At 71.0% G+C, this 56,983-nt stretch carries 53 protein-coding genes and 1 riboswitch (2 of these 54 running past the window's edge); of the genes, 13 read left to right on the top strand and 40 right to left on the bottom strand.

What is annotated here, in order from left to right; translation table 11 throughout:
• The 3 genes in view from OHB00_RS36005 to OHB00_RS35995 are tightly spaced (at most 7 nt apart) and all read right to left on the bottom strand, a layout consistent with a single transcriptional unit that may run on beyond the window.
• On the bottom strand, window positions 1-968 hold the 5' portion of the coding sequence (locus OHB00_RS36005) for a bifunctional 3-(3-hydroxy-phenyl)propionate/3-hydroxycinnamic acid hydroxylase (protein WP_406441104.1). Its footprint begins 658 nt before the window's first position; 968 of the gene's 1,626 nt are visible here — the first part of the coding sequence; its start codon is at window positions 966-968; the stop codon falls past the left edge of the window.
• Window positions 969-975: 7 nt separating this feature from the next.
• Window positions 976-1,926 carry a fumarylacetoacetate hydrolase family protein gene (locus OHB00_RS36000; protein ID WP_406441102.1) on the bottom strand — a complete coding sequence of 317 codons (951 nt, stop codon included), beginning with the start codon at window positions 1,924-1,926 and terminating at the stop codon, window positions 976-978.
• Window positions 1,923-3,074, bottom strand: coding sequence for a VOC family protein (locus tag OHB00_RS35995; RefSeq protein ID WP_406441100.1), 1,152 nt, complete (start codon window positions 3,072-3,074; stop codon window positions 1,923-1,925). Before OHB00_RS35995 ends, OHB00_RS36000 begins: the two co-directional genes overlap by 4 nt.
• Window positions 3,075-3,208: 134 nt before the next feature.
• Here OHB00_RS35995 and OHB00_RS35990 point away from each other — a divergent pair, with 134 nt between their 5' ends.
• Window positions 3,209-3,844, top strand: a complete 636-nt coding sequence (locus OHB00_RS35990; RefSeq protein WP_406441098.1) for a TetR/AcrR family transcriptional regulator — start codon at window positions 3,209-3,211, stop codon at window positions 3,842-3,844.
• An 86-nt stretch (window positions 3,845-3,930) separates the two neighbouring features.
• On the opposite strand, the gene OHB00_RS35985 is transcribed toward OHB00_RS35990, so the two are convergent.
• Window positions 3,931-5,124 (bottom strand): extracellular solute-binding protein, encoded by a 1,194-nt coding sequence (locus OHB00_RS35985; RefSeq protein WP_406441096.1) that lies wholly within the window; start codon window positions 5,122-5,124, stop codon window positions 3,931-3,933.
• A 209-nt stretch (window positions 5,125-5,333) separates the two neighbouring features.
• Window positions 5,334-6,773: a gamma-aminobutyraldehyde dehydrogenase gene (locus OHB00_RS35980; protein WP_406441094.1), complete on the bottom strand. Its 1,440-nt coding sequence runs from the start codon at window positions 6,771-6,773 to the stop codon at window positions 5,334-5,336.
• 164 nt (window positions 6,774-6,937) lie between these two features.
• Between OHB00_RS35980 and OHB00_RS35975 the strand changes: the two genes are divergently transcribed.
• The 7 genes from OHB00_RS35975 to OHB00_RS35945 all read left to right on the top strand — a co-directional run bounded on the left by OHB00_RS35975 (window position 6,938) and on the right by OHB00_RS35945 (window position 13,827).
• Window positions 6,938-7,456, top strand: coding sequence for an Lrp/AsnC family transcriptional regulator (locus OHB00_RS35975; RefSeq protein WP_406446142.1), 519 nt, complete (start codon window positions 6,938-6,940; stop codon window positions 7,454-7,456).
• Between the two features lie 2 nt (window positions 7,457-7,458).
• Entirely contained in the window at window positions 7,459-8,823 is a 1,365-nt protein-coding gene (locus OHB00_RS35970; protein WP_406441092.1) for an aspartate aminotransferase family protein, read from the top strand.
• Window positions 8,824-9,011: 188 nt separating this feature from the next.
• Window positions 9,012-9,752: an ABC transporter ATP-binding protein gene (locus OHB00_RS35965; RefSeq protein ID WP_406441090.1), complete on the top strand. Its 741-nt coding sequence runs from the start codon at window positions 9,012-9,014 to the stop codon at window positions 9,750-9,752.
• Window positions 9,734-11,287: a hypothetical protein gene (locus OHB00_RS35960; RefSeq protein ID WP_406441088.1), complete on the top strand. Its 1,554-nt coding sequence runs from the start codon at window positions 9,734-9,736 to the stop codon at window positions 11,285-11,287. The genes OHB00_RS35965 and OHB00_RS35960 overlap by 19 nt, the downstream gene beginning before the upstream one ends.
• A 97-nt stretch (window positions 11,288-11,384) precedes the next feature.
• Window positions 11,385-11,792, top strand: coding sequence for a VOC family protein (locus OHB00_RS35955; protein ID WP_406441086.1), 408 nt, complete (start codon window positions 11,385-11,387; stop codon window positions 11,790-11,792).
• Window positions 11,793-11,808: 16 nt separating this feature from the next.
• A complete protein-coding gene (locus tag OHB00_RS35950; protein ID WP_406441084.1) occupies window positions 11,809-12,963 on the top strand; it encodes an LOG family protein in 1,155 nt (384 codons plus the stop codon).
• Between the two features lie 159 nt (window positions 12,964-13,122).
• Window positions 13,123-13,827, top strand: a complete 705-nt coding sequence (locus tag OHB00_RS35945) for an LAETG motif-containing sortase-dependent surface protein (protein WP_406441083.1) — start codon at window positions 13,123-13,125, stop codon at window positions 13,825-13,827.
• A 75-nt stretch (window positions 13,828-13,902) separates the two neighbouring features.
• On the opposite strand, the gene OHB00_RS35940 is transcribed toward OHB00_RS35945, so the two are convergent.
• From OHB00_RS35940 to rpsB, 11 genes are all read right to left on the bottom strand, one after another.
• A complete protein-coding gene (locus tag OHB00_RS35940) occupies window positions 13,903-14,922 on the bottom strand; it encodes an ABC transporter ATP-binding protein (protein WP_406441081.1) in 1,020 nt (339 codons plus the stop codon).
• Window positions 14,922-16,520: an ABC transporter permease gene (locus OHB00_RS35935; protein ID WP_406441079.1), complete on the bottom strand. Its 1,599-nt coding sequence runs from the start codon at window positions 16,518-16,520 to the stop codon at window positions 14,922-14,924. Before OHB00_RS35935 ends, OHB00_RS35940 begins: the two co-directional genes overlap by 1 nt.
• A gap of 44 nt (window positions 16,521-16,564) precedes the next feature.
• A complete protein-coding gene (locus tag OHB00_RS35930) occupies window positions 16,565-17,635 on the bottom strand; it encodes a thiamine ABC transporter substrate binding subunit (RefSeq protein ID WP_406441077.1) in 1,071 nt (356 codons plus the stop codon).
• 72 nt (window positions 17,636-17,707) lie between these two features.
• Window positions 17,708-17,815, bottom strand: a riboswitch (TPP riboswitch).
• A gap of 43 nt (window positions 17,816-17,858) precedes the next feature.
• The gene (gene rlmN / locus OHB00_RS35925; RefSeq protein ID WP_406441075.1) at window positions 17,859-18,965 is read right to left on the bottom strand and encodes a 23S rRNA (adenine(2503)-C(2))-methyltransferase RlmN; all 1,107 of its coding nucleotides are present in this window, start codon (window positions 18,963-18,965) and stop codon (window positions 17,859-17,861) included.
• A 77-nt stretch (window positions 18,966-19,042) separates the two neighbouring features.
• A complete protein-coding gene (locus OHB00_RS35920; protein WP_406441073.1) occupies window positions 19,043-19,828 on the bottom strand; it encodes a VOC family protein in 786 nt (261 codons plus the stop codon).
• Window positions 19,829-19,855: 27 nt separating this feature from the next.
• Window positions 19,856-21,100: a cytochrome P450 gene (locus tag OHB00_RS35915; protein WP_406441071.1), complete on the bottom strand. Its 1,245-nt coding sequence runs from the start codon at window positions 21,098-21,100 to the stop codon at window positions 19,856-19,858.
• 629 nt (window positions 21,101-21,729) lie between these two features.
• The gene (locus OHB00_RS35910; RefSeq protein ID WP_406446141.1) at window positions 21,730-22,749 is read right to left on the bottom strand and encodes a phosphatidate cytidylyltransferase; all 1,020 of its coding nucleotides are present in this window, start codon (window positions 22,747-22,749) and stop codon (window positions 21,730-21,732) included.
• Window positions 22,750-23,090: 341 nt separating this feature from the next.
• A complete protein-coding gene (gene frr, locus OHB00_RS35905) occupies window positions 23,091-23,648 on the bottom strand; it encodes a ribosome recycling factor (protein ID WP_406441069.1) in 558 nt (185 codons plus the stop codon).
• A 146-nt stretch (window positions 23,649-23,794) separates the two neighbouring features.
• Complete coding sequence (pyrH, locus tag OHB00_RS35900) at window positions 23,795-24,553, bottom strand: UMP kinase (protein ID WP_406441068.1); 759 nt, start codon at window positions 24,551-24,553, stop codon at window positions 23,795-23,797.
• Between the two features lie 214 nt (window positions 24,554-24,767).
• Complete coding sequence (gene tsf, locus OHB00_RS35895; RefSeq protein WP_406441066.1) at window positions 24,768-25,604, bottom strand: translation elongation factor Ts; 837 nt, start codon at window positions 25,602-25,604, stop codon at window positions 24,768-24,770.
• Between the two features lie 133 nt (window positions 25,605-25,737).
• Window positions 25,738-26,670: a 30S ribosomal protein S2 gene (gene rpsB / locus OHB00_RS35890; RefSeq protein ID WP_406441064.1), complete on the bottom strand. Its 933-nt coding sequence runs from the start codon at window positions 26,668-26,670 to the stop codon at window positions 25,738-25,740.
• Between the two features lie 280 nt (window positions 26,671-26,950).
• Here rpsB and OHB00_RS35885 point away from each other — a divergent pair, with 280 nt between their 5' ends.
• Window positions 26,951-27,526: a peptidoglycan DD-metalloendopeptidase family protein gene (locus tag OHB00_RS35885; protein WP_406441062.1), complete on the top strand. Its 576-nt coding sequence runs from the start codon at window positions 26,951-26,953 to the stop codon at window positions 27,524-27,526.
• A 240-nt stretch (window positions 27,527-27,766) separates the two neighbouring features.
• Here the strand turns inward: OHB00_RS35885 and OHB00_RS35880 are convergent, their stop codons facing one another.
• The 17 genes from OHB00_RS35880 to OHB00_RS35800 form a co-directional block, all read right to left on the bottom strand.
• The gene (locus OHB00_RS35880) at window positions 27,767-28,324 is read right to left on the bottom strand and encodes a TetR/AcrR family transcriptional regulator (RefSeq protein ID WP_406446139.1); all 558 of its coding nucleotides are present in this window, start codon (window positions 28,322-28,324) and stop codon (window positions 27,767-27,769) included.
• Window positions 28,325-28,451: 127 nt separating this feature from the next.
• The gene (whiG, locus tag OHB00_RS35875) at window positions 28,452-29,294 is read right to left on the bottom strand and encodes an RNA polymerase sigma factor WhiG (RefSeq protein WP_217547435.1); all 843 of its coding nucleotides are present in this window, start codon (window positions 29,292-29,294) and stop codon (window positions 28,452-28,454) included.
• A gap of 322 nt (window positions 29,295-29,616) precedes the next feature.
• Window positions 29,617-30,762, bottom strand: coding sequence for a DNA-processing protein DprA (gene dprA / locus OHB00_RS35870; RefSeq protein WP_406441060.1), 1,146 nt, complete (start codon window positions 30,760-30,762; stop codon window positions 29,617-29,619).
• On the bottom strand, window positions 30,759-32,369 hold the full coding sequence (locus tag OHB00_RS35865) for a YifB family Mg chelatase-like AAA ATPase (RefSeq protein ID WP_406441058.1): 1,611 nt from the start codon (window positions 32,367-32,369) through the stop codon (window positions 30,759-30,761). Before OHB00_RS35865 ends, dprA begins: the two co-directional genes overlap by 4 nt.
• Window position 32,370: 1 nt before the next feature.
• Window positions 32,371-32,742, bottom strand: a complete 372-nt coding sequence (locus tag OHB00_RS35860) for a YraN family protein (protein ID WP_406441057.1) — start codon at window positions 32,740-32,742, stop codon at window positions 32,371-32,373.
• A 139-nt stretch (window positions 32,743-32,881) separates the two neighbouring features.
• Entirely contained in the window at window positions 32,882-33,190 is a 309-nt protein-coding gene (locus tag OHB00_RS35855) for a DUF2469 domain-containing protein (RefSeq protein ID WP_043444228.1), read from the bottom strand.
• A gap of 56 nt (window positions 33,191-33,246) precedes the next feature.
• Window positions 33,247-33,753 (bottom strand): NUDIX hydrolase, encoded by a 507-nt coding sequence (locus OHB00_RS35850; protein WP_406441055.1) that lies wholly within the window; start codon window positions 33,751-33,753, stop codon window positions 33,247-33,249.
• On the bottom strand, window positions 33,743-34,528 hold the full coding sequence (gene lepB, locus OHB00_RS35845) for a signal peptidase I (protein ID WP_406441053.1): 786 nt from the start codon (window positions 34,526-34,528) through the stop codon (window positions 33,743-33,745). The genes OHB00_RS35850 and lepB (OHB00_RS35845) overlap by 11 nt, the downstream gene beginning before the upstream one ends.
• A 115-nt stretch (window positions 34,529-34,643) precedes the next feature.
• Window positions 34,644-35,606: a signal peptidase I gene (gene lepB / locus OHB00_RS35840; RefSeq protein WP_406441051.1), complete on the bottom strand. Its 963-nt coding sequence runs from the start codon at window positions 35,604-35,606 to the stop codon at window positions 34,644-34,646.
• Complete coding sequence (gene lepB, locus OHB00_RS35835; protein WP_406441049.1) at window positions 35,506-36,648, bottom strand: signal peptidase I; 1,143 nt, start codon at window positions 36,646-36,648, stop codon at window positions 35,506-35,508. Before lepB (OHB00_RS35835) ends, lepB (OHB00_RS35840) begins: the two co-directional genes overlap by 101 nt.
• Entirely contained in the window at window positions 36,641-37,348 is a 708-nt protein-coding gene (lepB, locus tag OHB00_RS35830) for a signal peptidase I (protein WP_406441047.1), read from the bottom strand. Before lepB (OHB00_RS35830) ends, lepB (OHB00_RS35835) begins: the two co-directional genes overlap by 8 nt.
• Window positions 37,349-37,431: 83 nt before the next feature.
• Window positions 37,432-37,782, bottom strand: a complete 351-nt coding sequence (gene rplS, locus OHB00_RS35825; RefSeq protein ID WP_351485043.1) for a 50S ribosomal protein L19 — start codon at window positions 37,780-37,782, stop codon at window positions 37,432-37,434.
• Window positions 37,783-37,918: 136 nt separating this feature from the next.
• Window positions 37,919-38,752 carry a tRNA (guanosine(37)-N1)-methyltransferase TrmD gene (trmD, locus tag OHB00_RS35820; protein WP_406441045.1) on the bottom strand — a complete coding sequence of 278 codons (834 nt, stop codon included), beginning with the start codon at window positions 38,750-38,752 and terminating at the stop codon, window positions 37,919-37,921.
• A 3-nt stretch (window positions 38,753-38,755) separates the two neighbouring features.
• Window positions 38,756-39,334: a ribosome maturation factor RimM gene (gene rimM / locus OHB00_RS35815; protein ID WP_406441043.1), complete on the bottom strand. Its 579-nt coding sequence runs from the start codon at window positions 39,332-39,334 to the stop codon at window positions 38,756-38,758.
• A gap of 93 nt (window positions 39,335-39,427) precedes the next feature.
• Window positions 39,428-39,667, bottom strand: a complete 240-nt coding sequence (locus OHB00_RS35810) for an RNA-binding protein (RefSeq protein WP_003973401.1) — start codon at window positions 39,665-39,667, stop codon at window positions 39,428-39,430.
• Between the two features lie 5 nt (window positions 39,668-39,672).
• Window positions 39,673-40,092: a 30S ribosomal protein S16 gene (gene rpsP, locus OHB00_RS35805; protein WP_089098502.1), complete on the bottom strand. Its 420-nt coding sequence runs from the start codon at window positions 40,090-40,092 to the stop codon at window positions 39,673-39,675.
• A 327-nt stretch (window positions 40,093-40,419) separates the two neighbouring features.
• Window positions 40,420-41,016, bottom strand: coding sequence for a hypothetical protein (locus OHB00_RS35800; RefSeq protein WP_365712095.1), 597 nt, complete (start codon window positions 41,014-41,016; stop codon window positions 40,420-40,422).
• 585 nt (window positions 41,017-41,601) lie between these two features.
• Between OHB00_RS35800 and OHB00_RS35795 the strand changes: the two genes are divergently transcribed.
• The gene (locus OHB00_RS35795; RefSeq protein WP_406441041.1) at window positions 41,602-42,462 is read left to right on the top strand and encodes a class I SAM-dependent methyltransferase; all 861 of its coding nucleotides are present in this window, start codon (window positions 41,602-41,604) and stop codon (window positions 42,460-42,462) included.
• Window positions 42,463-42,624: 162 nt separating this feature from the next.
• Here the strand turns inward: OHB00_RS35795 and ftsH are convergent, their stop codons facing one another.
• The 6 genes from ftsH to OHB00_RS35765 all read right to left on the bottom strand — a co-directional run bounded on the left by ftsH (window position 42,625) and on the right by OHB00_RS35765 (window position 52,237).
• Window positions 42,625-44,568 carry an ATP-dependent zinc metalloprotease FtsH gene (gene ftsH / locus OHB00_RS35790; protein ID WP_406441039.1) on the bottom strand — a complete coding sequence of 648 codons (1,944 nt, stop codon included), beginning with the start codon at window positions 44,566-44,568 and terminating at the stop codon, window positions 42,625-42,627.
• A 49-nt stretch (window positions 44,569-44,617) separates the two neighbouring features.
• Complete coding sequence (ffh, locus tag OHB00_RS35785; RefSeq protein ID WP_406441037.1) at window positions 44,618-46,168, bottom strand: signal recognition particle protein; 1,551 nt, start codon at window positions 46,166-46,168, stop codon at window positions 44,618-44,620.
• Window positions 46,169-46,261: 93 nt separating this feature from the next.
• Entirely contained in the window at window positions 46,262-48,718 is a 2,457-nt protein-coding gene (locus tag OHB00_RS35780) for a [protein-PII] uridylyltransferase (RefSeq protein ID WP_406441035.1), read from the bottom strand.
• Window positions 48,719-48,753: 35 nt separating this feature from the next.
• The gene (locus OHB00_RS35775; RefSeq protein WP_089098508.1) at window positions 48,754-49,092 is read right to left on the bottom strand and encodes a P-II family nitrogen regulator; all 339 of its coding nucleotides are present in this window, start codon (window positions 49,090-49,092) and stop codon (window positions 48,754-48,756) included.
• On the bottom strand, window positions 49,089-50,429 hold the full coding sequence (locus OHB00_RS35770) for an ammonium transporter (protein ID WP_406441033.1): 1,341 nt from the start codon (window positions 50,427-50,429) through the stop codon (window positions 49,089-49,091). Before OHB00_RS35770 ends, OHB00_RS35775 begins: the two co-directional genes overlap by 4 nt.
• A gap of 323 nt (window positions 50,430-50,752) precedes the next feature.
• Window positions 50,753-52,237, bottom strand: coding sequence for a hypothetical protein (locus OHB00_RS35765; RefSeq protein WP_406441031.1), 1,485 nt, complete (start codon window positions 52,235-52,237; stop codon window positions 50,753-50,755).
• 457 nt (window positions 52,238-52,694) lie between these two features.
• Here OHB00_RS35765 and OHB00_RS35760 point away from each other — a divergent pair, with 457 nt between their 5' ends.
• Window positions 52,695-53,351: a bifunctional DNA primase/polymerase gene (locus OHB00_RS35760; protein WP_406441029.1), complete on the top strand. Its 657-nt coding sequence runs from the start codon at window positions 52,695-52,697 to the stop codon at window positions 53,349-53,351.
• A gap of 123 nt (window positions 53,352-53,474) precedes the next feature.
• On the opposite strand, the gene ftsY is transcribed toward OHB00_RS35760, so the two are convergent.
• Complete coding sequence (gene ftsY / locus OHB00_RS35755; protein WP_406441028.1) at window positions 53,475-54,668, bottom strand: signal recognition particle-docking protein FtsY; 1,194 nt, start codon at window positions 54,666-54,668, stop codon at window positions 53,475-53,477.
• Between the two features lie 138 nt (window positions 54,669-54,806).
• Here ftsY and OHB00_RS35750 point away from each other — a divergent pair, with 138 nt between their 5' ends.
• Window positions 54,807-56,282, top strand: a complete 1,476-nt coding sequence (locus OHB00_RS35750; protein WP_406441026.1) for a cytosine permease — start codon at window positions 54,807-54,809, stop codon at window positions 56,280-56,282.
• Between the two features lie 53 nt (window positions 56,283-56,335).
• Window positions 56,336-56,983, top strand: the 5' portion of a protein-coding gene (locus OHB00_RS35745; protein WP_406441024.1) for an LLM class flavin-dependent oxidoreductase. It continues 324 nt past the right edge of the window; the window shows 648 of its 972 coding nt (coding positions 1-648); it begins with the start codon at window positions 56,336-56,338; its stop codon lies beyond the right edge, outside the window.

Below are 56,983 nucleotides of genomic sequence, written 5' to 3'. Positions count from 1 at the left end.
CAGGTGAGGTTGTAGGCGTCGCGCAGGCCGGCGCAGAGCCCCTGCCCGATGAAGGGCGGGGTGGTGTGGGCTGCGTCGCCGAGGAGGAAGACCCGTCCGCTGCGCCACCGGTCGGCGACCCGCGCCCGGAAGGTGTACTCGGTCTCGCGGACGACCTCGAAGTCCCCGTCGTACGACGGGGAGAGCCACGGGGCGATCAGCTCGCGCAGGGGCGGCCGCTCCCCCTCGCACAGCCGGAACTCCCAGCGGTAGCGGTCCTCGGCGACGCGCATGAAGGTGGCCGGCCGGTCCGGGTCGCAGACCTGGTCGACGCCCTCCCAGCAGCGGACGTCGGCCGGCGTCCGTACGTCGACGACGGTCCAGCGCTCCTCGAAGCGCAGGTCCTCCCAGACGCCTCCGAGAGCCTCGCGGGTGAGGCTGCCCGCGCCGTCGCAGCCGAGCACCGCCTCGGCCCACAGCTCGTGCTCGCCGTCGGCGTCGCGGTAGGTCACCCGCACGGGGCCCGCGGTGTCCGGGTCGACGCAGGTCACTTCCGCACCGCCACGCAGCTCGCACTCCGGATGCCGGGCCAGGGCGCCGCGCAGCAGCCGTTCCAGCTGCGGCTGCTCGAACATGCTGGTCTGCGGGTAGCCATGGGGGCCGTGCTCGGAGCGGCGGAACTCGGCCATCACCCGGTGCCGGGCGTCGAGCAGCCGCAGTCCGTTGCCCGGACGGGCGATCGCCGCGAACTCCTCGCCGATGCCCACGGCCTGGAGGATCCTGCGTACCTCGTCGTCGACGACGAGGGCGCGCGGCAGCGGGTAGACGTCCTGGTGGCGTTCCAGGACGACGCTGCGCACCCCACGCCGGGCGAGGAGGAGGGCGGCGGTCACGCCCACCGGTCCGGCGCCGATGATCACGACGGGTGCGGGGTTGTGCGGTGCCGATCCGGGCGCGGTGTCCCGAGATCCGGCCTCGTCGGCGGTCATGTGCGGCTCACCTCGGGTTCTGGGTCGCGTCCGTGACGGGGGTGCGCTGCTCGCCGAGGTCGATCCGGCCGTCGTGGGTCGCGATCGTCGCCGTGATCACGTCCCCCGCGTCCAGGTAGAGCGGGTTCTTCGCCTGGCTCTTGAAGAACGCCTTCCACTTCAGGGCGGGCGGCAGCAGCGCGCCGATCTTCTCGACCGGCTTCGGCGGGGCCTTCAGCGCGGTGCCGCCCGGGGTGCCGGTGAGCAGCAGGTCGCCGGGGTCGAGGGTCTGGAAGCGGGCCAGCAGGGTCAGGGCCCGTGCCGGACGGACGATCATGTCGGCGAGGGTGCGGTCCTGCCGCGGTTCGCCGTTGACGCTCAGCTTCAGCCGCAGGTCGAGGAGGCGGGTGAAGTCCTCCGGCTCCAGCAGGGCCAGGTAGGGACCGGTCGGCGTGAAGGTCGGGTAGGACTTGCTCTCGTAGAACTGCGTCCTGGTCAGCTGGACCTCGCGCGCGCTGACGTCGTTGGTGATGACCAGCCCGGCGACGTACGACGGCAGGTCCCGCTCCTCGACGACGGTGCCGACGGGCAGGGGCGCGCCCATGACCAGGCCGAGTTCGATCTCGTAGTCGAGGAACCGCACGTGGGAGGGGCGCACCACGGCGTCGGCCGGTCCGCTGACGGATCCGGACGCCTTGCGGAAGAAGGCGGGCGGGACGTCCCCGGTGAAGCCCGAGTCGCGGGCGTGGCTGCGGTAGTTGACCATCTGGGCGACCACCCGGCAGGGGGTGGTGACCGGCGAGAGGGCGGCCAGGTCGGCGACGGGCGTGCCCGGGTCGTCGGAGAGAGCCGCCTCTCGTACCGCGGCGCGGTCGGCGACCAGCTCGGCGGTGGTGACGGCCTTGGTGCCGACGGGGACGGCCCGGTCGCCACGGACGACCCACCACCCGTCGGCGGTGCGCAGGACGTTGGTGCTCATGAGTTCACGGCTTTCAGGAGGCCCAGCAGGCGGGCGGGGTCGAGTTCGTTGTCACCGCGCAGGGCGTCCAGCACCTCGCGCAGCTTGGCGGGCGACGGCGTGGCGCCGAGGAAGTCCCGGGTGGCCGGCGGTCCCCACTGGGCGAGGCCGCTCGTGGACATGGGCGCCCAGCCGGGTTCGAGGTCGCTGGAGAACAGGTCGCCGTCGGCGAAGTGCTCCAGCATGAAGTGGTCGGGGTCGCGCCAGTAGTCGAAGAGCTGGCTGCCCTGGATGTGCCGGCCGATGCCCCAACTGCGCTTGTAGCCCCGTTCCTTCAGGTACTCGCCGCCGGCCGCGATCGAGTCGAGGTCGGTCACCTGGTACGCGGAGTGGACATAGCCCGTGCCGGGCCCCAGATGCATCGCCAGCGTGTGGTGGTCGGCGGGCACGCTGCCCAGGTCGCAGCGGATGAACGCCATGGTCGGACCCCGGTCGCGCTGCCCGTCCAGGAACAGGAAGTCGGACACGATCATGCCGAGGGTGTCCAGGTACCAGTCCAGGGCCCGGGCGAACACCCTCGTCTCCAGCACCACATGCCCCAGTCGCTGGATCCGGGACGGCTCGCGCGGCGGGCGCTGGGTGGCGTTCGTACGACGGTGACCGGTGCCGAAGTTGAGGAGCAGCGGCTGCTGTCCGGGCAGTTCGGGCAGCCCTTCGCCGCAGTGCACCACGCGCACCGGCAGACCGGACGGGTCGAGCAGGCCGACCGCCTTGCCGCCGGGCACGGCGGCTCCGTCGACGTCCCGCACGTCGGTGCCGGTGGCGCGGGCCAGGCGGTCCAGGTCGGCCCGCTCGGCGGCCCGGAACACCGGCCCGATGAAACGGGACGCACGGCCGCGCCGGATCACCATGCAGGGCGAGCCGGCGAAGGTGCCGCGCAGCCACAGCTCCCGCTCCGTACGAGCGGCGATCTGGAAACCGAAGTCACAGGCGAAGACCTCGGCCCGGTCCAGGTCCGGCTTCTCGAACTCCAGCCAGGCCAGGTCCGCCACCTTGATCACGGGGTTGCGGGACCTGCCCGGGTGTTCGCCGCGCAGGGCGCCCTGTGCACTGTGGAGGTCCTGGTGGGCCGTCTTGGGATCAGCCCCCTGGGAACGGGTTTCAGACATGGCGCCCTCCGAGCAACATTGCCGTAATGAGGAAATCATCAAGTGTGACAGTTCCGTCGTCAAGATGTTCGCGACAGGAAATGATGAATTCATCAGGACTGCTGTTGCCATCGCTCGGCGGATAGACTCGCCGCATGCCTACGTCAGCCCTGCCCAGCAACCGGTTCGAGCGGCGCCGTGCCGAGACCCGTCAGGCGCTCGTCCGCGCGGCCCGGCAGATCCTCGCCGAGACCGGCGACACCAGCGCCAGCATCCAGGCGATCGCCGAGCGCGCCGACGTCGGCTTCGGGTCCTTCTACAACCACTTCGAGTCGAAGACGGAGCTGTTCGAGGCGGCCGTGGTGGACGCCCTGGAGGAGTTCGGCGCGGCCTTCGACGAGCGGCTGGCCGGGATCGACGACCCGGCGGAGCTGGTCGCGGCGGGGTTCCGGCTCAGCGCCCGGATGGCGGACTCGCACCCGGAGGTCATGCAGGTCCTGCGCCGCCGCGGCCTCGCACACATCCACTCCGAGAACGGCCTGGCCGGCCGCGCGCTGCGCGACCTCCAGATCGGTATCGCCTCGGGCCGCTTCACCCGCCTCGACCCGGCGGTCGCCCTGTCCGCACTGGGCGGCACCCTGCTGTCGCTGGTGGAGCTGAGATTCGCCCGCCCCGAGGTGGACGGCGACGAGGCCGCGGCGAACCTCGCCGAGATGGTCCTGCGCATGCTGGGCGTCCCGGCCGACGAGGCCCACGAGGTCGCCCGCCGCCCCCTGCCCGACCTCGCCTGACCGGCCGGCGGCATCCTCCGCCACGCGGTGGACGACGAGCCGGGGCTGGCGGTGGGCAGCCTCGCCCGCCCACCGCCACCGGGGGACTACAACCCCACGATCCTGTTCCACCGCTTGGCGAACTCGACCCGTTCCTTCGACGTGATGTCGCGGGCGATGGCCAGGCGCTTGCGCATGGCTGTGTTCGGGAAGATCAGGGGGTTGTCGGCGAGGGCCGAGGTGTCCTTGTCCCTGGAGTCGGCGAGGACCTGCTGGGCAGCGGGGACGGGACAGACGTAGTTGACCCAGCTGGCCAGTTCGGCGGCGACCTCCGGCTCGTAGTAGTAGTCGACGAGGCGTTCCGCGTTGGCCTTGTGCGCGGCGCGGTCCGGGATCATCAGGGAGTCCGACCAGAGCTCCGCGCCCTCCTCGGGGACGACGAAGCGGATGTCGGGGTTGTCGGCCTGGAGCTGGATGACGTCGCCGGAGTAGGCCTGGCAGGCCAGGACGTCCCCGCTGACCAGGTCCTTGGTGTAGTCGTTGCCGGTGAAGCGGCGGATCTGGCCCCGGTCGACCTGCTGCTGCACCTCCTCGCAGACGGCGTAGAAGTCGTCGGCCGTCCACTTGGTGATGTCCACGCCGTTGCCCTGCATGAGCAGCGCGAACGCCTCGTCGAGGCCGGAGAGCAGGGTCACCCGGCCTTTGAGGTCGTCCGCCCACAGGTCCTTGACGTGCCGGATCTCGCGACCCAGCTTCCTGCGGTTGTACGCGATGCCGGTGATGCCCGACTGCCACGGCACGGTGTAGAGCCGGCCCGGGTCGAAGGCCGGGGAGCGCAGGAGGGGGTCCAGGTACTTCGCGACGTTCGGCTGGTGGGCGCGGTCCATCTTCTGGACCCAGCCCAGGCGGACGAACCGCGCGCACATCCAGTCGCTGATGACGATCAGGTCCCGGCCGGTGGACTGGTGGTTCATCAGCGCCGGGCTGATCTTGCCGAAGAACTCGTCGTTGTCGTTGATCTCCTCGATGTAGTCGACGGAGATCCCGGTGCGCTTCTCGAACGCGTCGAGGGTGGGCCGCTTGTTCGGGTTGTCGTCGTCCACGTCGATGTAGAGCGGCCAGTTCGCGAAGACCAGTCTGTGGTCCCTGGTGGACAGGTCGGTCACGGCGCGGTCGCCGGCCTTCACGTAGGCGGCGGGCACCCCGCAGCCGGCCAGCGCGCCGAGCGCGGCGGTGCCGCCGAGCGCGCGCAGCAGGGAGCGACGGGAGAGCTCAGGCGTCTGGGACGAGGTCTGGGGCACACCCGAAGGATGTCGCGCCCGCCCCTCACGGGGCAATCGACGCTGCGTCGAGCCACCTGACACGGACCCGACACCTTGTCGATGACCTAGGTCAACACGGCGTTACTTGGACCCCGTTCAGCGCAGCGCCCTGAAAGGGGCACGGGGCTGTATCGCGATCTGCGGCTACGGCCGCCTGGGCGCGAACAGCCCCCCACGCACCCGCGAACTCAGCCCTCCAGCGACGTCATCACATGCTTGATCCGCGTGTAGTCCTCGAACCCGTACCCCGACAGGTCCTTGCCGTACCCGGACTTCTTGAAGCCGCCGTGCGGCATCTCCGCGACCAGCGGGATGTGCGTGTTGATCCACACGCAGCCGAAGTCCAGCTTCTTGGACATCCGCATCGCCCGCCCGTGGTCCTTCGTCCACACGGACGAAGCCAGCGCGTACTCCACGCCGTTGGCCCACTCCACGGCCTGGTCCTCGTCCGAGAAGGACTGGACGGTGATGACCGGCCCGAAGACCTCCTTCTGGATGATCTCGTCGTCCTGCTTGAGGCCGGAGACGACGGTCGGCGCGTAGAAGTACCCCTTGTCACCGACCCGCTGCCCGCCGGTCTCGACCTTGGCGTGGGCGGGAAGCCGCTCGATGAAGCCGGAGACCTGCCTGAGCTGGTTCGGGTTGTTCAACGGGCCGAACAGCACGTCCTCGTCGTCCGGCTGGCCGGTCTTCGTCTCGGCCGCGGCCTTCGCCAGCGCGGCCACGAACTCGTCGTGGATCGACTCCTGGACGAGCACGCGCGTGGCGGCCGTACAGTCCTGGCCGGCGTTGAAGAAGCCCGCCACGGAGATGTCCTCGACGGCCTTGGCGATGTCCGTGTCCTCGAAGACGACGACCGGCGCCTTGCCGCCCAGCTCCAGGTGGACCCGCTTGAGGTCCTTGGACGCGGACTCGGCGACCGACATGCCGGCCCGTACCGAGCCGGTGATGGAGGCCATCGCCGGGACCGGGTGCTCGACCATCAGGCGGCCGGTGTCACGGTCGCCGGTGACGACGTTGAAGACGCCCTTGGGGAGGATCTCCCCGACGATCTCGGCGATCAGGACGGTCGACGCCGGGGTGGTGTCCGACGGCTTCAGCACCACGGTGTTGCCCGCGGCGATCGCCGGGGCGAACTTCCACACAGCCATCATCATCGGGTAGTTCCACGGCGCGACCTGCGCGCAGACGCCCACCGGCTCGCGGCGGATGATGGAGGTCATCCCCTCCATGTACTCGCCGGCCGAACGGCCCTCCAGCATCCGGGCCGCACCGGCGAAGAACCGGATCTGGTCGACCATCGGCGGGATCTCCTCGGAACGGGTGAGCCCGGTCGGCTTGCCGGTGTTCTCCACCTCCGCCGCGATGAGGTCCTCGGCCCGCGCCTCGAACGCGTCCGCGATCTTCAGCAGGGCCTTCTGCCGCTCGGCCGGGGTGGTGTCCCGCCACGCCGGGAAGGCCGCGGCCGCGGCCGCCATCGCGGCGTCGACGTCCGCCGCCCCGGACAGCGGGGCCGTCGCGTACGCCTCGCCGGTCGCGGGGTTGACCACCTCGGTGGTCCGTCCGTCGGCGGCGTCCCGGAACTCACCGTCGATGTAGTTACGCAGACGACGCAGCTCGGTGCTCACTGCCGGCCCTCCAAGTTCGGTGTCCAATCACTGAGACACCCACAGTAATCCGAGATCCCACGTTTTCAACACCCCCATGGCCGCCGTGTCTGCGAAATCCGCAATCCACGCCACCCCAAACAACGAATTTCATCGATACGGCCTTGCGGAACCGTCGAGACGTCGTGCACAGTGAGGTCGTGGCCAGTCGAAGCGCAGACCAGAGGGACTCGTCCCGCGAGTCCAGGAACGGCACCCTCCAGCTGGACGCCGTTTCCCTCGCCATCATCCAGCAGCTCCAGGAGGACGGCCGCCGTCCGTACGCCGCGATCGGCAAGGCCGTCGGCCTGTCGGAGGCGGCCGTGCGCCAGCGCGTCCAGAAGCTGCTGGACCAGGGCGTCATGCAGATCGTCGCCGTCACGGACCCGCTCACCGTGGGCTTCCGCCGGCAGGCGATGGTCGGCATCAACGTCGAGGGCGATGTCGAGTCGATCGCGGACGCGCTGACCGGCATGTCGGAAGTCGAGTACGTGGTGATGACCGCGGGCTCGTTCGACATCCTCGCGGAGATCGTCTGCGAGGACGACGACCACCTGCTGGACGTCATCAACAAACGCATCCGGGCGCTGCCCGGCGTGCGCTCCACCGAAAGCTTCGTCTACCTGAAGCTGAAGAAGCAGACCTACATGTGGGGAACCCGATAACCGTGAGCCAGAAGGACCTCAGCCGCACCGCGTACGACCACCTGTGGATGCACTTCACCCGCATGTCCTCGTACGAGAACTCGCCCGTCCCGACCATCGTCCGGGGCGAGGGCACCTACATCTACGACGACAAGGGCAAGCGCTACCTCGACGGTCTCGCCGGTCTGTTCGTGGTCCAGGCCGGTCACGGCCGCACCGAGCTGGCCGAGACCGCCTTCAAGCAGGCCCAGGAGCTGGCGTTCTTCCCGGTGTGGTCGTACGCCCACCCGAAGGCCGTCGAGCTGGCGGAGCGGCTGGCCGACCACGCCCCGGGCGACCTGAACAAGGTCTTCTTCACCACCGGCGGCGGTGAGGCCGTCGAGACCGCCTGGAAGCTCGCCAAGCAGTACTTCAAGCTGCAGGGCAAGCCGACCAAGTACAAGGTCATCTCCCGCGCGGTCGCCTACCACGGCACCCCGCAGGGCGCCCTGTCCATCACCGGCCTGCCGGCGCTGAAGGCTCCCTTCGAGCCCCTCGTCCCCGGTGCCCACAAGGTCCCGAACACCAACATCTACCGCGCCCCGATCCACGGCGACGACCCGGAGGCCTTCGGCCGCTGGGCCGCCGACCAGATCGAGCAGGAGATCCTCTTCGAGGGCCCCGACACCGTCGCCGCGGTCTTCCTGGAGCCGGTCCAGAACGCGGGCGGCTGCTTCCCGCCCCCGCCCGGCTACTTCCAGCGCGTGCGCGAGATCTGCGACCAGTACGACGTACTCCTGGTCTCCGACGAGGTCATCTGCGCCTTCGGCCGCCTGGGCACGATGTTCGCCTGCGACAAGTTCGGCTACGTCCCGGACATGATCACCTGCGCCAAGGGCATGACCTCGGGCTACTCCCCGATCGGCGCGTGCATCGTCTCCGACCGCGTCGCCGAGCCGTTCTACAAGGGCGACAACACCTTCCTGCACGGCTACACCTTCGGCGGCCACCCGGTCTCCGCGGCCGTCGGCCTCGCCAACCTCGACCTGTTCGAGCGTGAGAACCTCAACCAGCATGTCCTCGACAATGAGGGCGCCTTCCTCTCCACCCTGCAGAAGCTGCACGACCTGCCGATCGTCGGCGACGTCCGCGGCAACGGCTTCTTCTACGGCATCGAGCTGGTCAAGGACAAGGCCACCAAGGAGTCCTTCAACGACGAGGAGACCGAGCGCGTGCTGTACGGCTTCCTCTCCAAGGCCCTGTTCGAGAACGGCCTGTACTGCCGTGCCGACGACCGCGGCGACCCGGTCGTCCAGCTCGCCCCGCCGCTGATCTCCAACCAGGAGACCTTCGACGAGATCGAGCAGATCCTGCGCGCCACCCTCTCGGAGGCGTGGACAAAGCTCTGATCATCAGATCAGCGGTCTGACCCGGCCCCGGTGCCGTCCGTTCGAGTGGGAACGGCGGCCCGGGGCCGTGTGCTGTCCGGGCTCCGGCCCCGGCCCTGCCTAGCGTGCACGTGACCGATCGGCCCAGCCATCGTTCCCCCGCACGTGGGAAGGCACGGCAAAACGGATCAGAACCGAGGTGTACGCCCATGGAGGCCCCGCCGGACAACGACGTGCTGTGGGCACGCTCCCTGCACTTCCGCCACCAGGACGGCTCGCCCGGTGTCGCCGGCATCTCGCTCGGCGTGCGGGAGGGCGAGATCCTCGCCGTCAGCGGCCCGCGCGGCAGTGGCAAGACGACGCTGCTGAGGTGCCTGGCCGGTCTGGTCCCGGCGCAGGGCGGCGAGGTCTGGTTCAACAGCAAGGCCGTGCACCGGATGGGCCCGTTCGCCCGGGAGCGGCTGCGCCGCGACCGCTTCGGCTGGATCGACCCGTTCCCGACGCTCGTCCCGGAGCTGAACGTCTGGGAGAACACGGCCCTGCCCCTGATGCTGCGCGGCACCGGCCGGCGACGGGCCAAGGTGGCGGCGCTGGAGTGGCTGGAACGCCTCGACGTCGGCGACAAGGCCCGCAAGCACCCGGCCGAGCTCCAGCAGGCCGAACGCCAGCGCGTCTCCATCGCCCGTGCCCTGGCCCCCGCCCCCACGGTCCTCTTCGCGGACGAGCCGACGGCCCCGCTGCACCGCGCCGACCGCGCCCACGTCCTGCGCACCCTCACCACGGCGGCCCGCTCCCACGGCATCACCGTCGTCCTCGCCACGTACGACGCGGAGACGGCGGCCCTCGCCGACCGCACGGTCGCGCTCCTGGACGGCCGCCGGGTGAACACGGTCCACCTGCCGCCGGTCCCCGAAGCGGAAGGCCGGGCCGAGTGCTCGCTCTCCGCCTGACCCGCGCCGCCCGGCCCTCCGTGCACCTGCGCCGCCTCCTGGTGGCCGCGGCCGCCGCCGGCACGGGCTTCCTGCTGCTGTCCGCCCTCGGCTACGGGCTGGCCCACCCGGCCCACTCCACGGCGGCGCTGCTGCGCCTGTCCTGGTGCGCGGTCCCGCTCGCCACCACGGTGCACCTGGCGGTCGCGGTGGCCCGCACCGACCCCGGCGCCAGGCCGCGCTCCGGTCTGTCGGCCTTCGGCCTGGGCCCGGCCCGCCTGATGGCGATCGCCGCCCTCAACACGGCCCTCGCCTGCACCCTGGGCTCCGTGCTGGCCCTCCTGGTCTTCCTCCACCTGCGCGGCGACCTCACGGGCATGCCCTTCGACGGCGCGGCAAAGGACTTCCTGGCCGCCGACAGGTCCCTGCCCGTCCCGGCGGCCCTGACCCTCCTGACCGTCCCCCCGGCACTGGCGTCCACGACGGTGGCCCTCACCCTCCGACCCCGCGACCTGCCCCACCCCGCCACCCACGCCCGCGTGTACGGCCGCTTCGTCGCCTACGACAGAACAGCGAAGCGGGAAACCTTCGGCGCCTACGGCCGCTTCGGCGCCCGCTTCTTCCGCGCCCCGACGACCACCACCCGCCCACCACTCGGATCCGCTCAACCCGCGGCCGGCCCCCAGCCACCGCTCCACGCCACAGCCGCCCCCCAGCCACCGCTCCAGCCCGCGGACGGCCCCCAGCCACTGCTTCAGCCCGCTGCCGGCCCCCAGCCACTTCTTCAGCCCGCGGGCAGTCGTGCCGCTGGGGCGATGGGGGTCCCCCCGCGCGAGCGAAGCCGAGCGTGGGGGAGGGTGGGCGCGGACGGCACCCTGCCAGCGCCGGCAAGCGACACCCCGCCCACCCCGGCCCCCACCGACCTCCCCACCGCCTCACCCCCCGGCCTCCCCTGGGCCGTCGCCGTCCTCGCCGCCGGCCTCGCCGTGGAGTCCTACGCCGGCCTCACCGACACCGCCCCGCACGCCGCCCCGCACACCACCCTCCCCGGCGGCCTGGCGGGCGGCCCCGCCGGCGTCCTCGCGGGCTGGGCCCTCACCGCCCTCGGCCTGATCCTCGCCGCCCCCGGCCTCACCCACCTCTGCGGCCGCCTCCTGCAGTGCGTCCGCCCCGGCGCCCGCCGCCTCCTCGCCGGCCGCGTCCTGATGGCGGAGGCCACCCGCATCGGCCGCCCCCTCGGCGTCGTCTGCGCCGTGGCGTCGGCGGGCTTCGCGGCCACCACGCTCTACGGCTACGGCGGCAGCACCCCCGCCTTCGGCCCCCTCACCGCCCTCGGCGGCCTGGTGGTGGCCGGCTGCACGGTCGCCACCCTGTTCATCGCCGCCGTGGAGGCCCGCCAGTCCCGCGCCGACACCACCGCGGCCCTGCTCCGCCTCGGCGCCCCGGCAACCGTGCTGCGCAGCGCGGCGGCCCTGCGCGCCGGCGCCCTGCTGACCCTCTTCGGCCCCCTCACCCTGCTGATCGCCGAGCTCGCCGCACTCCCGCTCGCCCGCTGAAAAGCCGTACGAAAAAAATCCGGACCCGGCGATGACTTTCGCCGCACCCCCCGGTCTATCCCCGCGAACGACACGACACCACGAGGGAGAGACCCCCATGTACCAGCAGATGATCTTCGTGAACCTGGCCACCGGCGACGTCGCCGCGTCGCGGAAGTTCTTCACGGAGCTCGGCTACTCGATCAACCCGCAGTTCAGCAACGACGACTGCTCCTGTGTCGTGATCAGCGACACGATCATCGCGATGCTGCTGAGCAAGCAGCGCTACGCCGACTTCACGAAGAAGGAGATCGCCGACTCGACGAAGACCAGCGAGGTGCTGATCTGCCTGAGCGCGGAGAGCCGCGAGAAGGTCGACGAGCTGGTGCAGAAGGCGGTCGCGGCCGGCGGCACGGCGAACGACGACGTCCAGGACCAGGGCTTCATGTACGGCCGTTCCTTCGACGACCTCGACGGCCACAGCTGGGAGGTCGTGTGGATGGACCCGGCCGCGGTGCAGGGCTGACACCTACAGTGGGCGGGTGCATCCGACACCCGCCCAGCCGCAACCCGCCCAGCCGCAGTCCACGCCGCCGCACCGGGCCGCCCGCGACCGTGAGATCGAGTCCCTCGCCGAGTTCGACGAGGTCGTCGCCGCGCACGGCACGCTCGACCGGTACCGGCTCCAGGCCGTCGATCTGACGGACCGTACGGACGTCCTGCTGACCACGGACACCACCGGCGCCGTCTTCCTCGGCTGCCAGATGTCGCCCGAGGCCGCCGCCCGGGTCGGCGCGTCCGGCGCCCTGGTGTTCCCACCGGTCCCGGACCTGCCCTTCGACCCCTACCGGGCCTTCGTCTACACGCCCGACGAACTGTTCGACTCGCTCGCCGCCGGCTACGAGGCGACCCCGGACGCCCGTTCGTACGCCTGGTTCGAACAGACCAAGGCGGACGGCGACATATTCGGCTCGATGCTGCGCTCGATCCACGACGACGCGGTCTCCGACGCGCTGGACGAACTCCTCGTCGGCGCCCGGGTGGTCGGCGTGATGGGCGGGCACGCGATGGCGCGCGGCACGGCGGAGTACACCGGTGCCGCCCGGCTCGGCCGGGAGCTCGCGCGGGCCGGCTTCACCGTGGCGACCGGCGGTGGCCCGGGCGCGATGGAGGCGGCGAACCTCGGCGCGTACGCGGCGCCCTTCGACGACGGGATGCTCGACGAGGCGCTGGAACTCGTCGCCAAGGCACCGTCGTTCCGGCCGTCGGTCACCGACTGGGCGCGCGCCGCCTTCGAGGTCCGCGAGCGCTGGCCGGACGGCGGTCCGTCGGTCGGCATCCCCACCTGGTTCTACGGCCACGAGCCGCCGAACGCCTTCGCCGCGCACATCGCCAAGTACTTCGCCAACGCCACCCGCGAGGACGGCCTCCTGGCCCGCTCCGACGCCGGTGTGGTGTTCCTGCCGGGCGCCGCCGGGACCGTACAGGAGATCTTCGACAACGCGACGCCCAACTACTACGAGTCGCGGGGCGAACCGACCCCGATGGTGCTCGTGAACGAGGCTCACTGGAGCGAGAAGCTGCCGGCCTGGCAGCTTCTGACCTCGCTCGCGGGGCAGCGTGCGATGGCGTCCCGTATCGCCCTGGTTGACCGGATCGAGCAAGCTTCACAAGCGCTGAAACGTCTCAGCAGTTAAACAGCGAGCAAAGTCAACGCCTGTGGACCGCATATGCATTGACACTGCTTACGGAGCGCTTATACACCTGTGAGCCTCTTGGGGTTTCTGATGCCTCGTCGCACCGTCGCGTCAACTCCCCCTCAGCCCCCCGCAGTCATGCACTCAGTAAGGACAAACGTGTCCATATCCCGCCGCAGTGCACGTCGTTCCGTGCGCATCCTGGGTGTTGCCTCCGCGTCGGCCGCGCTGGTCCTGGGCGTCTCCAGCAGCGCCCTCGCGTGCAACATCAAAGAGTTCTCCGCCGAAGCCACCTGCGACGGCTCCAACGGTGTCATCACGGTCACCGACAAGGACGCTTCCGGTACTCCGGCCACCATCACCGTCTTCCTTGAGAACAACGGCGCCGACGCCAGGCAGGTCGGCGACGCGAAGCCCATCAAGGGCACCGCGGCAGGCGCTACGGTCAGCTTCTCCGAGGACTGGGCACCGAACGCCGTGTACCGTATCCGCGTCACGACCGACAACGGCAAGGTCGACGCGGACATCACACCGAACCTGACCACCCCGTCGACCGCGTGCAAGTCCGACGAGAGCTCCAGCCCGTCCCCGTCGGAGTCGGCCACCCCGTCCCCGTCGGCGTCCGAGTCCACCCCGGCCGAGTCGGACTCCCCGACCCCGTCGGCCTCGGACAGCACCAGCACCGCTCCGGCGTCCGCGTCGAGCAACGCCCCGTCCCCGGCCGTCGGTGAGTCGAACCTCGCCGAGACCGGTGCCAACTCCAACACCGGCCTGATCGCCGGTATCGCCGCCGCGCTCGTGGCGGTCGGCGGTGGCGCGGTGTGGTTCGGCATGCGCCGCCGTGGGGCGCACAGCGGTAGCTGACCCACCGCTCACTCGTACACGCCGAGGCCCCTCCCCGTATCCCCGGGGGCGGGCCTCGGTCGTACCCGCGCGGCCTCAGTCCAGTACGACGGTCTCCGCCGCGTCGAACTCGACGCCCACCGCGTCCCCGGCCTCCGGCGCCGCCCGCAGTGCGCAGGCAGCCTCCAGGCGGGGGCCGTCCTGGGGCTGGAGATGGACGGTGACATGGGTGCCCTGGAAGGTGCGGGCGGCCACCGTGCAGGGCAGCCCCGCGTCGGCGGCGACCAGCCGTACTCCGGCCGGCCGGACGAGCAGGGTCCGCGCCCCCTGCCCGGCGCCCTCGGGCACCGGCACCTTCCCCCACGGCGTCACCGCGACCGTTCCCTCGACGGTCGCCGGGACCACGTTGCCGAAGCCCAGGAAGCGGGCCACGAACTCGTCCGCGGGCCGCTGCCAGACGTCCAGGGGCGTGCCGGACTGGGCGATCCGCCCGTCCCGCATCACGACCACCCGGTCGGCCAGTGCGAAGGCCTCGCCCTGGTCGTGCGTCACCGCGAGCACGGTCGTACCCAACCGCCCGAACAGCTCACGCAGTTCGACCACCAGCCGCTCCCGCAGCGAGCGGTCGAGCTGCCCCAGCGGTTCGTCGAGCATCAGCAGCCGGGGCCGGGGCGCGAGCGCCCGGGCCAGCGCCACCCGCTGCTGTTCCCCGCCGGAGAGCCCGGCGACGGCCCGCCGGGCCGCGCCCGGCAGTCCCACCAGGTCCAGCAACTCTGCGACACGCGCGGCCTGTTCCGTCTTACCGGCACCACGCATCCGCAGCCCGAAGGCCACGTTCCCGCCCACGTCCCGCTGCGGGAAGAGCTGATGGTCCTGGAACATCAGCCCCACCCCGCGCCGATGCGCCGGCACCCGTGCCTGGTCGTGCCCGTCGAGCAACACCCGCCCGGAGTGCAGCGGTTGCAGCCCCGCCACCGCCCGCAGCAGCGTCGACTTGCCGCTTCCGCTGGGTCCGAGCACGCACACCACCTCGTGCTCGGCCACCTTCAGGCCGACGGCGTCGAGGACGGCCCGTCCGCCGAACCGCACGGTGGCCGCGTCGAGAGCCAGCAGCATCAGAACTCCCCCGTCCGGTCGGTCCGCAGCCGCTCAAGAACCAGCAGCGCCACCGCGCACACCACCATGAGAATCGTGGAAAGGGCCATCGCCTGGCCGTAGTTGAGATCACCGGGGCGGGACAGCAGCCGGGCCACCGCCACCGGCAGGGTCGGGTTGTCGGGCCGTGCGATGAACACGGTCGCCCCGAACTCCCCCAGCGACACCGCGAAGGCGAAGCCCGCCGCGATCAGCAACGCCCGCCGCACCAGGGGAAGATCGACCTCCCGCCAGACCCGCCAGGGCGACGCCCCGAGCACGGCCGCCGCCTCCCGCAGCCGCTCGTCCACGGCCCGCAGCACGGGCAGCATGGTCCGCACGACGAAGGGCGCGCCGACCAGCGCCTGCGCCAGCGGGACCAGAACCCAGGACTGGCGCAGATCCAGCGGCGGCTTGTCGAGCGCGATCAGAAAACCGAAGCCGACGGTCACCGCGGACACCCCGAGCGGCAGCATCAGCAGCGCGTCGAACCCCCGTACCAGCCGCCCCGCGTCCCGGCGGGCCAGCGCGGCGGCGGCGAGCCCGCCGATCACCACCGCGATGGCGGTGGCCGCGACCGCGTACTCCAGGGAGTTGACCACCGACTCGATCGGCGCGACCAGGAAGGTCCCGCCGTCGGCGTCGCCCAGCGCCCGGTAGTAACCGAACCCGCCGTCCAGCGACCGCCGTACCAGCACGGCCAGCGGCAGGACGAGGAGTACGGCGATGGTGGCGAGGACCCCGCCGAGCAGTGCCCACTGCCCGGCCCCGCGCGGCCGGCGCGCCGTCACCGCCGGGTCTACCAGCCTGAGCGCGCTCTCCCGCCGCCGTACCGTCCACGCGTGCACGGCGAGGATCGCGCCGACCGCGGTGAACTGTACGAGGGTGAGGACGGCGGCCGTGGAGAGGTCGAAGATCTCGGAGGTCTGCCGGTAGATCTCCACTTCGAGGGTGGAGAACGTCGGCCCGCCGAGGATCTGCACCACACCGAAGGAGGTGAAGGTGAACAGGAACACCATCAGCGCGGCGGCGGCCACGGCGGGCGCGAGCGCGGGCAGGGTGACCTTCCGCCAGGCGGCCGGCGGGGAGACGCCGAGCATCCGGGCGGCCTCCTCCTGCCGCGGGTCCAGCTGGGCCCACAGCCCGCCCACGGTCCGTACGACGACCGCGTAGTTGAAGAAGACGTGCGCCAGCAGGATGGCCCAGACGGTGGTGTCGAGTCGTACCCCCCACAGCTCGTCCAGCAGTCCGCCCCGCCCGACGAGCGCGAGGAAGGCGGTCCCCACGACGACCGTCGGCAGCACGAAGGGGACCGTCACCACGGCCCGGAGCACCTGCTTGCCCGGGAAGTCGAGGCGGGCGAAGACGTAGGCGGCGGGCAGTGCGGCCAGCAGGGTGAGCGCGGTGGAGGCGAGCGCCTGCCAGGTGGTGAACCAGAGCACGTGCCGGATGTCGGACCGACCGACGACATCGGCGATCCTCCCGAACTGCCACACCCCGTCGGCCTTCAGCCCGCGCGTGACGATCGCCGCGACCGGCCAGGCGAAGAAGACGCCGAAGAACGCGACGGGCACGGCCATCAGACCGAGCCGCGCCGCGCTCCCCGAACGGCCCCTTCGCGGGGCTACTTCAGTACGAGTGACGTCCACGTCTTGACCCACTGGTCACGGTTGGCGGCGATCTTGTCGGGCGCCATGGTCTCGGGATCCTGGGCGGCGGGCCCGTACTCGGTGAACTCGGCAGGCACCTTGGCCCCCTTGACCACCGGGTACACGAACATGTTCAGCGGCATGTCCTCCTGGAACTCCTTGGAGACCAGGAAGTCGATGAGCGCCTTGCCGCCCTTGGTGTTCTTGGCGTTGCTCAGCAGCCCGGCGAACTCGATCTGCCGGAAGCAGGTGCCGGTCGCGACCCCGGTGGGCGCGGTGCTCGGCTTCGGGTCGGCGTAGATGACCTCGGCGGGCGGGGAGGAGGCGTACGACACGACGAGCGGCCGGTCACCGCCCGCCTTCTTGCCGCCGGCCGAGCCGGAGAACTCCTCGTCGTAGGCCTGCTCCCAGCCGTCGACCACCTTGACGCCGTTGGCCGTGAGCTTCTTCCAGTAGCCCTGCCACCCGCCGTCCCCGTACTGGGCGGCCGACCCGAGCAGGAAGCCGAGCCCCGGCGAGGAGGTGGCCGCGTTCTCGGTGACGAGGAGGTTCTTGTACTGCGGCTTGACGAGATCGGCGTACGAGGTCGGCGGGTTCAGCTTGTGCTTGGTGAAGTACGCCTTGTCGTAGTTGACGCAGATGTCGCCGTAGTCGATGGGTGTGACCCGGTGCTTGGCCGCGTCGAGCTGGTACGCCGTGCCGACCGTGCCGAGCCCCTTCGCCTCGTACGACTGGAAGAGACCGTTGTCGAGGGCCCTGGACAGCAGGGTGTTGTCGACCCCGAAGAAGACGTCGCCCTGCGGGTTGTCCTTGGTCAGGATAGCCTTGTTGACGGCCTGCCCGGCGTCGCCGTCCTTGAGGACCCTGACCTGGTAGCCGGACCGCTTCTCGAAGTCCTTGAGCACGTTCTTGGAGACGGCCCACGAGTCGTGGCTGACGAGGGTGACGGTCTTGGAGTCGGCTCCGCTGTCCGCCGAGGACGAGCATGCGGACAGCGTCACGAGCCCGAGCCCGACGGCCGCGGCCACGAAGGTCCTGGTGTGCACTGGTGTTTTCCTCCTGGGGTTGTCCAGGAAGAGACGCGGCCCCGCCCGCGGTGTGCGGGCAGGGCGCAACAGCTTGAGTAATGACCGAACTTCCTACCCAGAATGACCTGGGCGAGGTTCAGAGGGTCTGCGGCCCGGTTGCCGCACTCTCAGCGCTGTGGCGCTCCCCTGTCGGAATATGAAGATGTGTTGGCCAGATCCTACCGCTCGGTCCCTACGGCGCTCACCTCTCGGTGGCCGCGAGCTGACCACAGGCGCCGTCGATCTCCTGCCCACGGGTGTCCCGGACCGTCACCGGCACACCATGCGCCTCGATCGCCTCGACGAACGCCTTTTCGTCCTCCGGCCGCGACGCGGTCCACTTCGAACCCGGCGTCGGGTTCAGCGGGATGAGGTTGACGTGCACGGGCTTGCCCTTGAGCAGCCGGCCCAGCCGGTCACCGCGCCACGCCTGGTCGTTGATGTCGCGGATGAGCGCGTACTCGATGGACAGGCGCCGCCCGCTCTTCTCGACGTACTCGAACCCGGCGTCGAGGACCTCGCGCACCTTCCACCGCGTGTTCACGGGGACGAGGGTGTCGCGCAGTTCGTCGTCGGGGGCGTGCAGGGAGATCGCGAGCCGGCACTTGAAGCCCTCGTCGGCGAACCGGTGGATGGCCGGGACCAGTCCGACGGTCGAGACGGTGATCCCTCGCTGCGAGAGGCCGAGCCCGTCCGGGGCGGGGTCGGTCAGCGCCCGGACGGCTCCGACGACCCGCTTGTAGTTGGCGAGCGGCTCGCCCATCCCCATGAAGACGATGTTCGACAGCCGCGCGGGACCGCCGGGCACCTCCCCGTCCCTGAGCGCCCGCATCCCGTCGACGATCTGGTGGACGATCTCGGCGGTGGACAGGTTCCGGTCCAGCCCGGCCTGCCCGGTCGCGCAGAACGGGCAGTTCATCCCGCAGCCCGCCTGCGAGCTGATGCACATGGTCACCCGGTCCGGGTAGCGCATCAGCACCGACTCGACGAGCGTGCCGTCGAACAGCCGCCACAGCGTCTTGCGCGTCGTCCCCTCGTCGGTCGACAGATGCCGTACGACGGTCATCAGCTCGGGGAACAGCGCCTCCCGCAGCTTGTCCCGCGAGCCGGCCGGGATGTCCGTCCACTGCTCGGGGTCGTGCGCGTACCGCGCGAAGTAGTGCTGCGAGAGCTGCTTGGCACGAAACGGCTTCTCCCCGACCTCGGCCACCGCGTCCTTGCGCTCGGCGGGCGAGAGATCAGCGAGATGCCGCGGCGGCTTCTTGGCTCCGCGCGGCGCGACGAAAGTAAGTTCTCCGGGCTTGGGCATGGTTCTACCAGTGTCGCAGATCGATTCGGGTGGCCTGCGACGGTGGGTCCGGGGCCGGCACGGCCCCGGGAGCGAGTTCAGCTTCTGGCGGTGGTGATGATGGCGAAAGGGGCACCGGAGGGGTCGAGGAACATGGCGAAGCGGCCGATGCCCGGGGCCTCGGTGGCCGGGATGAGGACGGTGGCTCCGGCCTCGGTGGCCGAGGCGAGTGTGGTGTCGCAGTCCCGCACCTCGAAGTAGGGATGCCATTCCGAGGTGGAGCCGGCGTCGAGGTTGGCCTGGGGCAGTTGCATCAGACCGCCGTGGGAGGACGCGTCACCGGGGGCGGGGAAGAGAACCGTGTAGGTCAGTGCCGGGCCGATCGGCACATCGGTCGTCCGCCAGGAGAAGACCGAACCGTAGAACGCCTTCGCCGCGTCCGCGTCGGTGGTGTACAGCTCCGTCCTGGCCAGGCTGCCGGGGACCGCGACGAGGTCCAGGCCCTGGGTTTCGCCGGGCTGCCAGACGGCGAAGTCGGCGCCGGTGGGGTCGACGAAGGCGGCCGCCCGCCCGAAGGCGAAGACGTCCGCCGGGGCGATCCGGACGCTGCCGCCGGCCTGCTCCACGGCCTTGGCGGTGGCGTCGGCGTCCGGGGTGTGGAAGTACACCCTCCAGGACGGGCTCGCGCCCTCCCCGGTGAGCGGGCCGATCCCGGCGACCTTCCTGCCGTCCTGCTCGAAGAAGCCGTAGCCGCCCGCCTCCGGTCCCGCCGACCGGTGTCCCCAGCCGAAGACGGCCGCGTAGAAGGCGGCGCTCGCGCCGGTGTCCGGGGTGCCCAGGTCGAGCCAGTTGGGAGCGCCGGGGACGTAGGTGGTCGTCAGCATGGTGGAGTCCTCCTCGGCCCTCGCCGGTCACCAGGTCACGGGCAGCGTACGCGGTCCGCGGATCAGGCCCTGGCGCTGGAACTCGACCTCCTCGGGTGGCACGGCGAGCCGGATGCCGGGGAAGCGGGCGAGCACCGAGCCGATCATGATCTCGGCCTCCATGCGGGCCATGATCGCGGCCATGCAGTGGTGGGGGCCGTGCCCGAAGGCCAGGTGGGGACCGTTGGCCCGCTCGAAGTCCAGGTCGTCGGGGTCGGTGAAGACGGCGGGGTCGCGGTTGGCGGCGACGTAGGCGTTGTAGACGACGTCACCGGCGCGGATCAGCTGGCCGCCGACCTCGACGTCCTCGGCGGCGACGCGCGGGATACCGACGCCGTTGCGGTGCGGGACGTAGCGGAACAGCTCGTCCACCGCCTTGGGGAGCAGCTCCGGCTCGCGGCGCAGCCGGTCCAGGTGCCTGGGGTGGGTGAGCAGCGCGTACATCATCGAGCCGCTGTTGTTGCGGACCGCGTGGCCGCCGCTGACCTGGATGGCGGTGGCCAGGGAGATCGCCTCGTCGTCGGTGATCTCGCCGTCGGCGGTGGCCTGGGCCAGCACCCCGGCGAGGTCCTCGCGAGGTTCCTCGCGGCGGCTGTGCAGCAGCTCGGCGATCCGGGCGCGGGTGGCGCGAGCGGCCTCCCGGGCACGCTCCTCGGCGTCGGGACCGGCGGAGAGCAGCGCCTCGCCGGTGGCCGCCCAGCGGTGCCAGTCCTTCTCGTCGACGCCGAGGAAGTCGCGGATCACGGCGATCGGGAACGGGCCGTGCAGATGCTCCATGAGGTCGGCCGGCGGGCCCGCGGCCTCCATCGCGTCGAGGAGTTCACCGGCCCGGCGCTCTGCCATCGGCCGCAGCCGCTGCATGGCCCGCCCGGTGAAGGCACGGGCGACGACCCGGCGCAGCCGGTTGTGCCCGGGCGGGTCGATGTACTGCAGGCCGGCCGTCTGGGAGGCCACGGGCGCCGGGCGCATGCTGGTGACGTCTCGGCCGACGACCAGTTCCCGGGAGAAACGCGGGTCGGACGTGACGAAGCGGACGTCCTCGTACCGGGTGACCAGCCAGGCGTCCCCCTCGCCGTGCGCGAGTCTGATCCGGGTGACCGGCTCGTCACGCAGCATCTCGTCCAGGAACGGGTCCGGGTCGAGGGCGGGCAGATCGTCGACGGGCCAGAACCGCACCGGCGGCGGGGCCGGGGTCGGGGACGGGGTGGAGGCCGGAGCCGGGTCGAGGGGCATGGGCAACTCCCTGCACGTCGGAGAACACAGCGTCCTCACAGGGAGTCTGCCTCTGACCGGCATGCCCATGCGATTTCTGCTGCGTCATCCGGGGCCCCACCAACGAGCCCCCGCCCTGCGAAGGAGGGGCCCCGCTACGCCCCTGCGAAGGAGGGGCCCCGCTACGCCGGCTGCATACCGACCGCCGCGATGTCCGCGTAGATCAGCCGCCGAGGCCACATCTCCGTAGGCCGACCGCAAGCCGGCGCCCGAGTGGTTCAGCCGCTACCGACGAACAACACCATCAGCAACCACACCACCGGAACCGTCGGCAGCAACGAGTCCAGACGGTCCATGCTGTGTCGACCTGCCGCTACCGCGGCGTGGCCCCGTGGCCCGCTGTCAGCCGCCGCCCACGAACAACACCATCAGCAACCACACCACCGGAACCGTCGGCAGCAACGAGTCCAGACGGTCCATGCTGTGTCGACCTGCCGCTACCGCGGCGTGGCCCCGTGGCCCGCTGTCAGCCGCCGCCCACGAACAACACCATCAGCAACCACACCACCGGAACCGTCGGCAGCAACGAGTCCAGACGGTCCATGCTGTGTCGACCTGCCGCTACCGCGGCGTGGCCCCGTGGCCCGCTGTCAGCCGCTGCCCACGAACAACACCATCAGCAACCACACCACCGGAGCCGTCGGCAGCAACGAGTCCAGACGGTCCATGATGCCGCCGTGGCCCGGCAGCAGGGTGCCCATGTCCTTGATGCCCAGGTCACGCTTGATCATGGACTCGCCGAGGTCGCCGAGGGTGGCGCTGGCCGCGACCGCGAGGCCCAGCAGGAGGCCCTGCCACCAGGTGCCGTCGTCGATCAGGAACTGCATGCACAGCGCGCCCGCGACCATCGCGAACAGCACCGCGCCGACCAGGCCCTCGCGGGTCTTGCCGGGGCTGATACGGGGGGCGAGCTTGTGGGTGCCGAAGCGCCAGCCGACCGCGTAGGCGCCGGTGTCGCTGACCACCGTGAGGAGCAGGAAGGTCAGCACCCGGAAGGGGCCGTCCTCGGCGGTGAGCATCATCGCGACGAACGTCGCCAGGAACGGGACGTAGAACGCCGCGAACAGGCCCGCCGTGACGTCCTTGAGGTAGCCCTCCGGCGGTTCCGTCATCCGCCAGACCAGGACCGCGAGCCCGGTGAGCGCCAGGGCGACCCAGGCGCCCTCGGCGCCCCGGGCGTAGCCGGCCACCACCATCGCCGCGCCGCCGAGCGCCAGCGGGACCAGCGGCGCCTTGATGCCCTTGCGCTCCTGGAGCCGGCTGGTCAGCTCCCACAGGCCCACCACGACCGCGACCGCCACGACACCGACGAAGACGGCCTTGACGACGAACAGGGACGCCACGATCACGACGCCGAGCCCGACGCCGACCCCTATGGCCGCACCCAGGTCGCGTCCCGCGCTCTTCTTCTGCGGCGCGGGCGCCGGCTGGGGGACGTCGGGCATGGGCTCCGGATTCTGCGGCGCCGCCGCGTGAGGCAGGGGCTGCGCCGACGGGGTGTCGCTGCGGAACGTCTCGTCTCGGAACAGGGGGCCGCTCAGCCGGGCGGCCCCCCGGTCGTCGTCCTGGTCAGAGCCGTACGCGGGTACGTCGTCGGGCACGATGGGCATGGGGCGAGTCTGCTGCGCGTTCTGCGCATCGTACGCGGGACCCGCCGGGACGGCTCCCTGGACATGCCCCTGGTCATAGCCGTGAGCGCGACCGAGGTCGTACCCCTGACCGGGACCCTGGGCCTGGCCGGGGACGTACCCCTGGGCCGGGCCGGGGCCATACCCCTGAGCGGGGTCCGGCCCGTGGCCGTAACCATGGCCCTGGCCGTACCCCTGGCCCTGACCGTGGTCGTAGCCCTGGCCGGTGGCCTGATCGGTCGGTCCCCAGTACCCGGCCGGTGATCCGGCCTGCCCGGCGTGCTGCCCGGCGTGCTGCGGGGCTCCCCAGGATGAGTCGTTCATCAGACTTCGAGAAGCTCCGCTTCCTTGTGCTTGAGGAGCTCGTCCACCTGTGCGACGTACTTCGCGGTGGTGTCGTCGAGCTCCTTCTCGGCGCGGCGGCCCTCGTCCTCGCCGACCTCGCCGTCCTTGATCAGCTTGTCGATGGCGTCCTTGGCCTTGCGGCGCACGGAACGGATGGACACCCGGGAGTCCTCCGCCTTGCCCTTGGCGACCTTGATGTATTCCCGGCGGCGCTCCTCGGTGAGCTCGGGGAACACCACCCGGATGATGTTGCCGTCGTTGCTCGGGTTGACGCCCAGGTCCGAGTCGCGAATGGCCTGCTCGATGTTGCGCAGGGCCGTCTTGTCGAACGGTGTCACGACCGCCATGCGCGGTTCCGGCACGGAGAAAGAGGCCAGCTGGTTGATCGGCGTCGGCGCGCCGTAGTAGTCGGCCACGATCTTGTTGAACATCGCCGGGTGCGCACGGCCGGTGCGGATCGCGGCGAAGTCCTCCTTGGCGACCACGACGGCCTTCTCCATCTTCTCCTCGGCTTCGAGGAGGGTCTCTTCGATCACCACTTGCTCCTGCGTGTCTTGAGTAAGGCCCGGCTGCGGTTCCGTTGCGGGGCGGCGGCCGGCTGCGTCGCGTCTTCTTTCCCTGACGGTTCCCGACCGGCAGGACATTGTCCATCCCCCGGTCAGGGTGCGTCAGGCGGTGCCGGTCAGTCCCGGCTGCCCTGTTCACCCACCAGCGTGCCGATCTTCTCACCCTTGACGGCGCGCGCGATATTGCCCTCCGCCAGCAGCTCGAAGACCAGGATCGGCAGCTTGTTGTCGCGGCAGAGCGTGATCGCGGTGGCGTCGGCGACCTTGAGCTCCCGGGTGATGACCTCGCCGTAGCCGAGGGAGTCGAACTTGACGGCGTCGGGGTTGGTCTTGGGGTCGGAGTCGTAGACCCCGTCCACGCCGTTCTTGCCCATGAGCAGCGCCTCGGCGTCGATCTCCAGGGCGCGCTGGGCGGCGGTGGTGTCGGTGGAGAAGTACGGCATGCCCATACCGGCGCCGAAGATGACCACGCGGCCCTTCTCCAGGTGGCGGATGGCGCGCAGCGGGATGTACGGCTCGGCGACCTGCCCCATGGTGATCGCGGTCTGCACCCGGCTGTCGATGCCCTCCTTCTCCAGGAAGTCCTGGAGGGCGAGGCAGTTCATGACGGTGCCGAGCATGCCCATGTAGTCGGAGCGGGCCCGGTCCATACCGCGCTGCTGGAGCTCGGCGCCGCGGAAGAAGTTGCCGCCGCCGATGACCACGGCGACCTGCGCGCCGTCGCGGACCACGGCCGCGATCTCACGGGCGATCTTGTGCACCACGTCGGGGTCCACGCCCAGGCCGCCGCCACCGGAGAAGGCCTCTCCGGACAGCTTCAGCAGGAACCGGCCGCGTAGTTTGCCGTCGTCGCTCTTCTGGGCCTTGGTGGTCATGGAGATCCCGCCTCTTTCACATGTTGCACATACGCATACGAAGAAGGCCATTGCCGGTGGGGTCGCTTTTCGCTGCCCATGCGCGGCAATGGCCTCCTCGTCAGATCTGCCGCCGTCCGTCACGTCCCTGGGTGTGGCGGTGTGTACGGACGACTGCTGTCGACCGACCCTATCGGGATTTCCCCGTGGGTCGCGCGTCGATCGCGGTACGGACTCAGATACCGACCTTGATGCGCGAGAAGCGCTTCAGGGTGACACCGGCCTCGTCCAGGACCTTCTGGACCGACTTCTTGTTGTCGAGCGCGTACGGCTGGCCGAGCAGCGTGGCGTCCTTGAAGAAGCCGTTCAGACGACCCTCGACGATCTTGGCGATCGCGGCCTCGGGCTTGCCCTCGGCGCGGGTGGTCTCCTCGGCGATCCGGCGCTCGGACTCGACGACCTCGGCCGGGACGTCCTGCTGGGCGAGGTACTTCGGCGCGAAGGCGGCGATGTGCTGGGCGATGCCCTTGGCGACGTCGGCGTTCGGCTTGTCCAGCTCGACGAGGACACCGATCTGCGGGGGCAGGTCGGGCATCGTGCGGTGCATGTAGGCGGTGACGTAACCGTCGGCGTACTGCGCGAAGCGGTCCAGGACGATCTTCTCGCCGAGGTTGGCGTTGGCCTCGTCGACGTACGCCTGGACGGTCTTCCCGGGCTCGATCTCGGAGGCGAGCAGGGCCTCCAGGTCCGCCGGGGCGGTCTTGGCGACGTGCTCGGCGATGGTGGTGGCGACGGCCTGGAACTTGTCACCCTTGGCGACGAAGTCCGTCTCGCACTTCAGCTCGACGAGGACGCCGGAGGAGTTGTCGTCGGCGATGATCGAGACCACGGCGCCGTTCTCGGCGGAGCGGCCCTCGCGCTTGGCGACGCCCTTCTGGCCCTTGATGCGGAGCGCCTCGACGGCCTTGTCGACATCGCCCTCGGCCTCGTCCAGGGCCTTCTTGCAGTCCATCATGCCGGCGCCGGTGAGCTCGCGGAGCTTCTTGACGTCAGCGGCGGTGTAGTTCGCCATGAGTCTGTGAGTCTTTCTCGAAGTCGGGAGATCTGCCCGATCCACGATCTACACGTAGATGTAGAGCGCGAACCTATGGGTGAACGGCGGGGGCGTTCGGGATGTCGCCGCCCCCGCCGTCGACGCTGACGGGTCAGGCCTGCTCGGCGTCCCCGGCCGGAGCCTCGGTGGCCGGAGCCTCGGTGGCCGGAGCCTCCGCAACCGGGGCCTCGGCGGCCGGGGCCTCGGCCTGCTCGGCGTCGGCGACCTTCTCGGTCTCGGTAGAGGTCTGGACCTCGGCCTCGTCCGCCTTCTTCTCGCCCTCAAGCAGGTCGCGCTCCCACTCGGCGAGCGGCTCGCCGGCGGCCTTCTCGCCCTTGTCGCCGGTGGCGACACGAGAGCGGGAGATGAGGCCCTCGGCGACCGCGTCGGCGATCACGCGGGTGAGCAGGGTGACGGAGCGGATCGCGTCGTCGTTGCCCGGGATCTTGTAGTCGACCTCGTCGGGGTCGCAGTTGGTGTCGAGGATCGCGACGACCGGGATGTTGAGCTTCCGGGCCTCACCGACCGCGATGTGCTCCTTCTTGGTGTCCACGATCCAGACGGCGCTGGGCACCTTCTGCATCTCGCGGATACCGCCGAGGGTCTTCTCCAGCTTGGCCTTCTCGCGCGAGAGCACGAGAAGCTCCTTCTTGGTCAGACCGGACGCGGCGACGTCCTCGAAGTCGATCTGCTCAAGCTCCTTGAGGCGCTGCAGACGCTTGTAGACGGTCGAGAAGTTGGTGAGCATGCCGCCCAGCCAGCGCTGGTTGACGTAGGGCATGCCGACGCGGGTGGCCTGCTCGGCGATGGCCTCCTGCGCCTGCTTCTTCGTGCCGACGAACATGACCGTGCCGCCGTGGGCGACGGTCTCCTTGACGAACTCGTAGGCGCGGTCGATGTACGACAGCGACTGGAGCAGGTCGATGATGTAGATGCCGTTGCGCTCGGTGAAGATGAAGCGCTTCATCTTCGGGTTCCAGCGACGGGTCTGGTGACCGAAGTGGACGCCGCTCTCCAGCAGCTCCCGCATCGTGACGACGGCCATGGCCGTATCTCCTTGAATTTCTCGGTTGTGCCGCGGGGGCCGGACGGCTCCCGCGCCTGACGCCCGGGTGCGCTGTGCCGCTGTGGACCGAGAAGCGCTGACATCTGCTGGTGATGGCCAGATGTCGGGGCGTGCGAAGTCGACCCGGTGACCCGGATCGCCAGAAGAAGTGTACGGGACCGGCGGGGCACCGGGTGACGTCGCTCTCCACAACCCGGGAGTAATCCACAGGTACCGGCCATGATCGGCGCGGCTGCGTGACGGTTTGACCATGTTGGTCATGCGACGCGCGATGCGATGGATGTGGGCGGCGACGGCGTTGCCGCTGGTTCTTGGCGCGACCGCGGCCCGGGCCTGGGTCGGGGCGGACCCTCCGCCGCCCCCTGCCGCCCCGCCCGTGCCGGCGCTCGCCCGCGCCTGGCCGGTGGGGGTACGTCCACCGGTCCTGCGCGGCTGGGAACCACCGGCGACGGTGTACGGCCCCGGGCACCGGGGAGTCGACGTGGGGGCGTCCGCCGGTGAGCCGGTACGGGCGGTGGCGGCGGGCCGGGTCTCCTACGCGGGGCGGGTGGCGGGGCGCGGTGTGGTGTCGGTGCAACTGGCGGGCACGGAGCTTCGCACGACGTACGAGCCGGTGACGCCGACGGTGCGGAAGGGGGACGAAGTGGCGGCGGGGGAGGTCGTGGGCACGGTGGAGGCGGGGGGCGCGCACTGCGGTGCGCGGGTGTGTGTGCACTGGGGACTGCTCAGAGGCGACGGGTACCTGGACCCGCTGCTGCTGTTGCCGCCGTGGCTGCTGAACGGGGGGCCGTCGAGACTGCTGCCGGTGCTGGGGGTTCCGCTGCCGGAGCGGTGAGCCGGGGTTGCGCTGCCGGTGGGGTGGGGACGGTCGGTCGCGCGACTGCGGGTGCGTGGGGGCTGGCCGCGCAGTTCCCCGCGCCCCTTTGGGGCGCGCTGTCCAGCCGTGTCTTTCATCCAGCCGCGGGCAGTCGTGCCGCTGGGGCGGCACGGGTGGGCGCGGGCGGCACCCTGCCAGCGCCGGTAAGCGTCCCCACCCCCGGCCCCAGCCCCAGCCCCAGCCCCAGCCCCGGCTGCCTCAGCCCCGCACACCCCGCAGGGCCATCGCCACAGCCGCGTCGGTGATCACCACCGGATCCTCCGCCGCCCCGAGCTCGATCCGCCGCACCGCGGCGTCCACAACCCCCTGCACCAGCATCGCCGCGAGCCGCGGCTGCCCGTGCCCCAGCTCCCCCAGCGCCTCCACGATCATCGCGACCAGCCCGCCGTGCGCGGCCCGGATCTTCTCCCGCGCCCCCGCGTCCAGCTCGCTCGCCGAGATCGCGACCACCGCCCGGTGCCGCCGGTCCCCGACCAGGGCCAGCTGCTTCCGCACATACGCCTCGACCTTGCCCTCGGCGGAAGCCGCGCGCTCCATCGCCGCCGCGACCTCCGCCGCCCACACCGGGAAGTCGGCCTCGCACAGCTCCTCGACCACGGCGGCGCGGGAACGGAAGTACTCGTAGACGGACGACCGCGCGAGCCCCGTGCGCTCGGCGAGGGCGGGGAAGGTCAGCGCCTCCGTGCCGCCCTCGGACAGGAGGGACCGCGCCGCGTCCAGCAGGGCGGCTCGCTGCATCGACCGGTGCTCGGCCACGGAGGCCGCTCGAATCCTTGGCACGTCAACCACTCTACGGACGCGCCGCGCCGGACGGGAGGCAGCACGACGGGGACGCGGGGCGCCCGGCCGCCGCCGTTGGCCGAAAACCTCCCGCCGGCCCCGCTCAACGGCCGAAACTCGCCAGCTTGGCCCGCAGCTGCAGCACCGACTTGGTGTGGATCTGGCTCACCCGGCTCTCGGTGACCCCGAGCACGTTCCCGATCTCGGCGAGCGTGAGCCCCTCGTAGTAGTAGAGGGTCACCACGGTCTTCTCACGCTCCGGCAGCGTGTTGATCGCCCGCGCCAGGAAGCGCCGCAGCTCCCGGTCCTCGGCCACCTCCACGGGGTTGTCCGCGGCGGTGTCCTCCAGCGTGTCCATCACGCTCAGCCCGTCGCCGCCCTCGCCCCCGACGTGCAGCAGCTCCTCCAGCGCCACCACGTTGGCCAGCGACAGCTGGCTGAAGACGGCGTGCAGCTCGTCCACCTCGATGCCCAGCTCGGCGGCGACCTCGCCCTCCGAGGGCGTGCGCCGCAGCCGCGCCTCCAGGGTGGCGTAGGCGCGCTCCACGTTCCGCGCCTTCTGCCGGACCGAGCGCGGGATCCAGTCCAGCGCCCGCAGCTCGTCGATCATCGCGCCCCGGATCCGGGTGATCGCGTACGTCTCGAACTTGATCTCCCGGTCGACGTCGAACTTCTCGATCGCGTCGATGAGCCCGAACACCCCGGAGGAGACGAAGTCGGCCTGCTCCACATTGGGCGGCAGACCCACGCTCACCCGGCCGGCCACGTACTTGACCAGCGGCGAGTAGTGCAGGATCAGCTGTTCCCGCAGCCGGTCGTCCCCCGTCGCCTTGTACGACCGCCACAGCTCGTCGAGCGTCGAGGGAGCGGGCGGCCGCACTCTGCCACCGTCGCGGGCGGCTGGGGGGATCGCCGCCCGGTCGGACCCGGAGGTGTGCTGGGGCATTCGTCGCCTTGTGCCGTTCTGCCGTGAAGTGCCAGGAAGTGCTGTGATGTGCCGTGGAGTGAGGTGAGCGGGGGGTGAAAGCGAGGGTTGGGCGCGGTGTCGTTCTCATGTCGGTTGGCGCGGTCTGCGCCAGGCCTTTCGTGAGCGTAGCGTGACTGAGGAGTCGCGGTGCGCGAACAACGAGGCTCCACCCCTGCGCGAACCCCCTGTACTGCCCGCCCCACCGCGCTCGGCACGTCGCTCTGCGTGATCGGCTGGAGGCGTCAACTCCGGGAATTCCCAAGGGCGTCGGGGGTTCCCCCGGACGGCCGAACACGCTCGGTCAGCACCGGCTCCGACCAGCCCGGACCGAGATCATCGCCTGGCGTGTCAACTTCCAGCCGTCGCCGTGTCGTTCGACGTAACCAAGTGCTCGGAGTTCGTACAGTCTCGCGACGGCCTCGTCCTCGGACGTCGGGGCGCCGCGTGCCACCTCTTCGAGTGAGGCCGTCCGGTTGCCGGGCAGGGCGGCCAGGACCTGCCGGGCGGCGGGTTCGAGCAGGTCGCGCGGGAGGACGGGGCCGCGTCTGGCCGGGGCCAGCTCGCCCATGTCCCCCACGAGTTCGACGACCTCCGCGGCATCGGTGACCAGCACGGCCTCCCCGCGGAGCAGCTCGTGCACCCCGGCCGAGAGACCGCTGGTGGCCGGTCCGGGGACACCCATGGTGAACCGGCCGAGCCGCTGCGCCGCCCGCGCGGTGACCAGCGAGCCGCTTCGGTGCGCGGCCTCCACCACGACGGTTCCCCTGGTGAGCGCCGCGATGACCCGGTTGCGGAGCACGAACCTGCTGGCCGTCGGATGCTCGCCGGGCGGCAACTCCCCCACCACCAGTCCCTGTTCGGCGATCCTGTTGATCAACTCGGTGTGGCCCCGTGGGTAGGGCCGGTCGACCCCGCAGGCCAGCACGGCGACGGTGGCCCCACCGGCGCCGAGCGCACCGCGGTGTGCGACACCGTCGACGCCGTAGGCTCCGCCGGACACCACGACCCAGCCGCGCTCGGCGAGCCCCGCGGCGAGGACGGCCGCCATGTGGGCGCCGTACTCGGTGCAGGCCCGGGCCCCGACGACGGCGACGGCGCGCAGCGCCCACATCCGCAGACTGGGCCGGCCGCGCACCCACAGGCCGAGGGGGCGGGCGTCGCCGAGGTCGTCGAGCTGGCTGGGCCACTCGGTGTCGCCGGGGCACACGAACCGTGCACCCGCCTCCCGTGCGACAGCGAGGTCGGCGCGCGGATCAGCCTGCCGCGCCCGGGCCAGCAGGCCCGCCCAGCGTTTGCCGCCGACGCCCGGCAGGGCCTGCCCGCCCTCGCGCAGCCGGGCCGCCACCTCCGGAACGCCCTGTTCCCGCACCCACCGCCCGGCGGTCTCGTCCCCGGGCTCGACGACCCGGGCCAGAAAGACCCGGTCGAGCAGCTCGGTATCGCTCACGGGGCGATCCCTTCCAGGACCGCGCCACGCCGGACGCCGGTGCGCAGCTCCAGGGCCAGGTTGACGTCGTTGGCCGAGGGACGGTCGCGGCCGGCCAGGTCGGCGAGGGTCCAGGCGACCCGGAGCACCCGGTCCAGGCCGCGGGCGGTGAGCATCCCCCGGTCGAGGTCCAGCTCGGCCTTGAGAAGGGCACCCGGCCGGACGTGCCAGCGGGTGCGCAGCTCGTGGCCGGGGACCTCGCTGTTGGTGCGCCAGGGCAGCCCGTCGTAGCGCCGGGCCGCCCGCTCCCGGGCCGTGCGCACCCGGTCGGCCACGGCGGCGGAGGGCTCGGCGCCGGTGTGGAAGCGCAGCAGTTCCTCCCTGGCGACGGGCTCGACGCTCACCCTGAGGTCCACGCGGTCCATCAGGGGGCCGGAGAGCCGGGCGCGGTACCGCTTGATCGAGGAGGGCCGGCACTCGCAGGCGTCGCCTGCGGTGCCGTGCCGGCCGCAGGGGCACGGGTTGGCGGCCAGGACCATGAGGAACCTCGCGGGCATCCGCAGCATCCCTGCGGCCCGCGCGATGACGACGTGACCCGATTCCAGAGGCTGCCGCAGGGCGTCCAGGACGCTGCTGTGGAACTCGGCCGCCTCGTCCAGGAAGAGCACGCCGTGGTGGGCCAGGGAGACCGCTCCCGGGCGCGGCAGGCTGGTTCCGCCGCCGACTAGGGAGGCCATGGTGGCCGAGTGGTGCGGGGAGCAGTAGGGCGGCCTGTCGACCAGGGGGTGGCCGGGTGGCAGCATCCCGGCCACCGAGTGGACGGCGGTGACCTCCAGGGACTCCTGCCGGCTCAGTTCGGGCAGCAGGCCGGGCAGCCGCTCGGCCAGCATGGTCTTGCCGGCCCCGGGCGGGCCCTTGAAGAAGACGTGATGGCGTCCGGCCGCGGCCACCTCCAGGGCGGCCCGGGCCACCTGCTGCCCGGCGACGTCCGCGAGGTCCGGGGCGTGGTCGCCGGTGACCATGCCGGTACCGAGTCCCATGCCGGGCAGGGCGAGTCCGGCGAGGAACGGGTCCGGGCGGATCTCGCCGGGGACGGGCTGCTCGTCGGGCACCGGTTCGTCGGTGAGGACGGCGATCAGCTGGCGCAGGCTGCGGACGCCCAGCACGGACACCCCCGGCACCAGCGAGGCCTCCGGCACCGCGCTCTCCGGCACGACCACCTGCTCGTATCCGGCGTCGGCGGCCGCCAGCACGGCGGGCAGGATGCCCCGGACCGGCCGGACCCGGCCGTCCAGGCCCAGCTCGCCGATCATCACGATCTCGGCGAGCACCCGGGGGTCGATCCGCTCGGCCGCCCCGAGCACGGCCGCGGCCACCGCGAGGTCGAAGCCGCTGCCGCTCTTCGGCACGGACGCCGGGCTCAGTCCGACGGTGAGCTTCTTCGAGGGCCAGGCTGCGCCCGAGTTCACCACCGCCGCCCGGACCCGGTCCCGGCTCTCCGTCAGGCTCTTGTCCGGCAGCCCCACCAGGGTGAAGGCAGCCACCCCGGGCTCCAGGTCGGCCTGGACCTCGACCACCACGCCCTCGACGCCGACCAGCGCCACCGAGCAGGTACGCGCGAACCCCATCTCACGCCACCCCCCGGGTGTGCTCGACGACGGGGGCCCCGCGCTGCGGCAGGAGCACGCCGACCACGTCGATGCGGACGCCGCCGGGCGGTGCCCCGCCGTGTGCGTGGATCCAGTGTTCGGCGAGGCCGCGCAGGCGCTGCGCCTTCTCCGGGGAGACCCCGGCCATGGGGTGCTCGAAGACGCCCGCCCGCCGGGTCTTGACCTCGCAGACGACCAGGACGTCCCCGTCCCGCGCCACGATGTCGATCTCGCCCGTCCTGCCGCAGCGCCAGTTGCGCTCCAGGACCGTCATCCCGGCCTCGGCCAGCCGCCGTGCGGCCAGTGTCTCGCCGTACTTGCCCAGTGCGCTGCGTGCCAGATTCGTGTTCATGTCGGCACCACCTCCGGCGCCAACCGTCACGCATCCCCCGGGCAAGAAGTCGATCTTGGTGAGTTACTCGGCGGTTGTGGACAACTCCATCACCCACACGAGCGATCACACCCCAGAGGCCGGCCGCCCACTCCAGGACTCAGCCGCCCGGAAGCTCCAGATCGCTCTTGTTCAGCTCCTCGATGTTCACGTCCTTGAACGTGAGGACACGGACCTGCTTCACGAAACGGGCCGGCCGGTACATGTCCCAGACCCAGGCGTCCGCCATGGACACCTCGAAGAAGACCTCACCCTGGACCGAGTGCACCTGCATCTCGTAGTCGTTGGTGAGGTAGAAGCGCCGCTCGGTCTCGATCACGAATTTGAACAGACCGACGACATCGCGGTACTCCCGGTAGAGCTTCAGCTCCATCTCGGTCTCGTACTTTTCGAGGTCCTCGGCGCTCATGGCATGTTCCCCTTCAGCCGTGCGATCCCACCATTGTGCGCCAGTGCCGCGCGCCCCTAGACGATTTCCGTGTCAAGGGTGACGGGCCCGGCGGGGGGACCTTCGTCGAGCAGCCTACGGAACAGCTCGGCGAGTCTGGTCGGATACACCGTCTCATGTGCCCGGGTCAGTTCCTGGCACGTCCACCAACGTGCTCCGGCCACGCTGCGCTGCTCCAGCTCGGTCAGGGCGGTGGCCTCGACGGCCGTCTGCGCCGTACGGGCCAGGTAGTACCACTCGTCCTGTTCCCAGCGGCGGCCGGCGAACGGGAAGGAGCATGTCCGCCGCCACAGCACCGGACCCAGTTCGACGTCCGTGATGCCGGTCTCCTCGGCGAGTTCCCGCAAAGCGGCCTGCTCACGGGTCTCGTGGCCCTCCAGACCGCCGCCGGGGGTGAACCACCAGTCGTCGGCCGGGTCGTCCGGCTCGTGGCCGTGCAGGAGCAGGATGCGGTCCTCGGGGTCGAGCAGGACCACCCGGGCCACCTTGCGCAGGCCGCCTTCCGTCAGCGCCTCAGCGGGCACCGGCGGGCTCCGTACGGGCACCGGCGCGGGAACGGCCCAGCAGGTTCGCGACCGGGCCGTAGGCGCCGCCCGCGAGAACCAGCACGCCACCGGCGACGATCATGAACTCGATGACGCGCAGCGGCCCGGGCTCGGAGAGGGTGCCCAGGGTCTCGAAGCCGGTCGGGCGCTTGAGCAGGCCCTTCATCGGCCAGATCACGGCGTCCACACGGGCGTGGACGGCGCTGCGGGAGACCGTGCCCTGCGCCGCGTCCGTGAGGTGGGCGGTGGAGTCCAGGGAGCCCTGGCGCTCGTCACCGAGGAGGAAGAGCCTGCCCTGGGGGACGGTGACCTTCGGGAAGCCCTGGAGCTCGGCCAGGCTGCCCGCCGGCAGATACGGCTCGTCGATCTGCTTGCCGTTGACCGTCAGCTTGCCGTCGGTGCAGCAGGAGACGGTGTCCCCGCCGACCGCGACCACTCGCTTGACGACGTCCGCGTTGCTGACCCAGCTCTTGTCGCGGAAGACGACGACATCGCCCCGGCGCACCTCGCTGCCGTCGATGCGCTGGCCGAGGACCCGGTCCCCGGCGTCGATCGTCGGCGTCATCGAAGTGGTGGGCACGGTGTACGGCCGGTAGACCACCGCTCCCCAGGCGAATCCGCCGAGGAACAGCACGATGCCCAGCGCGACGGCGATCCCGGACAACCGCTGTCCGAGCCTGCTGCCTGTCTGTGCCGCGCTCGTGCTGGTGCTGCCGCCGCTGCGCGGGGCCGTACGTATCGTGCTGTCGCCCATGAGGCCGCACCCTACCCGGCGGTACCGGGCAGGGGCAGCCCTTCTTCGGCGCCCCCGGTCACAAGCTCCCCAAGGCTTTCACATGGGGCGGTCAGCGAAGGCGTGCGCGGGGCGGTCACCGCTTGCCGGCGGCCACGCGCTTGTCGAACTTCCGCTCGATGCGGTCGCCTCGCCGACGGCGCCACACCACGACCGGCAGGACGGCGGCGACCGTCACGCCCTCGGGCGCCACCGAGAGGGAGGCCGCGGCGGACGACTGCGTGTTGATGCCGCTCTGGTCGAAGGTGTCCGGGATCGGCAGCGTGCCCCAGCGGTTGATCGGCCAGGCCTTGACGATGGCACGGCCGACGACGTCCTTCACCGGGACCATGCCGTGGTGCTTGTCGGACTGGTTGTAGCGCGAGTCGCGGGAGTTCTGGCGGTGGTCGCCCATCACCCAGATGTAGCCCTTGGGCACGTGGACCGTGAACTGGCCGCCCTGGTCGTCGACGCTGCACGGGGTGTTGCCCGGGTACACATACGGCTCGTTCAACGGGTGGCCGTTGACCGTGAGGGGGCCGCTGTTCTTGCAGGACACGGTGTCGCCGCCGACGCCGATGACCCGCTTGATCAGGTCCCGCTCCTCGGCGGACGGCATCAGGCCGATCCAGCTGAGGAAGGTCTGGATCGCGTTCGGCTGGGCGGTGGGCTCGCCCGCCAGCCAGTCGTCCGGGTCGTGGAAGACGACGACCTCGCCGCGCTCCGGCTTGGAGCCGAACCACGGGGTGAGCTTGTCCACCAGGACGCGGTCACCCTGCTGGAGGGTGTTCTGCATCGAGTCCGACGGAATCGAGAACGCCTGCACCAGGAACGTCTTGATCAGCAGGGCCAGCACCAGGGCGATGACGACCAGGATCGGCAGCTCCTTCCAGAAGGAGCGTGGCTTCTTCGGTGCGGACGCCGCCGACTCACCCGGGTTTCCGTCCGCGCCCGCGCCGTCATCTCCGGAGTACGGACCCTCTGCCGGGGTGCCGTCTCCGCCAGGCCCGGTGCCCTCTCCGGAGGTCGAGGCGCCGTCTGCGGAGGGGACATTCTCCACGGGGCGCCCGCTGTGCTCCTCGCCGTCGTGTCCCGACCGTGCGCCAACCGCCACATCCCCCACGCCAACTCCTTACTCCGTGCCGCCGCCCGCGTCGTCCCCGGCGCAGGCCCACCACTCCCATAACGAGCGGGAGTTCCGCAGGGCTCGGGAGTTGGACGTATCCGTTCGGATCGTCGGAGGCAACCCTATGCGACAGCCGGGGAGCCGCGGTCGACCCCGACGCGGAGTCAGAAACGCTTGCGAAGGTTTTAGGTTCGTCGAGCTTGGTCCAGTGGCCGACCGGCCAGCCGATCATCATGGCCCGGCCCACCACCGAGGTGACGGCGACCGTGCCCCCGTAGTCGGTGTCCATGTGCGCCCGGGAGTCGGCCGAGTTGCCGCGGTGGTCGCCCATCACCCACAGCCGCCCCTTGGGGACGGTGATGTCGAACTGCTGAGTGGAGGGGGCGTTTCCGGGATACAGGTAGTCGCCCTCGGTCAGCGGTACGCCGTTGACGGTCACCCGGCCCTGTGCGTCACAGCACTTGACGTGGTCGCCGCCGACGCCGATGACCCGTTTGATGAGGTCCTTCTCGTTGGCGGACGGCAGCAGGCCGATGAAGGTGAGCCCTTCCTTGACCTGCTTCACCCCGACCGGGTCGTTCGCCTTGGTGGTCTGCTCGTCCGCCAGCCAGCCGCCCGGGTCGTGGAAGACGACGACGTCCCCGCGGTGCGGCTTCCACCCGAACCACGGGGTGAACTTGTCCACCAGGACCCGGTCGCCGATCCGGATCGTCTGTTCCATGGAACCCGACGGGATCACGAAGGCCTGGACGAGGAACGTCTTCAGCACGAGCGCTATCAGGACGGCCACGCCGACCAGCAGCGGTATCTCCCGCACCGCACCGCGCCGGCGCTTGCGCTTGACCTTGCGCTGCAGCTTGCGCCGCTCCGCGCGGGACCGGCCGCCGGACGGGCTGGAGGTGCGGCGGGCTCCGGTGGGCAGCAGGTTGGCGGCGGCGTCGACCGGCACGCCGCGCGGTCTGCCGCGGTTACCCATGGGACGCTCCGGCCGACGGCACGCGCGCGTAGGCGGCCGGACGGGTGAGACGGGTCCAGTGGGCGTACGGCCAGACGATCCAGTCGGTCCGGCCGACGACCTTGCTGACGGGGATCATGCCGCCGCCGGGCGAGCCGAGGTGGTCGCGGGAGTCGCTGGAGTCGCTGCGGTGGTCGCCGAGAACGAAGAGCGTGCCGTCGGGGACGTCGACGTTGAAGGGCACGCTGGAGGGGGTGTCCCCGGGATAGAGGAACGCGGTCTCGTCGACCGGCCGGCCGTTCACTTCGATCCTCCCCTTCTTGTCGCAGCAGACCACATGGTCTCCTCCCACACCGACGACGCGTTTGATGTAGTCGGCGTCCCCGAAGTACCCGGAGCCGTCGAACACCACGACATCTCCCCGGCGCGGCCCGGCACCGAAACGGTACGCCAACTTATTTACGAGAACGCGGTCCCCGATCCTCAATCCCTGTTCCATGGATCCGCTGGGAATCTGGAATGGTTGCGCCACGAAAGTGTTGAGGACGAGCAAAAACGCCAGGCAGGTGAAGAGGGTGAGGGTGATCCAGCCGCCGGGCAGCCAGTCGGTGACCCGCTGGGTGACCCGCGCCACCAACGCGAAACGCGACCGGTCCTCCGCGGCCTCTGGTTCGGGGCGGGAGGAGCGGTCGCGCTCCGTCTGCTGTGCTTCGGTGTCCATCGGGGCCAGATGTTATCCGGCCTCGATGAGACTCCTTCTTACCGGCTCGTTCGCCTGCGGCTTCCGAGGGCCGGCACGCGAGATCAGCTCTCGCGCTTCTCCTTGATCTTCGCGGCCTTGCCGCGCAGCTCGCGCAGGTAGTACAGCTTGGCGCGACGCACGTCACCACGGGTGACGAGCTCGATCTTCTCGACGATCGGGGTGTGCACCGGGAAGGTGCGCTCGACGCCGACGGAGAAGGAGACCTTGCGGACCGTGAAGGTCTCGCGGACACCGCTGCCCTGACGGCGGATCACAACGCCCTTGAACTGCTGCACACGGGAGCGGTTGCCCTCGATGACGCGGACGTGGACGTTGACGGTGTCACCCGGGCGGAAGGCCGGGACGTCGCTGCGCAGCGACGCGGAGTCGACGGTGTCGAGCAGGTGAGACATTTCGTCTGCTTTCCTCGTTGATGCCACAGGTCATCAACGGAAACTAGGTGTTCCATGGGGTCTGCCGTGCGGATCGGGGCGGACGTCGTCTCCCCCTGTGGCAGGGGCGCACGCCGGACGGACGCACAACAGCGGCCTATTCTTCCACGCCCTCTGGCCTGCGCCAAAATCGGCCGCGGGCGGCGCCCTCCGGGTCCGGGGCCCAGCCCAGGATGGAGAGCATCTCGCGGTCCTTCTTGTCGAACACCTTGGGGTCACAGCGCTCGATCAGGTCGGGCCGGTGGGCGGTGGTCCGCTTCAGGGCCTCGTCGCGTCGCCAGCGGGCGATCTTGCCGTGGTGGCCGCTGAGCAGCACGTCGGGGATGTCCCGGCCGCGCCAGACGGGCGGCTTGGTGTAGACGGGGCCCTCCAGGAGGTTCGCCATCGCGCCGGGCGCGAAGGAGTCGTCCCGGTGCGACTCGGCGTTGCCGAGGACGCCGGGCAGCAGCCGCGCCACTGCCTCCGTGATCACCAGGACGGCCGCCTCGCCGCCTGCGAGGACGTAGTCCCCGATGGAGACCTCGTAGACCGGTATCCGGGTGGCGTACTCGTCCATGACGCGCCGGTCGATGCCCTCGTAGCGGGCCGGCGTGAAGATCAGCCAGGGCCGCTCGGAGAGTTCGACGGCGAGTTCCTGGGTGAAGGGGCGGCCGCTCGGGGTCGGCACGATGAGCGCGGGGGCGTGCGAGCCGGTCTCGTAGCCGTCGGCGAGGACGGTGTCGAGGGCGTCGCCCCAGGGCTCGGTCTTCATGACCATGCCGGGCCCGCCGCCGTAGGGGGTGTCGTCGACCGTGTTGTGCCGGTCGTACGTCCACCCGCGCAGATCGTGCACATGGACGCCGAGCTGCCCACGCGCGCGTGCCTTGCCGACGAGCGAGACGTTCAGGGGTTCGAGGTACTCGGGGAAGATAGTGACGACGTCGAGGCGCATCTCTTACGACTCTTCCCGCGACGGTGATTCCTCGCCCGCCGACGACTCGTCCCGCGCGGACGCGATCTCGGCCCGGTCGTCGATCAGGCCGGGCGGTGGCGCGATGACCGCCCGCTGCTCCGCCAGGTCGATCTCGGTGACGATCTCCTCCACGAACGGGATCATCACCTCGCTGCCGTCGGGCCGCTCCACGATGAAGAGGTCCTGGGAGGGCAGATGCGAGATCTCGGTGATCCGGCCGACCTCGGTGCCGTCCACGGTGACCACGTCCAGGTCCATGAGCTGGTGGTCGTAGTACTCGTCCTCGCCCTCGGGCAGCTCCTCCGGGTCGATCTCGGCGATCAGGAGGATGTTGCGCAGGGCCTCGGCGCCGGTGCGGTCCTTGACGCCCTCGAAGCGCAGGAGCAGACGGCCGCTGTGCACCCGGCCGGTCTCGATGGTGAGCGGTCCCGCCGACGCGGGATCGGTGGCGAGTACGGCGCCGGGCGCGAGCCTGAGCTCCGGCTCGTCCGTGCGTACCTCGACGGTGACCTCGCCCTTGATGCCGTGGGCGCGGCCGATCCGTGCGACTACCAGCTGCACTGTGCCTGTTCTCCTGTCATACGACTGCGGGCCGGGGACGGCCCGTGGGGCCCTCCCCGGCCCGAGCCGGTTGCGATGCGATGCGATGAAGCGTCAGCGGACGTGGTCCACGTCGACGAGGTCGACACGGACTCCGCGACCGCCGATGGCGCCCACGACGGTGCGCAGGGCACGCGCGGTGCGGCCGTTGCGGCCGATCACCTTGCCGAGGTCGTCGGGGTGCACCCGGACCTCCAGCACGCGCCCGCGACGCAGGTTGCGCGAGGCGACCTGCACATCGTCAGGGTTGTCGACGATGCCCTTCACGAGGTGCTCAAGCGCCTCTTCGAGCATGCTGCTCAGGCCTCGGTCGACTCGGACTCAGCCGCGGCCTCGTCCTTCTTCTCAGCCTTCTTCTTCTGGGTGATCGCCTCACCCTTGCCCTCGTCGTCACCGCCGAGCGCCTCGAACGACGGACGCGTGGCCTTCGGCGCGGCCACGAGCAGCGGCGCCGGGGCGGGCTCGCCCTTGAACTTCTGCCAGTCGCCGGTCTTCTTCAGGATGGCGAGCACGGGCTCGGTCGGCTGGGCGCCGACGCCGAGCCAGTACGCCACGCGGTCGGCGTCCACCTCGATGACCGACGGGTTGTAGGTCGGGTGGTACTTGCCGATCTCCTCGATCGCACGGCCGTCACGGCGGGTGCGGGAGTCGGCGATGACGATGCGGTAGTGAGGCGAACGGATCTTGCCCAGACGCTTCAGCTTGATCTTGACTGCCACGGGAGTGGGTTCTCCTGGATTTGACGTGGTTGGGCACGGCGAGACTGCCGCGTGGGGTTGCGGTACCCGAGTGCCCGATGGACGCGTCAGCCGGAGGAGAGAGGGGTCCTGTGCGGCTGTCGAGTACAGCTAGCCATTGTGCCACACCCTACGGCTCGCTCTGGCCGACGGGCGGGGAGAGCGGCTTCAGGCATGCCGGAGCGGCACCCGGCGTGGAGGTGAGGTCACGTCGGGTGCGCTGACCGGCGCCGACGGGGGTGCCGTCCGCGAGATGCCTGCGGGCCCGTCGGGGTGGCAATGGCTGCGGCTGCCACGAGCAGCCGCGGCCTATGCCGCGCCGACGACCTCCGGGATGCGGAACGGCTTGCCGCAGCCGCCGCAGACGATGGGGGCCTGGGCCAGGACCGACGGGACCACCCGGACGTTGCGGCCGCAGTCGCACACCGCCTTGACCCGGACGCCGCCGCCGGAGGAGCCGTGGCGGGCGGCCGGGCCGCGGAAGGTCCGGGTGGTGTCGGCGGACGTGGCCACCGTGTGCGCCTTGAGGGCGCGCTGCAGTCTCTCGATGGTCGGGCGGTAGCGCCGCTTCGCCTCGGGGTTGAGCGTGACCAGCGAGAAGCCGCTGCTGGGATGCGGCTCGTCGGGGTGGTCCAGGCCCAGCTCCTCGGCGATCGCGAGGAATCGGCGGTTGTGGTAGCGGCCGGCCCGGGAGGTGTCGCGGACTCCGCGGGAGGCGGCGATGCCGTGGACTGCCTCATGGAGCAGCCGTTCGAAGGAGAGCTCGTGACCGCACGCGGACGACGACTCCCCGATCAGGGACTCTGGCGCGGCAAGGTCCGGCAGCTCGGGGTGGTACCGCTGAATGTCGGCCCACGCCTGCGCCAGCTCTGCGGCGAGAACAGGTGGTGTCTGTGTCGTGCTCACGTAATGAGAACGAGCGGGAGTGCCCCTGTGTTCCTATTCCGGGCCATCCCAAATAATTTGCACGTACCCGTCAGTTGCCGCTGATGCGTGGAGACGAGTACGGGTGCGCTGATCTGCGGAGAAGCCTCACAGCTCATACCAAGCCGGTGCGTAGTCTGACGTACGACCCGCCACGTACCCCTGCACCGGACGCCTGGACGACGAAGGTCGGCGGATGCGCAAGAGGCGTTTCGGTCGCTCTCGTGGCGGAAGCTCCACCCCGCTCAGCGTGCGCGGCGGCCCAGGCGTTACCCGTGGCCCGTCGTCATCCGGCACCGGTCCCTCTCCGGCGAGCGGACCCGTACGGTCGCGCTGCCGTCCGACCATGGCCAGAACCGCCGGGTCGTGGGTCCGATGGTAGAGCCCCAAGTTGCCGGGATGTGAAATCTCGCCACAGTCACAGCGCACGTACAAGCCGGGACCCGCGACCTCTGGACGCCATCGCGAGCCCGGAGTTATGTGGCATAGGTGGGAAGTGCGGGCGCACGACACGGGGGCCACGGAATCGGTCAGTGCGTAACTCTCGGCGGATTGGGGCGCTTACCTATGACACCTACGCTCGTGCGGCACCACCTGTCTCACGCGGACTCACCACCCCGTGTGAACCTGGGCGCACGCGCGCGTGACTGGTCCGAGATCCAGGAGCGGATGCTGGTGCCGCTCTACGAGACCGTCCACGAGCGACTCGAAGTGGGCCCCGCCACCCGGCTGCTCGGCCTGCGCTGCGGTTCCGGTCTCGCCCTGCTGATGGCGGCGGCCAGAGGGGCCGCGGTAACGGGTGTCGACTCCCGCCCCGAACGGCTCGCCCTGGCCCGTGAGCGTCTGCTGCCCGACCCGGCGCCGAGCGTACGCGCGCGTGGCCGTGCCGCCCGGATCGTCGAGGGCACGCCCCGGGACACGGCGGTCGCGCAGGCCCCGGCGTACAACCTGATCACCGCCTTCGACCCGATCGGCTGCCTGGCCGGCGACGCCGAGGGGCTCGGCGACCTGCTCGCCGAGGCGACTCCCCTGGCGGAGCACGGGGCGGCCGTGGTGCTGGCCGGCTGGGGCCCGCCGGAGCGCTGTGCGACCTCGGCCGTGCTGCGGGTGGCCACGAAGTTGGCTGATCCTTTGCGCAGCGCCGGAAGCTGGCGGCCTTCTTGCCGCGACGATCTGGAGGAGGTGGCCCAGCGGGCCGGTCTGCGGATCGACGGTTCCGGGCGGGTCTCCTGCCCGTTCGGGTACGCCGACACGGACAGCGCGGTGCGCGGGCTGCTGTCGACCGGGCTCTTCGACGCGGGGATCTCGGCGGCCGACGAGGAGCAGGTCGCCAAGGAGCTGGTCGAGGCGCTCCAACCGCACCTGCGTGCGGACGGCACGGTGTGGATGCCGAATGTGTTCCGGTACCTGATCGCGCGGGTGCGCTGACGCTGGGTCTCGGCTCGCGGTTCGGGTGCGGCGCCGTGGGGGCTGGTCGCGCCCACGCGGCGGAGCCGCACACCGATAACAGCCCCGCGCCCCTTTGGGGCGCTACAGCGGGGGCGCGCAGATTCGGGGCGGTCAGATTCGGGGCGGTCGGGTTCAGCGCGGTCAGGCCTCGTCAGGATCCTTGGCCAGGCGCGTGATGCCCGCGATCCGGTACGCGTCCGCCTCCTCCAGGGTCTCGTTCTCCAGGAGGGCCTGGGCCAGGGCGTCCAGTTGGCCGCGGTGGTCGCGGAGTTTGCGGCAGGCCTCCTCGTAGCACTCGTCGACGATCCGGCGCATCTCGGTGTCGATCACGTCGAGGGTCTGGGGCGCGGCGGCGAGGCCGTAGGCCTGCTGGGCGTCGCTCGGGAGGGCGGAGAGGCGGCCGACCTCCTCGCTCATGCCCCAGCGGGAGACCATCCCGCGCGCGATGCCGGTGACCTGTTCCAGGTCGCTCTCGGAACCGGTGGTGATCACGTCGTAGACGACCTGTTCGGCGGCCATGCCACCGAGCGCGCCGATGATCCGGCCGCGCAGGTACTCCTCGGTGTACGCGTACTTGTCCGCGTCCGGCGTGGAGAGCGTGACGCCGAGGGCACGGCCGCGCGGCACGATGGTGATCTTGCGGACCGGGTCGGCGCCGGGCTGGAGCATGCCGAGCAGGGCGTGCCCGCTCTCGTGGTAGGCGGTCCTGCGCCGCTCCTCCTCGGGCATCACCAGCGGCCGTTCGGCGCCGAGCTGGACCTTCTCCAGGGCCTCCGAGAGGTCGGACCGGGTGACCCGCTCCTGCTTGCGCTTGACGGCGAGCAGGGCGGCCTCGTTGGCGAGGTTGGCCAGTTCGGCGCCGGTCATGCCCGGGGTCGTACGGGCCACCTGGGCGAGGTCGACGTCCTCGGCGAGCGGGATCTGGCGGGTGTGGATCCGGAGGATGGCCTCGCGGCCGGTGCGGTCGGGGGGTGAGACCTGGACGACCCGGTCGAAGCGGCCCGGGCGGGTGAGCGCGGGGTCGAGGATGTCGGCGCGGTTGGTGGCCGCGATGACGATGACGCCCTCCGAGCCGGAGAAGCCGTCCATCTCGGTGAGGATCTGGTTGAGGGTCTGCTCGCGCTCGTCGTGGCCACCCATGGAGGCGCCGCCGCCGCGCGCCCGTCCGATGGTGTCGATCTCGTCGATGAAGATGATGGAGGGGGCGACCTTGCGGGCCTCGGCGAACAGTTCGCGCACGCGGGAGGCGCCGACACCCACGATCATCTCGATGAACTCGGAGGCGGAGGCCGAGAAGAACGGCACCCCCGCCTCGCCGGCGACGGCCCGCGCGAGCAGCGTCTTGCCGGTGCCGGGCGGGCCGGCCAGCAGCACACCGCGGGGCATCTTGGCGCCCATCTTCCGGTAGGCGTCGGGGTTCTTCAGGAAGTCGACGACATCGTTGAGCTCGCCCTCGACCTCGTCGATCCCGGCCACGTCCTCGAAGGTGGTCCGCTGCTGCCCGGGCTCCAGTTCGACCGGCTTGGGCGGCGCCTTGCGGCCCAGCATGCCGCCCGCGCCGCCCAGCCCCGCACTCATCCGGCGGGCGATGAAGACCCACACCGCCACCAGGATGATGATCGGCGCCAGTGAGATCAGCAGATTGGCGAGAAAGCTGCGGTGCTGGACGACCGGTTCCGCGGTGACCGTCACGTTGTGCTTGGTCAGGCTGGTCCACAGGTCGTCACCGGCGAACGACGGGCGCTCGGTGTTGAACTTGGTGTAGCTCCCGCCGCCCTCGGGGTTCTTCTGCTCCTTCTTCAGCTGGCCCTGGATCGAGTCGCCCTTGGCGTAGATCTTCTCGACGTTGCCCGCGTCCACCTGACTGCTGAACTCGGTGTACGAGATCGTCGGCTCGTTCTCCTGGTCGAAGTACGACAGCACCAGGTTGGCCAGCAGATACACGACCAGGGCGGTGACGATCAGCCGCCACCAGCCGCCGTGCATCTTCCGCCCGCCGTTCGGCGGCTTGGGCGGCTCCTCGGGAGCGCCCTCGGTACGCCAGGGCTGATCGGGTGACTTACGCGGCGGCGCGGGGTTGGTCATACGCGGACCGTACGACACGGACCAACCCCTGGCACGCGCGCGGGTGAACTCAGCCCATGAACTTCTTGAACTCGTCCGGCAGCTCGAAGTTCTCGGCGCCCTGCTGCGGCACGCCGAAGGCGTTCCCGCCCTGCGCGGCCGCCTCGCGGCGCTGTGCTTCCTCCAGCTCCTGCTGCTTGCGCTTCATCGGGTTGCCGGACCGCTGCTTGCCCTTGGCCTTCTTCGGCTGCTTCCTGGTACGGCCGGGGCCGCCGCCCATGCCGGGGATCCCCGGCATGCCCGGCATCCCACCGCCCTGCGCCATGCGGGACATCATCTTGCGGGCCTCGAAGAACCGCTCGACCAGGTTCTTGACAGCGCTGACCTCGACACCGGAACCCCTGGCGATACGGGCGCGGCGCGAGCCATTGATGATCGTCGGTTCCTGGCGCTCGGCCGGGGTCATCGACTTGATGATCGCGGCGGTGCGGTCGACGTCCCGCTCGTCGAGGTTGTTGATCTGGTCCTTGATCTGGCCCATGCCGGGCAGCATCCCGAGCAGCTTGCTGATGCTGCCCATCTTCCTGACCTGTTCCATCTGGGCCAGGAAGTCGTCCAGGGTGAAGTCCTGGCCCTTCTTCGACGCCAGTTTGGAGGCCATCTTCTCGGCCTCTTCCTGGTCGAACACCTTCCCCGCCGTCTCAAGCAGGGTGAGCAGGTCACCCTGGTCGAGGATGCGGGAGGCCATCCGGTCCGGATGGAAGGCGTCGAAGTCCTCCAGCTTCTCGCCGCTCGACGCGAACATGATCGGCTTGCCGGTGACCTGGCGGATGGAGAGCGCGGCACCACCGCGGGCGTCACCGTCGAGCTTGGACAGGACGACACCGTCGAAGCCGACGCCGTCCCGGAAGGCCTCGGCGGTGGTGACCGCGTCCTGGCCGATCATGGCGTCGACGACGAAGAGGATCTCGTCGGGCGAGACGGCGTCCCGGATGTCGGCCGCCTGCTGCATCAGCTCCTGGTCGATGCCGAGCCGGCCCGCGGTGTCCACGATCACGATGTCGTGGACCTTCTGCTTGGCGAACTCGATGGAGTCCCTGGCGACCTTGACCGGGTCCCCCACGCCGTTGCCCGGCTCGGGCGCGTAGACGGCGATGCCGGCGCGCTCGGCGACGACGCTCAGCTGGTTGACGGCGTTGGGACGCTGGAGGTCGGCGGCGACGAGGACCGGCGAGTGGCCCTGCTCCTTCAGCCAGCGGCCGAGCTTGCCCGCGAGGGTGGTCTTACCGGCACCCTGGAGACCCGCCAGCATGATCACGGTCGGCGGCTGCTTGGCGAAGCGCAGCCGCCGGGTCTCCCCGCCGAGGATCGTGACCAGCTCGTCCTTCACGATCAGCAGGACCTGCTGGGCCGGATTCATCGAACGCGAGACCTCGGCGCCGAGGGCCCGCTCCTTGACGTTCTTGATGAACGTGCGGACGACCGGGAGGGCCACGTCGGCTTCGAGCAGCGCGATGCGGATCTCCCGCGTCACGACGTCGATGTCGGCTTCGCTCAGACGTCCTTTGCCGCGCAGATTCTTGAAGGTCGCTGAAAGGCGATCGGAGAGAGTGTCGAACACGGCGGCGTCGGTCCTCGGAGTCGGGGTCGGTGAGCGTCTTCCAGGGTATCCGGCCGCGCAAGGAAGTCGTCCCCGCCTTGCACAACCGTGCGGTCAGGCCCTGAGCGTCTCCTCCAGTTTGCGCGCCACGGAGGTCGCCTCCTCGGCGGGCAGGGGCGCGTGGTCGGTGCCGGTCACGTAGAAGGCGTCGACGGCGTTGGACCCGAGCGTGCTGACATGCGCGCTGCGCACCCGCACCTCGGCGTCCTCCAGCGCCCGGCCGATCCGGAAGAGCAGCCCAGGCGCGTCCTGGGCCCGGACCTCGAAGACCGTCGCGTGCCGCGAGGCCGCGGAGGCCACCGTCACGCGCGGCGGCGGGGCCACCCAGCCCCGGCGCCTCGGATAGGCCGCGTCCCGCTCGGCGAGGCGGCCGGCGATGTCCAGGGAGCCGTCCAGGGCGCGGACCAGGTCGGCGCGGAGCCGGGCCGCCTGTGGCAGGGAACCGTACTCGGCCGCGACCCGCCAGTTGAGGAGCAGGACGGCGCCGTCGTCGACATCGGTGGGGAGCTGCAGGGCGCGCAGCTCGGCCGTGCGGACCGTGAGGCGGTGGACGGCCAGCACGCCGGAGACGGCGGGGAGGACGCCCGGCTGGTCCGGTACGGCGATGATCAGTTCGACGCCGAGCGGTTCGGGGTCGCCCGCGGGCTCCTCGTCGGCGGCCGCCGGCTCCCTCTGGGCACGCAGGGCCAGGACCGGGGCACCGGTGCGGTGGGCCTCGATGGCCAGCCGTTCCTGCTCGGCCGTGGGCGCGCCCGGCTCGGGCTCGTCGGCGGTGTCCCCGGCGAGGACCGCCGAGACCCGCTTCACCAGGTCGGTGACGAGCGAGCCGCGCCAGGTCGACCAGGCCGCCGGGCCGGTGGCCAGCGCGTCGGCCTCGGTGAGGGCGTGCAGCAGCTCCAGGGTGCCCTGGGTGCCGACCGCGTCGGCGACCAGGCGGACCGTGGCCGGGTCATCCAGGTCGCGCCGGGTGGCGGTCTCGACGAGCAGCAGGTGGTGGCGTACGAGGGTCGACAGGACCGCGACGTCGGCGCGGTCGAAGCCGATCCGGGCCGCCACGTCCTTGACGATGATCTCGCCGGCCACCGAGTGGTCCCCGGGCCAGCCCTTGCCGATGTCGTGCAGCAGGGCGGCGACCAGCAGCAGGTCGGGGCGGTGCACGCGGCGGGCGAACTCGGAGGCGCGGACGGCGGTCTCGATGAGGTGCCGGTCGACGGTCCAGATGTGCACGGCGTTGCGCTGCGGCCGGCAGCGAACCCGCTCCCAGTCGGGCAGGAGGCGGGTGATCAGGCCCTCCGCCTCCAGCGCCTCCCAGACCTCGACGGTCGGGCGGCCGGAGCCGAGCAGGGTGACCAGTTGCTCGCGGGCCTCGGCCGGCCAGGGCGTGGGCAGGGGGCGTGCGGTGGCCGCCATGCGCCGTACGGCGTGCAGGGAGAGCGGGAGGCCGGCCTGGGCGGCGGCGGCCGCGGCGCGCAACGGGAGCACGGGGTCGCGTTCGGGGCGGGCGGCGCGGGCGAGCACCACCTCGCCGTCCTGCTCCACCACCCCTTCGGCGAGCGGGGAGCGTTCGGCGACCGGCTTGCCGCCGCCCAGCATGGCGCGCAGGCGGGGACGGACGGCGCGCGAACGCAGGACGCGCCCCACTTCGCGCCAGGTGACGTCGCTGGCGTACGAGATGACGCGGGCGGACTCGTAGACCTGGCGCAGGAGGGTGTCGGCGTCGAGGAGGTCCAGTTCGGCGGCGACCTGGTCCTGCTCCTGGAGCGCCAGGCGGTCGGTGGCGCGTCCGGTGGCGAGGTGCAGGGCGTCACGGACGTCGAGGAGACCGCGGCGGGCGTCGGCCAGGCCCTCGCGCGGGGCGTCGGCCAGCCAGGAGGCGGCGACGGCGCGCAGCGCGGTGGCGTCCCGGAGGCCACCGCGGGCCTCCTTCAGGTCGGGTTCCAGGAGGTACTGGAGCTCGCCCTGGCGTTCGGCGCGCTCGGCGCAGAGTTCCTGGAGTTCGGGCAGGCGCCTGGGCGCCTGGTTGCGCCAGTCGGCGAGGATCGCGGTGCGCAGTCCGGAGGTCACGCCGAGGTCGCCGGCGATGTGGCGGGCGTCGAGGAGGCCGAGCTGGACCTTGAGGTCCTCGCCGGCGGTCTTGCGGGCCTCGGCGGGGGTGCGCACGGAGTGGTCGAGGGCCAGGCCCAGGTCCCAGACGGGGTACCAGAGCCGGTCGGCGACGGCGGCCACCGCGCCCGAGGCGCCGCCGTCGTGCAGCAGCAGGAGGTCCAGGTCGCTGCGTGGGGAGAGCTCGCCGCGGCCGTAGCCGCCGACGGCGACGAGCGAGACGCCGCCCTTCATGCCCTCGGTGGCCGCCGCGAACAGCCCGGTCAGCCATTCGTCGGTCAGCTCGGCGAGGGCGGTACGGCGCGGCGGCCCGGACCGCGCCCCCTCGGTGAGGAGGCGCAGCCGGGCCGCCGCGTAGCCGCTGGGTCCCGCGTTCTCCGCGTCGTTCCGAACTTCCGTACCCGTCACCCAGCGACTCCTGCCTGTATTCAGATGGTTCTGTTCTACAGCGCGTCCGGACCGCGCTCGCCGGTGCGGACCCGTACGGCGGTCTCGACCGGGACCGACCAGACCTTGCCGTCACCGATCTTGCCGGTGCGGGCGGCCTTGACGACGACGTCGATCAGCTGCTCGGCGTCCTCGTCCTCGGCCAGCACCTCGATGCGGATCTTGGGCACCAGGTCGACCGTGTACTCGGCACCACGGTAGACCTCGGTGTGGCCGCGCTGCCGACCGTAGCCGCTGGCCTCGGTGACCGTGAGGCCGTGGACGCCGAAGGCCTGCAGGGCCTCCTTGATCTCGTCGAGCCGGTGGGGCTTCACGACGGCGGTGATGAGCTTCATGCGTCCACCTTCTTGCTCGTGCCGGCCAGGGCCGCCGCGGAGACGGAGCCGACGACACCGCCGCCCGCACCGCTGAAGTCGTATGCAGTCTCGGCGTGCTCGGCCTGGTCGATGCCGGAGATCTCCTCGTCCTCGGTGACCCGCATGCCGATGGTCTTGTCGAGGAGGAAGGCGAGGACCGCGGAGGCGACCAGCGAGTAGCCGAGGACCGCGCCGACACCGGCGAACTGCTTCCACAGCTGGGTGAAGGAGTGGTCGCCGTAGAAGACGCCGGTCGCGGTGGACTGGCCCTTGCCGGTGGCGAAGAAGCCGATGAGCAGGGAGCCGATGATGCCGCCGACCATGTGGACGCCGACCACGTCGAGGGAGTCGTCGTAGCCGAACCTGAACTTCAGTCCGACGGCCGCGGCGCAGGCGACACCGGCGATGGCGCCGACGGCGATCGCGCCGAGCGGGGAGATCGCACCACCGGACGGGGTGATCGCGACCAGACCGGCGACCGCGCCGGAGGCGGCACCCAGGGTGGTGAACGCGCCGTGGCGGATCTTCTCGTAGGCGAGCCAGGCGAGCATGGCGGCGGCGGTGGCGACCTGCGTGTTGACGAACATCAGCGCGCCGACGCCGTCGTCGTTGCCGAGCCATGAGCCGGCGTTGAAGCCGAACCAGCCGAACCACAGCAGACCGGCGCCGAGCATGACCAGCGGGAGGCTGTGCGGGCGCATCGGGTCCTTCTTGAAGCCGACGCGCTTGCCGATGACCAGGATGACGCCGAGGGCGCCGGCACCTGCGTTGATGTGGACCGCGGTACCACCGGCGAAGTCGATCACGCCGAGCTTGTAGGCCCAGCCGTCGGCGCCCCAGACCCAGTGGGCGACCGGGACGTAGACGATCGTGAGCCACAGGGCGACGAAGAGCGCCCAGGCCGAGAACTTGACGCGGTCGGCGATGGCACCGCTTATCAGGGCCGGGGTGATGACCGCGAACATCATCTGGAAGACCATGAAGACGAAGATCGGGATCGTGTAGCCGTCCCAGAGCTCCGTCAGGCCGACGTTGCTCATGCCCAGCCAGTCGGAGTTGAACCCGATGAAGCCGTTGCTGGAGCCGAAGGCCAGGGAGAAGCCGTAGAGCACCCACAGGATGGTGACGATCCCGATGCTGACGAAACTCATCATCAGCATGTTCAGGGTGCTCTTGACGCGGACCATGCCTCCGTAGAAGAAGGCGAGGCCCGGCGTCATGAGCAGCACCAGGGCGGAACAGATGAGCATGAAGCCTGTGTTCGCGGAGGACAGCTTGGGTGCCTCCGCGGCAAGCGTGATGGCGGCTGGTGCCATCGGCGTCTCCTCGTCAATTGGTACGGCCCCGGGTGCGGGCGTGCGGTCCGGTGAAGCGGGGGGTGGGCCGGTTATGCGCCATGAGATTGACGCAGCGCGGTTTCGGACACCGCCCCTCGTTGTTTCGCCGGAGTGACGAAGGGGTCGCGGGTGTTACGCCTCGATGAACTGGCTGATGTTCGCCGACTGGATCGTTATCGTGGCGCAACCTTCACTCGGAGGAAAGAAACCGGCCGCGGCGGCCTTCCGATGACCTGGCGTGGGGGAGCCGAGTCGGGCAGTCGGGAGGGCCGGCCGCGGCCGGGGTCCGGGGATGCCGGGGTTCAGACCGCTTCGGCGGTCTCCGGGAGGTCGACGGCGAGCTGTTCGGTGAGGTCGATGACCGCCGCGAGGTCGCCGTGGTCGCGGACGGCCGAGTCGACCGTCTTTCGAATACGAGTGTTGACGCGCTCGGAGCGCACCTTCTTGGCGATGCCCATGGCCTCCGAGACCAGGGCCGTGCTCTGCTCCGGTTCGCCCCGCAGCAGGTGCACGGTGGCCATGCCGATGAGGTTGAGCGCGTACGACCGCTGGTGCTCGGCGTCCTTGGCGAACAGCTCCACGGCCTTCTGCATCAGCGGCTCGGCCAGGGAGGCGTAGGTGGGGCTGCGGCCGGCGACATAGGCGAGGTCGCGGAAGGAGTGGCTGTTCTCGCCGTAGAGCTCGGCCTCGGAGAAGAACCGGATCCAGTCGGGGTCCGGGTCGTCCCACTCGTCGGCCTCGGCGAAGGTGTCCTCGGCCATCCGGACCGCCCGCTTGCACTTGCCGGGCTGGCCCATGTTGGCGTAGGCGCGGGCCTCCATCGCATACAGCATCGACTGGGTGCGCGGGCTGGCGCAGTCCCGGCTGCCGTACTGGGCGAGGTGGATCAGCTCCAGGGCGTCGTCGGGCCGGCCGAGGTGGATCATCTGGCGGCTCATGCTGGAGAGGACGTACGAGCCCAGCGGTTTGTCACCGGCCTCCTTGGCCGCGTGCAGGGCGAGCACGAAGTACTTCTGGGCGGTCGGCTGGAGGCCGACGTCGTACGACATCCAGCCGGCCAGCTCGGCCAGCTCGGCGGCGACCTTGAAGAGCTTGCGGGCGGTGGCCGTGGGCTGGGGTTCCTGGAGGAGGTCGGTGACCTCGTGCAGCTGACCGACGACCGCCTTGCGGCGCAGGCCGCCGCCGCACTGGGCGTCCCACTGGCGGAACATCACCGTGGTGGACTCCAGCAGCTCCAGCTCGGGCTTGGAGAGACGGCCGGGGCGGCGGGAGTCGGCGGCGGTCTCGGGGGGCGGCTGCGGGCCGCCGGGCGAGGGGACCAGCCAGCGCTGCATGGGCTCGATGAGGGACGGGCCCGCCGACAGCACCAGCGACGTTCCGAGGAAGCCGCGCCGCGCCAGCATCAGGTCGCTGCGCGAGAACTCGCTGAGCAGGGCCACCGTCTGCGGGCCCGTCCAGGGCAGGTCGACGCCGGTCGCGGAGGGTGACTGGCGGGCGGCCCGCAGCCCCAGGTCCTCGACCGAGACGACGCAGCCGAACCGCTCGGAGAACAGCTCCGAGAGGATCCGGGGGATCGGCTCGCGCGGGTTCTCCCCGTCGAGCCAGCGGCGCACTCTGGACGTGTCCGTGGAGATGTGGTTGGCGCCCAACTGGCGTGCCCTGCGGTTCACTTGCCGAGCCAGCTCGCCCTTCGACCAGCCGCTGCGCACGAACCACGAGTTGAGCAGCTCGTTGGGGCGCTTGTCCGTGCTGGTCGCGGTCGTCCCGCTACCGCTGTTGCCGCCCACTGGAACGCCCCCATCCCTGAGACCACTTGATGCCGGATGCGCCAAGCCCTATCAGAATGCCGGTAAATACGGCTGCCCGTCCGGTAGTTCTCACCCTTCGAACGGGATGCCGAGTTGCCTCCGGCATACCCACGAGTGCAAGTGCCCCCAGGCCTCGTGTACTCAAAGTAATCCTACGATCACTGCTCCAGCCATGGCGATCCCGGAAACGCCACCATTCGCCACCCCTTCGAATGAACTCACGATGCCCTTGGCGCGATTCACTTGACATAGGACGGCCGGGAGTAGGCGGAGCGATGCACTCAGGGGCGCGCACCCCCCGGTGCACCACCCGGGGCGCTTCAGGGCGCTGCCATGACCCTGCGGGCGCGAGGGAAGGCGGAGCCGTAGCGTCACGTTCCGTTTCCGTCCCGTTCCGTGTCGTAACCACCGGCGCGCCGGACCCGTTGGAGGGGGCATGGGCTTCACGATCGGCGGCATTCGCGAGATCCGCTCCGGCACACGCCGGCGCGGTCGTTCATCGGACTGCACCGCCGTCGCCGAGTTCACCGGGCTGTGGGGCTGGGACGTGGTCCCGGGCGCCCGGGCCGCGGCCGGCGCGTGCTCCTGCGGGCACGCCGACTGCCCCGCGCCGGGAGCGCATCCGCTGGACTTCGCGCCGCAGGTGAACGCGGGCGCCACGCTCGACGAAGTCACCAAGGCCTGGGGGGAGTTCCCGGGTGCGGCGGTGATGCTGCCGGTCGGCCGCGCGTTCGACGTGATCGAGGTCGCCGAGCCCGCCGGGCGCCGCGCCCTGGTGCGCCTGGAGCGCATGGGCCTCCCGCTCGGTCCGGTCACCGCCACCCCGGACGGCCGCGCCCACTTCTTCGTCGCCCCCGGCGCCACCGCCGAACTCCCCGAGCTGCTCTACCGCATGGGGTGGGACAATCGGACCTCCCTCGACCTGCGCGGCCTCGGCGCGGGCAGCCACATCACCGCCCCGCCGTCCGACCGGGGCGGCCTGGGCCCGGTCCGCTGGCTGCGCCCACCGGCCCTGGACTCCGCGACGAGGCCACCGGCGGCGAGGCTGCTGCTGGGGACCCTGGCCTACGTGGCGCACCGGTCACGGGCGTAGCGGCACGAGCCGTAGGAGCGTGGTCGCTCGTACGCCGAAGCGCCCGTCCCGCCGTGGGGACCGGGCGCTTCTCTGCGATCCTGGGGCCGCGATCTGAGGGTGGGTAAATTCACCCCCTCCCGGTCAGTCACCGATAAGAGCATCCACGAACGCCTCCGGCTCGAACGGGGCCAGGTCGTCGGCGCCCTCACCGAGGCCGATGAGCTTGACGGGGACGCCCAGCTCGCGCTGGACCGCGATCACGATGCCGCCCTTGGCGGTGCCGTCCAGCTTGGTGAGGACAATCCCGGTGATGTCGACGACCTCGGCGAAGACCCGGGCCTGGATCAGACCGTTCTGGCCGGTGGTGGCGTCGAGGACGAGCAGCACCTCGTCCAGCGGGGCGTGCTTCTCGACGACCCGCTTGACCTTGCCCAGCTCGTCCATGAGGCCGGTCTTGGTGTGGAGGCGCCCGGCGGTGTCGATGAGCACCACGTCGACACCCATCTCCTTGCCCTCCTTCACCGCGTCGAAGGCGACGGAGGCGGGGTCGCCGGCCTCCGGCCCGCGCACGGTGTGGGCGCCGACCCGCTCCCCCCAGGTCTGGAGCTGGTCGGCGGCGGCGGCCCGGAAGGTGTCGGCGGCGCCGAGGACGACCGTCCGGCCGTCGGCGACGAGCACCCGGGCCAGCTTGCCGGTGGTGGTGGTCTTGCCGGTGCCGTTGACGCCGACGACCATCACGATGCCCGGCTTGCGGTCCTCGGGCTCGGTCTTCACCACACGGTCGGCATCGGTGCCGACCAGCTTGAGCAGTTCCTCGCGGAGCAGGCCGCGCAGCTCGTCGGGGGTGCGGGTGCCGAGCACCTTGACGCGCTCACGCAGCCGGTCGACCAGTTCGGTGGTGGGCTGCACACCGACGTCGGCGGTGAGCAGGGTGTCCTCGATCTCCTCCCAGGTCTCGTCGTCGAGGTGCTCGCGCGACAGCAGCGTGAGCAGCCCCTTGCCGAGGGCGGTCTGGGAACGGGAGAGCCGGGCGCGCAGCCGGACCAGCCGGCCGGCGGTGGGCTCGGGGATCTCGATCTCGGGGGCGGGGGGCTCCGCTACGACGACGGGAGCCGAGCCGTCGGGAAGGTCGACCTCCTCTATCGTCCGGCGCGGTTCGTCGCGCGGCGTCTCGGCCTCGTCGCCGACGTGCGGCTCGGCCGGGGGCGCGGTGATGTCGGGCGCGGCGGGGGGCGGCGGGGGCAGCGACTTCTTGCGCCGGCTGCCGACGACGAGCCCGCCCAGCGCGCCGAGCACGACCACGGCGATGACTACAGCAAGGATGACGGTTTCCATAACGGGTCCAGTATCCATCCCTCCCCCGCGGCCCACTTTGCTCCCTCGCGCGGGAGTTTCCGGGTGATCCCCCGAATTCGGGTGCCGGTTTTGTTACCTTTTGAGGAGATTAGTCGGATTACCGTACGATGACTGACCATGAGCCCCACCGCCCACCCCGATGGCGCGCTCGGACATCTCGAAGAGTCGCTGGAGCACCGTGGCCTCGAAACCCGGGGCCTCGAACCGGTCCCGGACGCCGAGCGCACCGCCACGCCCCGCGGTCTGCTCCCCACCTGGATCGCCGCCAACATCACCGTCCTGCTGGTGACCATGGGCGCGAGCCTGGCGGTGTCGTTCGGGCTGAACTTCTGGCAGGCCCTGGTGGTCGGCATCGCGGCACCGGTCGTGTCGTACGGCCTGGTCGGGCTCATCGGCATCGCGGGCAGACGCGGCGGCGCACCGGGCATGGCCCTCTCCCGCGCGGTCTTCGGCCAGCGCGGCAACCTGCTCCCGGGCGCGGTGATCTGGGTCGCGCGCTGGGGCTGGGAGACGATCAACGCGGTGACCGGCGCCTATGCGCTGCTGACGGTCCTGGAGATCCTGTTCGGGGTCAGGAGCAACACCGTCCTGATCATCGTCACCCTGTTCCTCTTCGTGATCACCACCTTCGCGATCTCGGGCATGGGCATCAGGGCGGTGCGGTACTGCAACCGGTGGGCGACCTGGCTGTTCGGCGCCTTCTCGCTGCTGGTCCTCGGCCGTCTGATCGCGGCGACGGACTGGTCCAGGGTGTTCGGCCGGCCCGCCGGCTCCGCGGCCGCGATGGTCACCGGGGCCGGGCTGATCGCGGCGGGCGGGATGAGCTGGGCACCGGCCGCGCCCGACTTCACGCGGTATCTGCCGGGTGCGGCGTCCTCGGCGGCGATCGTCCGCAACACGGTGGGCGGTGCCGGGATCGTCGTACTCCCCATGGTCCTGATGGGCACGGTGATGGCGTCCGCCACCCCGGGCCTCGCCAAGGCGGCCGACCCGGTCTCCTTCCTCGGCGAGGCCCTCCCCCGCTGGCTCGCGGTCCCCTATCTGCTCATCGCCCTGGTGGGGATGGAGACGATCAACGCGATGTCGATGTACTCGGCGGGCTTCACCGCGCAGACGCTGGGCTTCCGCATCCACCGGCACTGGGCGGTCTCGGTCAACGCGGTGATCTCGCTGCTCCTCGGCGGTGTCCTGATGCTGGCCGCGACCTCCTTCCTGGCCTCCTTCATCGCCTTCCTGTCGCTGCTGGCGGTGGCGTTCTCGGCGTGGGTGGGCGTCTTCGGGACCGACATGCTCCGCCGTCGGGAGTACGACGCGACGGCCCTCCTCGACACCACGCGCACCGGCGCCTACTGGTACCGGGCGGGCTTCTCCCCCGCCGCCGTCGCGGCCTGGGCGCTCGGCCTGACCGCCGGCCTGGTCTTCACCACGTGCGACTGGTTCACCGGCCCGCTCGCCGCGAACAACCCCGTCGGACGGTACGGCCTCGGCTGGCTCGCGACGATCGTCGTCTCGGGCCTGCTCTACGCGGTGCTGCCGAAGCCGGCGGTGGTGCCGGGGGCCGCCGCCGGGCAGCGCTCGCCTATGGCTGTCTGACGCATCGTCAGCTACCGTCCCCCGCACCAGCCGCCCGGTGAAGGGGGTCTCCCATGCCCGTCTCGGTCGTCCGTTTCAACCTCGTCGAACCCGGCGCCTCCCCGGCGAGCCTGGGGGCCCGGTACCGAGCGGCCCTCGACATGGCCGCGTACGCCGACGAGCACGGGGTCACCACCGTGCAGACCGAGGAACACCACGGCGTCGACAACAACTGGCTGCCCTCGCCGTTCGCCTTCGCGGGCGCGGTGTTCGGGGCGACCCGGAACATCGCGGTGACCGTGTCGGCCGTGATCGGCCCGCTGCACGACCCGCTGCGGCTGGCCGAGGACATCGCGGTCCTCGACCTGCTCAGCGGGGGCCGCCTGGTGACGGTGGCGGGGATCGGCTACCGGCCCGAGGAGTACGCCCTGTTCGACGTGGAGTGGAAGCGGCGGGGGCGGCTCCAGGACGAGCTGCTGGAGACGCTGCTGAAGGCGTGGACCGGCGAGGAGTTCGAGTACCGGGGCCGTACGGTACGGGTCACGCCGCGCCCCTTCACGGCCCCGCACCCCCTGCTCCTGGTAGGCGGTTCCTCCCAGGCCGCCGCGCGCCGCGCCGCCCGCCTCGGCCTGCCGTTCTTCCCGAGCGCCCATCTGCCGGAGCTGGAGGCCTACTACAAGGAGAAGCTCACCGAGTACGGCACGGAGGGCTGGACGATGATG

Origin of the sequence: Streptomyces sp. NBC_00631, assembly GCF_045206895.1 — a bacterium.
In the GTDB taxonomy this organism is placed as follows: domain Bacteria; phylum Actinomycetota; class Actinomycetes; order Streptomycetales; family Streptomycetaceae; genus Streptomyces.
This window is presented reverse-complemented; position numbering and strand designations above follow the sequence as displayed.

Coding starts and splice junctions, on each gene's coding strand:
- OHB00_RS36000 (WP_406441102.1), bottom strand. CDS start 1,926: ATGAGCACCAACGTCCTGCGCACCGCCGACGGGTGGTGGGTCGTCCGT.
- OHB00_RS35995 (WP_406441100.1), bottom strand. CDS start 3,074: ATGTCTGAAACCCGTTCCCAGGGGGCTGATCCCAAGACGGCCCACCAG.
- OHB00_RS35990 (WP_406441098.1), top strand. CDS start 3,209: ATGCCTACGTCAGCCCTGCCCAGCAACCGGTTCGAGCGGCGCCGTGCC.
- OHB00_RS35965 (WP_406441090.1), top strand. CDS start 9,012: ATGGAGGCCCCGCCGGACAACGACGTGCTGTGGGCACGCTCCCTGCAC.
- OHB00_RS35955 (WP_406441086.1), top strand. CDS start 11,385: ATGTACCAGCAGATGATCTTCGTGAACCTGGCCACCGGCGACGTCGCC.
- OHB00_RS35940 (WP_406441081.1), bottom strand. CDS start 14,922: ATGCTGCTGGCTCTCGACGCGGCCACCGTGCGGTTCGGCGGACGGGCC.
- OHB00_RS35935 (WP_406441079.1), bottom strand. CDS start 16,520: ATGGCCGTGCCCGTCGCGTTCTTCGGCGTCTTCTTCGCCTGGCCGGTC.
- rlmN (WP_406441075.1), bottom strand. CDS start 18,965: ATGCCCAAGCCCGGAGAACTTACTTTCGTCGCGCCGCGCGGAGCCAAG.
- OHB00_RS35920 (WP_406441073.1), bottom strand. CDS start 19,828: ATGCTGACGACCACCTACGTCCCCGGCGCTCCCAACTGGCTCGACCTG.
- OHB00_RS35915 (WP_406441071.1), bottom strand. CDS start 21,100: ATGCCCCTCGACCCGGCTCCGGCCTCCACCCCGTCCCCGACCCCGGCC.
- OHB00_RS35910 (WP_406446141.1), bottom strand. CDS start 22,749: ATGCCCATCGTGCCCGACGACGTACCCGCGTACGGCTCTGACCAGGAC.
- pyrH (WP_406441068.1), bottom strand. CDS start 24,553: ATGACCACCAAGGCCCAGAAGAGCGACGACGGCAAACTACGCGGCCGG.
- tsf (WP_406441066.1), bottom strand. CDS start 25,604: ATGGCGAACTACACCGCCGCTGACGTCAAGAAGCTCCGCGAGCTCACC.
- rpsB (WP_406441064.1), bottom strand. CDS start 26,670: ATGGCCGTCGTCACGATGCGGGAGCTGCTGGAGAGCGGCGTCCACTTC.
- OHB00_RS35885 (WP_406441062.1), top strand. CDS start 26,951: ATGCGACGCGCGATGCGATGGATGTGGGCGGCGACGGCGTTGCCGCTG.
- whiG (WP_217547435.1), bottom strand. CDS start 29,294: ATGCCCCAGCACACCTCCGGGTCCGACCGGGCGGCGATCCCCCCAGCC.
- OHB00_RS35865 (WP_406441058.1), bottom strand. CDS start 32,369: ATGGGGTTCGCGCGTACCTGCTCGGTGGCGCTGGTCGGCGTCGAGGGC.
- OHB00_RS35860 (WP_406441057.1), bottom strand. CDS start 32,742: ATGAACACGAATCTGGCACGCAGCGCACTGGGCAAGTACGGCGAGACA.
- OHB00_RS35855 (WP_043444228.1), bottom strand. CDS start 33,190: ATGAGCGCCGAGGACCTCGAAAAGTACGAGACCGAGATGGAGCTGAAG.
- lepB (WP_406441053.1), bottom strand. CDS start 34,528: ATGGGCGACAGCACGATACGTACGGCCCCGCGCAGCGGCGGCAGCACC.
- lepB (WP_406441049.1), bottom strand. CDS start 36,648: ATGGGTAACCGCGGCAGACCGCGCGGCGTGCCGGTCGACGCCGCCGCC.
- lepB (WP_406441047.1), bottom strand. CDS start 37,348: ATGGACACCGAAGCACAGCAGACGGAGCGCGACCGCTCCTCCCGCCCC.
- rplS (WP_351485043.1), bottom strand. CDS start 37,782: ATGTCTCACCTGCTCGACACCGTCGACTCCGCGTCGCTGCGCAGCGAC.
- trmD (WP_406441045.1), bottom strand. CDS start 38,752: ATGCGCCTCGACGTCGTCACTATCTTCCCCGAGTACCTCGAACCCCTG.
- OHB00_RS35810 (WP_003973401.1), bottom strand. CDS start 39,667: ATGCTCGAAGAGGCGCTTGAGCACCTCGTGAAGGGCATCGTCGACAAC.
- OHB00_RS35795 (WP_406441041.1), top strand. CDS start 41,602: ATGACACCTACGCTCGTGCGGCACCACCTGTCTCACGCGGACTCACCA.
- ftsH (WP_406441039.1), bottom strand. CDS start 44,568: ATGACCAACCCCGCGCCGCCGCGTAAGTCACCCGATCAGCCCTGGCGT.
- OHB00_RS35775 (WP_089098508.1), bottom strand. CDS start 49,092: ATGAAGCTCATCACCGCCGTCGTGAAGCCCCACCGGCTCGACGAGATC.
- OHB00_RS35770 (WP_406441033.1), bottom strand. CDS start 50,429: ATGGCACCAGCCGCCATCACGCTTGCCGCGGAGGCACCCAAGCTGTCC.
- OHB00_RS35760 (WP_406441029.1), top strand. CDS start 52,695: ATGGGCTTCACGATCGGCGGCATTCGCGAGATCCGCTCCGGCACACGC.
- ftsY (WP_406441028.1), bottom strand. CDS start 54,668: ATGGAAACCGTCATCCTTGCTGTAGTCATCGCCGTGGTCGTGCTCGGC.
- OHB00_RS35750 (WP_406441026.1), top strand. CDS start 54,807: ATGAGCCCCACCGCCCACCCCGATGGCGCGCTCGGACATCTCGAAGAG.